At 69.8% G+C, this 50,156-nt stretch carries 44 protein-coding genes and 1 pseudogene; 31 read left to right on the top strand and 14 right to left on the bottom strand.

Translation table 11 applies throughout. The features are described from left to right. Positions 1–180 precede the first annotated feature (180 nt). The 3 genes from ACH4EW_RS29830 (at position 181) to ACH4EW_RS29820 (ending at position 2,077) form a co-directional block, all read left to right on the top strand. The gene (locus ACH4EW_RS29830; RefSeq protein WP_398262232.1) at positions 181–978 is read left to right on the top strand and encodes a tyrosine-protein phosphatase; all 798 of its coding nucleotides are present in this window, start codon (positions 181–183) and stop codon (positions 976–978) included. Positions 979–1,118: 140 nt separating this feature from the next. After that, positions 1,119–1,523 carry a DUF1992 domain-containing protein gene (locus ACH4EW_RS29825; RefSeq protein ID WP_398262230.1) on the top strand — a complete coding sequence of 135 codons (405 nt, stop codon included), beginning with the start codon at positions 1,119–1,121 and terminating at the stop codon, positions 1,521–1,523. Between the two features lie 62 nt (positions 1,524–1,585). Next, positions 1,586–2,077, top strand: coding sequence for a GNAT family N-acetyltransferase (locus ACH4EW_RS29820; protein WP_398262227.1), 492 nt, complete (start codon positions 1,586–1,588; stop codon positions 2,075–2,077). A gap of 73 nt (positions 2,078–2,150) precedes the next feature. Here the strand turns inward: ACH4EW_RS29820 and ACH4EW_RS29815 are convergent, their stop codons facing one another. From ACH4EW_RS29815 to ACH4EW_RS29805, 3 genes are all read right to left on the bottom strand, one after another. Next, positions 2,151–2,540, bottom strand: a complete 390-nt coding sequence (locus ACH4EW_RS29815) for a VOC family protein (RefSeq protein ID WP_398262225.1) — start codon at positions 2,538–2,540, stop codon at positions 2,151–2,153. Between the two features lie 327 nt (positions 2,541–2,867). Next, positions 2,868–3,695: a VOC family protein gene (locus ACH4EW_RS29810; RefSeq protein ID WP_398262223.1), complete on the bottom strand. Its 828-nt coding sequence runs from the start codon at positions 3,693–3,695 to the stop codon at positions 2,868–2,870. Positions 3,696–3,816: 121 nt separating this feature from the next. Next, positions 3,817–4,185, bottom strand: coding sequence for a DUF6479 family protein (locus ACH4EW_RS29805; protein ID WP_398262221.1), 369 nt, complete (start codon positions 4,183–4,185; stop codon positions 3,817–3,819). Positions 4,186–4,505: 320 nt separating this feature from the next. On the opposite strand from ACH4EW_RS29805, the pseudogene ACH4EW_RS29800 reads away from it, so the two are divergent. From ACH4EW_RS29800 to ACH4EW_RS29775, 6 genes and pseudogenes are all read left to right on the top strand, one after another. Then, positions 4,506–4,892 (top strand): annotated as a pseudogene (locus ACH4EW_RS29800) (hypothetical protein); the annotation flags it as partial. A gap of 169 nt (positions 4,893–5,061) precedes the next feature. Further along, positions 5,062–5,628, top strand: a complete 567-nt coding sequence (locus ACH4EW_RS29795; RefSeq protein ID WP_398262219.1) for a 2Fe-2S iron-sulfur cluster-binding protein — start codon at positions 5,062–5,064, stop codon at positions 5,626–5,628. After that, positions 5,625–6,611 carry an FAD binding domain-containing protein gene (locus tag ACH4EW_RS29790; protein ID WP_398262217.1) on the top strand — a complete coding sequence of 329 codons (987 nt, stop codon included), beginning with the start codon at positions 5,625–5,627 and terminating at the stop codon, positions 6,609–6,611. Before ACH4EW_RS29795 ends, ACH4EW_RS29790 begins: the two co-directional genes overlap by 4 nt. Before the next feature lie 43 nt (positions 6,612–6,654). Then, the gene (locus tag ACH4EW_RS29785; protein ID WP_398262215.1) at positions 6,655–8,754 is read left to right on the top strand and encodes a xanthine dehydrogenase family protein molybdopterin-binding subunit; all 2,100 of its coding nucleotides are present in this window, start codon (positions 6,655–6,657) and stop codon (positions 8,752–8,754) included. Positions 8,755–8,928: 174 nt separating this feature from the next. Beyond that, entirely contained in the window at positions 8,929–9,438 is a 510-nt protein-coding gene (locus tag ACH4EW_RS29780) for an ATP-binding protein (protein ID WP_398262213.1), read from the top strand. A 184-nt stretch (positions 9,439–9,622) separates the two neighbouring features. Beyond that, complete coding sequence (locus ACH4EW_RS29775) at positions 9,623–11,047, top strand: NADP-dependent succinic semialdehyde dehydrogenase (RefSeq protein WP_398262211.1); 1,425 nt, start codon at positions 9,623–9,625, stop codon at positions 11,045–11,047. Positions 11,048–11,092: 45 nt separating this feature from the next. Here ACH4EW_RS29775 and ACH4EW_RS29770 read toward each other — a convergent pair whose 3' ends face one another. Both ACH4EW_RS29770 and ACH4EW_RS29765 read right to left on the bottom strand, forming a co-directional pair. Continuing rightward, a complete protein-coding gene (locus ACH4EW_RS29770; protein WP_398262209.1) occupies positions 11,093–11,416 on the bottom strand; it encodes a plasmid stabilization protein in 324 nt (107 codons plus the stop codon). 115 nt (positions 11,417–11,531) lie between these two features. Further along, entirely contained in the window at positions 11,532–12,647 is a 1,116-nt protein-coding gene (locus ACH4EW_RS29765; protein WP_398262207.1) for a chemotaxis protein, read from the bottom strand. A gap of 262 nt (positions 12,648–12,909) precedes the next feature. Here ACH4EW_RS29765 and ACH4EW_RS29760 point away from each other — a divergent pair, with 262 nt between their 5' ends. After that, positions 12,910–13,398: a hypothetical protein gene (locus tag ACH4EW_RS29760; protein WP_398262236.1), complete on the top strand. Its 489-nt coding sequence runs from the start codon at positions 12,910–12,912 to the stop codon at positions 13,396–13,398. A gap of 89 nt (positions 13,399–13,487) precedes the next feature. Here the strand turns inward: ACH4EW_RS29760 and ACH4EW_RS29755 are convergent, their stop codons facing one another. Next, on the bottom strand, positions 13,488–14,312 hold the full coding sequence (locus ACH4EW_RS29755; protein WP_398262205.1) for an endonuclease I family protein: 825 nt from the start codon (positions 14,310–14,312) through the stop codon (positions 13,488–13,490). A gap of 264 nt (positions 14,313–14,576) precedes the next feature. Here ACH4EW_RS29755 and ACH4EW_RS29750 point away from each other — a divergent pair, with 264 nt between their 5' ends. From ACH4EW_RS29750 to ACH4EW_RS29730, 5 genes are all read left to right on the top strand, one after another. Continuing rightward, a complete protein-coding gene (locus tag ACH4EW_RS29750) occupies positions 14,577–14,777 on the top strand; it encodes a hypothetical protein (protein WP_398262203.1) in 201 nt (66 codons plus the stop codon). A 69-nt stretch (positions 14,778–14,846) separates the two neighbouring features. After that, positions 14,847–16,004, top strand: a complete 1,158-nt coding sequence (locus tag ACH4EW_RS29745; protein ID WP_398262201.1) for a methyltransferase — start codon at positions 14,847–14,849, stop codon at positions 16,002–16,004. 102 nt (positions 16,005–16,106) lie between these two features. After that, positions 16,107–17,285 (top strand): acyl-CoA dehydrogenase family protein, encoded by a 1,179-nt coding sequence (locus tag ACH4EW_RS29740; protein ID WP_398262199.1) that lies wholly within the window; start codon positions 16,107–16,109, stop codon positions 17,283–17,285. Positions 17,286–17,289: 4 nt separating this feature from the next. After that, positions 17,290–17,490, top strand: coding sequence for a hypothetical protein (locus ACH4EW_RS29735; RefSeq protein WP_398262197.1), 201 nt, complete (start codon positions 17,290–17,292; stop codon positions 17,488–17,490). A gap of 170 nt (positions 17,491–17,660) precedes the next feature. Then, positions 17,661–18,686, top strand: coding sequence for a TSUP family transporter (locus ACH4EW_RS29730; RefSeq protein WP_398262195.1), 1,026 nt, complete (start codon positions 17,661–17,663; stop codon positions 18,684–18,686). A 394-nt stretch (positions 18,687–19,080) separates the two neighbouring features. Here the strand turns inward: ACH4EW_RS29730 and ACH4EW_RS29725 are convergent, their stop codons facing one another. After that, positions 19,081–20,424 (bottom strand): ABC1 kinase family protein, encoded by a 1,344-nt coding sequence (locus ACH4EW_RS29725; RefSeq protein ID WP_398262193.1) that lies wholly within the window; start codon positions 20,422–20,424, stop codon positions 19,081–19,083. 146 nt (positions 20,425–20,570) lie between these two features. On the opposite strand from ACH4EW_RS29725, the gene ACH4EW_RS29720 reads away from it, so the two are divergent. Then, positions 20,571–21,767, top strand: a complete 1,197-nt coding sequence (locus ACH4EW_RS29720) for a HEAT repeat domain-containing protein (protein WP_398262191.1) — start codon at positions 20,571–20,573, stop codon at positions 21,765–21,767. 70 nt (positions 21,768–21,837) lie between these two features. On the opposite strand, the gene ACH4EW_RS29715 is transcribed toward ACH4EW_RS29720, so the two are convergent. Next, entirely contained in the window at positions 21,838–22,482 is a 645-nt protein-coding gene (locus ACH4EW_RS29715) for a winged helix-turn-helix transcriptional regulator (protein WP_398262189.1), read from the bottom strand. A gap of 548 nt (positions 22,483–23,030) precedes the next feature. Between ACH4EW_RS29715 and ACH4EW_RS29710 the strand changes: the two genes are divergently transcribed. From ACH4EW_RS29710 to ACH4EW_RS29680, 7 genes are all read left to right on the top strand, one after another. Continuing rightward, positions 23,031–23,465 (top strand): DUF1428 family protein, encoded by a 435-nt coding sequence (locus ACH4EW_RS29710; protein WP_398262187.1) that lies wholly within the window; start codon positions 23,031–23,033, stop codon positions 23,463–23,465. Next, positions 23,462–24,739, top strand: a complete 1,278-nt coding sequence (locus ACH4EW_RS29705) for an MFS transporter (RefSeq protein ID WP_398262185.1) — start codon at positions 23,462–23,464, stop codon at positions 24,737–24,739. Before ACH4EW_RS29710 ends, ACH4EW_RS29705 begins: the two co-directional genes overlap by 4 nt. Before the next feature lie 89 nt (positions 24,740–24,828). After that, the gene (locus tag ACH4EW_RS29700) at positions 24,829–25,338 is read left to right on the top strand and encodes an SRPBCC family protein (protein ID WP_398262183.1); all 510 of its coding nucleotides are present in this window, start codon (positions 24,829–24,831) and stop codon (positions 25,336–25,338) included. Positions 25,339–25,366: 28 nt separating this feature from the next. Next, the gene (locus ACH4EW_RS29695; RefSeq protein ID WP_398262181.1) at positions 25,367–25,834 is read left to right on the top strand and encodes an SRPBCC domain-containing protein; all 468 of its coding nucleotides are present in this window, start codon (positions 25,367–25,369) and stop codon (positions 25,832–25,834) included. Positions 25,835–25,871: 37 nt separating this feature from the next. Further along, a complete protein-coding gene (locus ACH4EW_RS29690) occupies positions 25,872–26,606 on the top strand; it encodes an SDR family NAD(P)-dependent oxidoreductase (protein WP_398262179.1) in 735 nt (244 codons plus the stop codon). Positions 26,607–26,677: 71 nt separating this feature from the next. Continuing rightward, on the top strand, positions 26,678–27,400 hold the full coding sequence (locus ACH4EW_RS29685; protein WP_398262177.1) for a class I SAM-dependent DNA methyltransferase: 723 nt from the start codon (positions 26,678–26,680) through the stop codon (positions 27,398–27,400). A 16-nt stretch (positions 27,401–27,416) separates the two neighbouring features. Further along, the gene (locus tag ACH4EW_RS29680) at positions 27,417–28,508 is read left to right on the top strand and encodes a ScyD/ScyE family protein (protein WP_398262175.1); all 1,092 of its coding nucleotides are present in this window, start codon (positions 27,417–27,419) and stop codon (positions 28,506–28,508) included. A gap of 58 nt (positions 28,509–28,566) precedes the next feature. Here ACH4EW_RS29680 and ACH4EW_RS29675 read toward each other — a convergent pair whose 3' ends face one another. Next, entirely contained in the window at positions 28,567–29,328 is a 762-nt protein-coding gene (locus ACH4EW_RS29675) for a DUF899 domain-containing protein (protein WP_398262173.1), read from the bottom strand. 249 nt (positions 29,329–29,577) lie between these two features. On the opposite strand from ACH4EW_RS29675, the gene ACH4EW_RS29670 reads away from it, so the two are divergent. The 6 genes from ACH4EW_RS29670 to ACH4EW_RS29645 all read left to right on the top strand — a co-directional run bounded on the left by ACH4EW_RS29670 (position 29,578) and on the right by ACH4EW_RS29645 (position 40,452). Further along, positions 29,578–30,549, top strand: a complete 972-nt coding sequence (locus ACH4EW_RS29670; RefSeq protein ID WP_398262171.1) for a DUF1702 family protein — start codon at positions 29,578–29,580, stop codon at positions 30,547–30,549. Positions 30,550–30,613: 64 nt separating this feature from the next. Continuing rightward, positions 30,614–32,461 (top strand): CRTAC1 family protein, encoded by a 1,848-nt coding sequence (locus ACH4EW_RS29665; protein ID WP_398262234.1) that lies wholly within the window; start codon positions 30,614–30,616, stop codon positions 32,459–32,461. Between the two features lie 5 nt (positions 32,462–32,466). Next, positions 32,467–33,438: an enediyne biosynthesis protein gene (locus ACH4EW_RS29660; protein ID WP_398262169.1), complete on the top strand. Its 972-nt coding sequence runs from the start codon at positions 32,467–32,469 to the stop codon at positions 33,436–33,438. After that, entirely contained in the window at positions 33,435–39,335 is a 5,901-nt protein-coding gene (locus tag ACH4EW_RS29655; RefSeq protein WP_398262167.1) for an SDR family NAD(P)-dependent oxidoreductase, read from the top strand. The genes ACH4EW_RS29660 and ACH4EW_RS29655 overlap by 4 nt, the downstream gene beginning before the upstream one ends. A 77-nt stretch (positions 39,336–39,412) precedes the next feature. Further along, positions 39,413–39,871, top strand: coding sequence for an acyl-CoA thioesterase (locus tag ACH4EW_RS29650; protein WP_398262165.1), 459 nt, complete (start codon positions 39,413–39,415; stop codon positions 39,869–39,871). Next, positions 39,868–40,452 (top strand): flavin reductase family protein, encoded by a 585-nt coding sequence (locus ACH4EW_RS29645; protein ID WP_398262163.1) that lies wholly within the window; start codon positions 39,868–39,870, stop codon positions 40,450–40,452. The genes ACH4EW_RS29650 and ACH4EW_RS29645 overlap by 4 nt, the downstream gene beginning before the upstream one ends. A 48-nt stretch (positions 40,453–40,500) precedes the next feature. On the opposite strand, the gene ACH4EW_RS29640 is transcribed toward ACH4EW_RS29645, so the two are convergent. Next, positions 40,501–41,229 (bottom strand): helix-turn-helix transcriptional regulator, encoded by a 729-nt coding sequence (locus ACH4EW_RS29640; RefSeq protein ID WP_398262161.1) that lies wholly within the window; start codon positions 41,227–41,229, stop codon positions 40,501–40,503. An 890-nt stretch (positions 41,230–42,119) separates the two neighbouring features. Between ACH4EW_RS29640 and ACH4EW_RS29635 the strand changes: the two genes are divergently transcribed. Then, positions 42,120–42,560, top strand: coding sequence for an Hsp20/alpha crystallin family protein (locus tag ACH4EW_RS29635; protein WP_398262159.1), 441 nt, complete (start codon positions 42,120–42,122; stop codon positions 42,558–42,560). On the opposite strand, the gene ACH4EW_RS29630 is transcribed toward ACH4EW_RS29635, so the two are convergent. Continuing rightward, positions 42,551–43,078 (bottom strand): protein-L-isoaspartate O-methyltransferase, encoded by a 528-nt coding sequence (locus ACH4EW_RS29630; protein WP_398262157.1) that lies wholly within the window; start codon positions 43,076–43,078, stop codon positions 42,551–42,553. The genes ACH4EW_RS29635 and ACH4EW_RS29630 overlap by 10 nt on opposite strands. A 90-nt stretch (positions 43,079–43,168) precedes the next feature. Between ACH4EW_RS29630 and polX the strand changes: the two genes are divergently transcribed. Further along, on the top strand, positions 43,169–44,896 hold the full coding sequence (polX, locus tag ACH4EW_RS29625; RefSeq protein ID WP_398262155.1) for a DNA polymerase/3'-5' exonuclease PolX: 1,728 nt from the start codon (positions 43,169–43,171) through the stop codon (positions 44,894–44,896). A gap of 340 nt (positions 44,897–45,236) precedes the next feature. Here polX and ftsH read toward each other — a convergent pair whose 3' ends face one another. The 3 genes from ftsH to ACH4EW_RS29610 all read right to left on the bottom strand — a co-directional run bounded on the left by ftsH (position 45,237) and on the right by ACH4EW_RS29610 (position 49,755). Then, the gene (ftsH, locus tag ACH4EW_RS29620; protein WP_398262153.1) at positions 45,237–47,192 is read right to left on the bottom strand and encodes an ATP-dependent zinc metalloprotease FtsH; all 1,956 of its coding nucleotides are present in this window, start codon (positions 47,190–47,192) and stop codon (positions 45,237–45,239) included. A gap of 147 nt (positions 47,193–47,339) precedes the next feature. Further along, on the bottom strand, positions 47,340–47,891 hold the full coding sequence (locus ACH4EW_RS29615; RefSeq protein WP_398262151.1) for an alpha/beta fold hydrolase: 552 nt from the start codon (positions 47,889–47,891) through the stop codon (positions 47,340–47,342). A 751-nt stretch (positions 47,892–48,642) separates the two neighbouring features. Beyond that, positions 48,643–49,755: a YbhN family protein gene (locus ACH4EW_RS29610; protein WP_398262149.1), complete on the bottom strand. Its 1,113-nt coding sequence runs from the start codon at positions 49,753–49,755 to the stop codon at positions 48,643–48,645. Between the last annotated feature and the right edge of the window lie 401 nt (positions 49,756–50,156).

Genomic DNA, 50,156 nt, shown 5'->3' with positions numbered 1-50,156 from the left:
AAGTCCCGGCACAGCGCGTTGAAGCAGGAAGCCCCCGGAAGGGTCACACGACCCAGGCCGGAATCCCTGGACTTTAGGCCAGGGAGCACGTCAATTTGTCGATCTCCTGGACGCGTGCGACGTTTGATCCGGCCAGGTCGAATCAATTCGGATACGTGTCGGGAGAAGGGGAAGTTCATCGTGCAAACCGCCAGGGCCGTCCCGGCATCCACCGTCATCAATCTGCGCGACCTGGGCGGCATCGCTCTGGGTCCCGACCATCGGGTCCGGCCGGGCGCGGTGCTGCGCTCCGGCCACCTCAGTGGGCTGGACGCGGTGCAGGACATGGCGGTGGCCGCGCTCGGCATCCGTACCGTCGTCGATCTGCGAACCGCCGACGAGCGTGCGTCGGCCCCCGACCGGCTGCCGCCCGGTGCGCGGCTCTTCGTCGCCGATGTGCTCGGCGACAATCCGGGCGTGGCACCCGCCCGGCTGCGCACGTTGCTTGCCGACCCGGTGGCGGCGGAGCAGTTGCTGGGGAGCGGAAAGGCCGAGGAGATGTTCGCCGAGACGTACCGGCAGATGGTGCTTTCGCCGGGTGCCGCCGCCGCATACCGGGCCTTCGTGGAGACTGCCGCCGACGACAGGGCCCGCCCGGTGCTCTTCCACTGCACGGCCGGCAAGGACCGTACCGGCTGGGCCGCCGCGCTGCTGCTGATGCTGATCGGTGCGTCACGGGATGTGGTGCGGGCCGAGTTCCTCGCGGTGAATCCGGTCGTACGGGTCGCCTACGCCCCGTACGTACAGGGCTTCCTCGATGCGGGCGGTGACCCGGAGATTGCGTCCGCGGTCACCGAGGTCCGCCCCCGCTACCTCGACATGGCGCTGGACGCCATGGACGAGAGGTGGGGCGGGCTCGACGGGTATGTGCGCGACGGCCTGAGGATTCCGGAGGCCGCGGTGGAGCGGCTGCGCAGCGGGCTCGTGGTGTCCGCCTGAGCCGAATGCCGAAACCCCGGCCCGAAGTGGCACTGCACCGATGCCCGTTGAGGGCGTGACGAAGCGGGCACAGCGGGTGCTTCTGCGGCCCTCGGTACTGTGGAAGGACCGGATTACGAATCTTCCGAGAGGGGCGTACGTTGACCGAACGCAAGCCTGCGGGCGTCAGCTTCGAATCATGGGTCGACAAGCAGATCCGCGAGTCCGAGCAGCGCGGCGACTTCTCGCAGCTGCCGGGATTCGGCAAGCCGCTCGACGGCCTTGAAGCTCCCTACGACGAGACGTGGTGGATCAAGCAGAAGATGCAGCGGGAGGGAGTGTCCGTGCTCCCGCCGACACTTGCGCTGCGCAAAGAGGCGGAGGATGTACGCGAGGCCGTGCCCGGGGCGCGGACGGAGGCTGAGGTGCGTCGCATGCTGACCGAGGTCAACGAGAAGATCCGGGCGGCCATCCGGCGACCGCCGCCGGGACCCCTGCTGAATGTCAAGCCGTTCGACATCGACGCCATCGTCGAGGAGTGGCGCGCGGCGCGTGGACCGTCCTGACGATCGGGAGTCCGCGGACCCGGAAGTGGGTGCCCCGCAGCCGGATGCGTAATACTCTCTGCATGACATCGAGCATTACGCGTCCGGGCGGCGGGGAGCGCAGCGAGACCGTACGGATCAGGCGGGCGACCGCACGGGACGCGAAGCGGCTCACCCGACTGGTCAGGACCTCCCGCGCCTACAAGGGGCCCTACGCCGCCATGGTCGCCGGATACCGGGTGGGGCCCGACTACATCGAGACCCACCAGGTCTTCGCGGGCGTCGAGCCCGGCACCGACCGGCTCCTCGGCTTCTACTCGCTGATCCTCGCCCCGCCGGAACTCGACCTCATGTTCGTCGCCGACGATGCTCAGGGGCTCGGCATCGGGCGGCTGCTCATCAGGCATCTGCGCGACGAGGCGAGGCGCGCCGGCCTGACCGGCGTCCGCATCGTCTCGCATCCGCCGGCCGAGGGCTTCTACCGCAGCGTGGGTGCCCGGCGGACCGGCACCCTTGCGGCCAACCCGCCCGCGGTGATGTGGGACAGGCCCGAACTGGTGCTGCCGATCGCCTGATCCGAAACGGAAGTGTCCGGCCGGAGAGCCCATGCACGGATTCCGGCCGAACCCCACTTTGCCGGACGTCGTGTTATGAGGTCCCGCCCTCGTACGGGCGCGTGATGATCTCCATGGCGTGACCGGCGGGATCGAGGAAGTAGATGCCTCGGCCGCCGTGGTTGTGGTTGATCTCGCCCGGATGCTTCTGATGCGGATCCGCGTAGTACGTGATCCCGAGATCCTTGATGCGGGCGTACGCCGTGTCGAACTCCGCCTCCGAGACGAGGAAGGCGTAGTGCTGCCTGGCGATCGATGCTTCGGGAGTGGTCGCGAAGTCCAGGGTGACCCCGTTCGCGGTGTCGACCGGTATGAACGGGCCCCATGCCCCGCCGACTTCCAGACCCAGTATGTTCGCCAGGAACTCGGCGGATTCTCGGTTGTCCCGGGCGTGAATGATGGTGTGATTCAGCTCGACTGACACTGTGGAATGCCTCCAACGGGCATCTCACGGGTACCTCCACGCCTCACCCGGCCGGTGACCGACGCGCGATGCCGTACTCAAGAGCCTAGGCGGGTTCGAACCGGTCGTCGAGGCCTGGTGCGCCCGGCGTCAGGTCACCGGTGGGGGAGGAGGAGAAGGCGACGTACTCGGCGTATGTGGACGGAGGCTCACGGTGAACTCGACATCCCACCTCCCCGGCGGCCCGGGCCGCCACGAGTCGCCGAGGAGCGGGCGGACCGGCTGCCCGGGTGCCGGCCCGTCCCTCGCCCGAACACGAGAAGTGACCGCTGTGCGGGGGTGGTCCGTTCAGCCGGTGTCGCCCGCAACGGGGCCCGGGACGCCCGTGACCGTGAAGAGCCCGCCGTCCGGGTCCAGCAGGGTCGCCTCGCTGCCCTGCCCCAGCGGACGCTGCTCGACCAGACTGCCGCCGTGCTGCCGTGCCGCCTCGACCGTGGCCGCCACATCGGCGACGGGGAAGTGAACCTGCCAGTGCGGGCGGACCAGCGGATCGGGTGCCGCTTCCACCGCACCGGAGCTGATCCGGGCGAGCTGACGTCCGTCGCAGTCGACGATGACCTCGTCCTTCTCGTACGACACCTCGCAGCACCCGGGCCGCCCGCTCGCCCAGTCGAGCACCCCGCCGTAGAAGATCGCCGCATCGAAGGCGTTTCTGGTGTGCAGCCGCAGCCAGGCGTGCGAGCGGTCGTCCGGCGCGGGGGGCGAGGTCTCGGGCTCGGTCCTCTCCCAGATGCCGAACACCGCACCGTCGAGGTCCGCCGCCAGCGCCCCGCGCCCCTTCCCGAGCGCCAGCGGCCCCACCGCGACCGTGCCGCTGCGCTCACGGATGCGTGAGGCCGCCGCGTCGGCGTCGGGGACGGCGAAGTACGGGGTCCAGGCCACGGCCACCCGGTAGGCGGTCGCCATCGCGCTAATGCCTGCGACCGGCACATCCCCGTGGCGTGCGACGGAGAACTCCTGCCCCAGCTTGCCCGGCCGGAAGGTCCAGCCCAGCACGGCGGCGTAGAACTCCTGCGCCGATTCCAGGTCGCGGGTCATGAGGTTGACCCAGCAGGGCGCTGCGGATCCGGTGAGCGGCGCAGGCATCGACGCCGCCCCAGGATGGCTTCCGGTCATGGTTCTTACTGCCTTCATCGGTTCTGCGGCCTGCGCGTGACGGCGGCCGCCGGAGCCCTTTCAGCCTCACCGCGGGAGGTCGCCCCCGCAACACGCGGCGCCGCGAGCCCCGACGCAGTGCTCAGTGAGGCGGCTGCTTCTCCTGGTCTCCGGGGGGCCGGTCACGCTGCTCTTCGCTGTCGCGGTGGATGGTCTCGCTTCCGTGGTCACCGAGCTCATAGGGGGAGAGGCCTCGTCCGTCGGCCGGGAAACTGTCGTCACCGTGGACATCGCGTTGCTCGATATGGCTCCGGTGGTCCGGCCGCAGTGGCTGCTCGTCGGGCCGGGGCGGAGGCAACTCCTGGGCCCGGCGCCGCTTGCCCAGCCAGACGGCACCGGTCAGCATGCCCACCAGCGCCAGTCCGACAATGCCCATCACCGCCCCGGTCGCGCCCCGCCCGGCGGCGAGGGTGAGGGCCAGCGAACTGAGGTCTCCGTTCGATACGTCCATGCCTCCCGAATACCCCGAGGCAGGAGCATCACTCGGTAATGACTATGAATTCATGTTTTAAGTGGATATGAATCCAAAAGTGTTTCGGTCCCATGAGGGCTGTCGGGGAGCTGCCCCGATGCCTGGGGCATCCACCCGAGGACGGCTTCGTGTCGCCGTCGCCCAGCAGCGGGGCGAGCCTGGAGAGGACCGCCGCGGTGCTCGCCACCGCGGGCGGGGGCCTCGCCGTGCCGGGCCGAGGAGGGCCGGCTCGGCATGGCGGGGGATACCTTGCGACAGCTCGGGGACGCACGACACAACGCCGAGCGGAAGGAGCCGCGGTGAACAGCGTCAACGGGAAGCAGACGGAGGAAAGCCACTACGACCAGGAGGTCTCGGTCGTCATCACTGGGTGCGAGAAAGACGACGCACGCATGGTCTTCGACGTTCTGCGGGCGGCATTCACCACCGACCGGGCCTCGGTCGACGTGCCGCAGAACCTTGCCGAGAAGCGCCCCACCGCATGGGTGGCGACCGTCGACGTCACCGAGGAGAGGGTGGTCTCGGGACCGGTCGTGATCGGCGCGCCCGTGAAGGTCGATGTGCAGGGCGGCTACTGGGCGGTCGAACGGCTGCGGCGGAGCCTGGCGCATGCCTTCGATGTACGGGTCGTGGGGACGGTCTCCGGAGACCAGGAGGAAGAAGTGCGCCTTCGTCTGGAGAGCCGAGAGAGCCGAGAGAGCCGAGAGAGCCAGGAGGGCCGGGGGAGCCGACAGGCCGACAGGCCGCGGCCCAGCGGCGGAGTAATGAAGCAGAAAGGCATTACATATCTGATAGAAAGCGGATAAAACGCCACCTCTGGGTGGTTGCGAACCGACCTCTGAAAGGTGCGAGCGAGTGGATCCTTCTCGCGGGCGGGACGACGGTGCGCAGCAGCCGGGAGCGACCGGCGACCGTTCCACCCTGACACTGCACATCAACGGAACCGAGCAGACCCTGACGCTCGATCACCGCACCACGGTCCTGGACGCGCTGCGCGAACACCTCGACCTCACCGGCGCGAAGAAGGGCTGTGACCACGGACAGTGCGGGGCGTGCACCGTCATCGTCGACGGGCGGCGCGCCAACAGCTGCCTGCTGCTCGCCGTAGCCCATGACGGCGCCCGCATCACCACGGTCGAGGGCCTTGCCGACGGCGACCGGCTCCACCCCGTCCAGGAAGCCTTCCTGGACCGCGACGCCCTGCAGTGCGGCTACTGCACACCTGGCCAGATCTGCTCGGCCGTCGGCATGCTCGGCGAGGCGGCGGACGGCTTCCCGTCCCACGTCACCGCACGCACCGCACCGGTGTCCACCCCGGCGCCGCTCGACACCCCCGAGATCCGAGAGCGGATGAGCGGCAACCTGTGCCGCTGCGGCGCCTACCCCCGAATCGTCGAGGCGATCGAGGACGTGGCGCTGTGAAACCCTTCGCCTACCTCCGCGCCCGGTCCACCGCCGAAGCGGTCCGTGAGAGTTCCGCCCACCCCGGCGCCGCATTCCTCGGCGGCGGCACCAACCTTGTCGACCTGATGAAGCTCGGTGTGGAAACCCCCGGTCTGCTCATCGACATCAGCCGACTGCCCCTGGACCGGGTGGCCGACACCGACGACGGCGGACTGCGCATCGGCGCGACCGTGCGCAACAGTGACCTGGCCGCCCATCCCTCGGTACGCACCCGCTACCCCGTCCTGTCGCAGGCGCTGCTGTCCGGCGCATCCGGGCAGCTCCGCAACACCGCCACAACCGGCGGGAACCTGCTGCAGCGCACCCGTTGCCTCTACTTCCAGGACACCTCCAAACCCTGCAACAAGCGGGAACCCGGCACCGGCTGCCCTGCCCTCGAAGGCGCCCACCGCGATCTCGCCGTACTGGGTCACTCCGAGCACTGCGTCGCCACACACCCGTCCGACATGGCCGTGGCTCTGTCGGCCCTCGATGCCACCGTCCAGCTGCACGGGCCGGACGGCGAACGGACCGTACCCGCAGGCGAATTCCACCGGCTGCCGGGCGACACCCCCCACCGGGACACCGAGATCCGGACGGGCGAGCTCATCACCGAAGTGGTCCTGCCGCCGTGCCCGGACGGCGCAGGGTCCGTCTACCGCAAGGCCCGCGACCGTGCCTCGTTCGCGTTCGCCCTCGCGTCCGTCGCCGCGGTACTGAGCGTTCGCGACGGCCGGATCGAGCATGCGGCGCTGGCCTTCGGCGGCCTTGCCCACCGGCCCTGGCGCGCACATACCGCAGAGGACGCGCTCCGGGGCCGACCGGCCACCGACGAGACCTTCGCACGGGCCGTGGACAGCGAACTCGCCGCGGCCCGGGCGCTGCGCGACAACGTGTTCAAGGTGGGCCTCGCCCGCAATCTGGCCGTCGACGCACTGGCCGAACTCGCCGCCGACAGCTGAGCAAACCGCAGATCCGCCGACCCGCAGACGTGAGGACCCCGTCATGAGCCAGGCCCCTCCACCGCTGGGCACCCCCGTCGCACGCCGCGAGGGCCGGGACAAGGTCACAGGCACCGCCCGATACGCAGCCGAGCACACCCCGCCGGGCTGTCTGTACGGCTGGCCCGTCCCCGCCACGATCGCCCGCGGCCGCGTCAGTGCCGTCCACACCGACGAGGCGCTGGCCCAGCCGGGCGTGCACGCCGTCCTCAGCCACGACAACGCCCCGCGGCTGAAGCAGCCCGACGACCCGATCCTCGCCGTCCTCCAGGACGACCGGGTCCCGCACCGGGGCTGGCACATCGCGCTCGTGGTGGCCGACACGCTCGACCACGCCCGTGCCGGGGCCGAGGCGCTGCGGATCGCGTACGAAACCACCGAGCACGATGTCCTCCTGTCCGAGGACCACCCCGGCCTCTACACCCCGGAGGTCGTCAACGGCAACTACCCCGCCGTCCGTGAACGCGGCGACGTCGACCGGGCCTTCGCCATGGCGCCCGTGGAGGTGGACGCCACTTACACCGTCGGCGCGCTGCACAACCACCCCATGGAGCCGCACGCCTCCACAGCGCAGTGGACGGAAGACGGGCAACTGGCCGTCCACGACTCCAGCCAGGGCTCCACCAAGGTCCGCGAAAGCCTCGCCGCCGCCTTCGGACTCCGGCCGTGGCAGGTCACCGTGGTCTCCGAGCACGTCGGCGGAGGCTTCGGCTGCAAAGGCACCCCACGCCCGCAGGCCATCCTGGCCGCCATGGCCGCGCGCCACACCGGGCACCCCGTCAAGGTCGCCCTGCCCCGACGCCAGTTGGCTGCCGTGACCGGCCACCGCGCCCCCACCGTCCAGCGCCTCCGGCTCGGTGCCGAACTCGACGGTACCCTCACCTCGGTCGCCCACGAGGTCATCACCCACACCTCCACCATCAAGGAGTTCGTGGAGCAGGCGGCCGTACCGACCCGCATCATGTACGGGTCCGCCCACAGCCGTACCACCCATCGCGTGACCGCCCTGGATGTGCCGAGCCCCTCCTGGATGCGTGCACCGGGCGAAGCCCCGGGCATGTACGCGCTGGAATCCGCCATGGACGAACTCGCCTCGGCCCTCGGCATGGACCCGGTCGAACTGCGCCTGCGCAACGATCCGGCCGACGAACCCGACTCGGGCCGCGCGTTCAGCAGCCGCGGCCTCGCTGCCTGCCTGGAGGAGGGTGCCGCACGCGTCGGCTGGTACGACCGCGATCCGCGCCCGGCGATCCGCGAAGAGGGACCGCTGCTGGTGGGCACGGGTGTCGCGTCCTCCACGTACCCTGTCTACCTCGCCGGCTCCAGGGCCTCGGCGCACGCCGCACCCGACGGCTCGTACCTCATCCAGGTCAACGCCACCGACATCGGCACCGGTGCCCGCACCGTACTCGCGCAGATCGCGGCCTCCGTACTGGACACCCCGGTGGAGAACGTCCGGATCGACATCGGCAGCAGCGAACTGCCCGACGCCCCGCTGGCCGGTGGCTCCTCGGGCACGGCCTCCTGGGGCTGGTCCGTACACAAGGCGTCCACCGCCCTCCTGCGGCAGCTCCGCGAGCGCACCGGCCCCTTTCCCGCCGAGGGACTGACGGTCTTCGCGGACACCGAGCAGGAGACCTCCGGGCCGTCCCCGTACGCACGCCATGCGTTCGGTGCGCAATTCGCCGAGGTCGCCGTCGACTCCCGTACCGGAGAAGTGCGCGTGCGCCGGATGCTCGGTGTCTTCGCCGCCGGGCACATCCTCAACCCCCGTACCGCACGTGCCCAGTTCATCGGCGGCATGACCATGGGAATCGGCATGGCGCTGACCGAGGGCAGCACCATGGACCCCGTCTTCGGCGACTTCACCGAGAGCGATCTCGCCTCCTACCATGTGCCGGTCTGCGCCGACGTACCGGAGATCGAGGTGCACTGGATCGACGAGGACGACCCGCATCTCAACCCGATGGGCAGCAAGGGCATCGGTGAGATCGGCATCGTCGGCGCCGCGGCGGCCGTCGGCAATGCCGTCCGGCACGCCACCGGCGTCCGGCTGCGCAGCCTGCCCATCACCCCCGACACATTGCTGCCGTACCTCCTGTGACCTGGGTAGGTCCCCACCGTGCGACAGGGGTGCCGGCCCTTGTGTTGCGCAACCGGCTCCGCCGGGTCACTCTGTTGAGTGACCCAGAAGTGACATCTGCTCACTCTTCGTATTCGGGGGGTCGTTGGTTCAACGGGGCGAAGTCAGTGGGCCTCGCTGTGAGGAGCCTCGACGATGACCGTTCAATTCGACCGGCACTATCTGGTCGAACTCCAGGTTTCGGCAGAGCGTGTATCGCAACTGCGGCGGATCATCGCCGCGCACCTCCGCCATTGGAGTCTCGAACTTCACATCCGGCCGGTGTGCCAGGGCGTGGAGGAGCTGCTGACCAATGTGCACCGGCATGTCGGTGACGACAACAACTGTGTCGTCGAACTCCGTTGGTCCGGGCGGCATCTCACGGTCTCCGTCGCCGACAACGGCTCCGAGATGCCGCGGCTGCTCAGCACCGGCGGTGGAGGCCTCAGCAGGGTCATGGCCCTGAGCGACAGTTGGGGCACCTGCCGTACCGCGGAAGGCAAGGTTGTCTGGTTCACCCGGTACGCGAAGGAGCCGCGCACCGGGTACCTGGTGCCGCTGCCGCCGCTGCCCGGTGGGGGCGAGTTCCGCCGCACGCCCGTCGTCGTCCCGGACCCCGCCCCCGAAACCGCGGCGGCATCCGAATCGGACCCCGCCCTCGTCTGAGACGGGCCACCAGGACCGGTACCGCCGGCTTCCGCGCCCGCAGAACACCTCACTCTCCGGCGCGGACGGCGCGCACATTGCACGCACGGCCCGCGCCGGGAGGGTGTCTGCCCGGCAGGGCCCGCGTTGCGGCACGGCGCATGGCGCTGCACGGTCGAAGAACCGAGGCAAGGAGGCCATGCTCATGTCCATCGCGACGGTCAATCCCGCGAACGGCGAGACCCTCAGAACGTTCGACGCACTGGGAGAGGCGGAGATCGAGCAGAAGCTCGACGCCGCCGACACCGCGTTCCGGCAGTACCGCACCACCGGATTCGACGAGCGGGCCCGCCTGCTGAACCTGGCCGCCGGTCTTCTGGACGAGGACGTGCAGGACATCGCGCGCACCATGACCACTGAAATGGGCAAGCCCGTCAAGGCGGCCCGAGCGGAAGCCGCCAAGTGCGTGAAGGCGATGCGCTGGTACGCGGCCCACGCCGAGGAACTCCTCGAGGACGAGCATCCGCCGCAGGCCGATGTGCAGGACTCCGGTGCCTCCAGGGCCTATGTCCACTACCGCCCGCTGGGCGCCGTCCTTGCCGTGATGCCGTGGAACTTCCCGCTCTGGCAGGTCGTGCGGTTTGCCGCCCCCGCGCTCATGGCCGGGAACGTCGGCCTGCTCAAGCACGCTTCGAACGTCCCGCAGACAGCGATGTATCTGGAGGGCCTGTTCCGCCGGGCCGGATACCCGGCGGGATGTTTCCAGACGCTGCTCGTGGGATCCGGAGCGGTCGAGTCGATCCTGCGCGACCGCCGGGTCGCCGCCGCCACCCTCACCGGCAGCGAGCCGGCCGGCCGCTCGGTCGCGTCGATCGCCGGCGACGAGGTGAAGCACACCGTGCTGGAACTGGGCGGCAGCGACCCGTATCTGGTCATGCCGTCGGCAGACGTCGCCAGGGCCGCCCGTACCGCCGTGACCGCCCGGGTGCAGAACAACGGCCAGTCCTGCATCGCCGCCAAACGGTTCATCGTGCACACGCAGGTGTACGACGAGTTCGCCGAGCGGTTCACCGTGGGCATGCGCGATCTGACGGTCGGCGACCCGCTGCAGGAATCCACCGATGTCGGACCGCTCTCCAGCGAACAGGGCCGCGCCGACCTGGAGGAGCTGGTGGACGACGCGGTACGGCAGGGCGCGAGCGTGCTGTGCGGAGGCGGCCGGCCCGAGGACCTGGGCCCCGAGCTGGAGCGGGGCTGGTTCTATGCCCCCACCGTCCTCACCGGGATCACGACCGGTATGCGCATCCACCGTGAGGAGACCTTCGGCCCCGTCGCCACGCTCTACCGCGTGGAGGGGCTGGACGAAGCCGTGGCGCTCGCCAACGACAGCCCCTTCGGCCTCAGCTCCAACGTATGGACCCGCGACGCGGACGAGGCCCGTCGTTGTGTGCGCGATCTGGAGGCGGGTGGTGTCTTCTTCAACGGTATGACGGCGTCCCATCCCGCGCTGCCCTTCGGCGGCGTGAAGCGCTCCGGCTACGGACGTGAACTCGCCGGGCACGGCATCCGCGAATTCTGCAACGCGACCACGGTCTGGTACGGCCCCGAGCCCGTCGGCGCCGCACCTTAGAACGACCGGGGCGGTGTACACCGCCCCGGTCCCTCTGACGTGGGCTCAGCGGCCGAGCGCCCGTGCCAGCTGGGCCTTCGTCATGTGCGACCGTCCGTGAACGTTCTTCTTCCTCGCCTCTTCGTAGAGCTGGTCGCGAGTCGGCCCCTCGGCTCCGCTATGGGAGCGCAGACCACCGCGCCGCGAGGACGACAGGTCCTCGATGGAGGTACGGCTCGCGGTCTTCGACTCGCCGGCGCGGGCGCGCTCCTTGTTGACCGTACGGGCCGCGATCTCCTCGGCACGCTCCTCGCTGACCCCGCGCTCCTGCGCGCTCTCCTTGATGTGTTCGTACTGCCGCTTCCGTTTGTCGTCGGATCCTTGTGGCATGGTGCGCTCACTCCTCTTCTCCCTTGGACCTGCCCCGGGTTCGATCGAGCCCCTTTTCAGTCTCCCAGCGGCCCCCGGGGCCCGCGCGCCTGCGGCCGCACGGGCCGAGGCGGTGTCAGTAGCGCAGGGCCGCCGCGATCCGTCCGTGTTCCGCGAGCGAGTCGTCCGCGAGGAAGACCACGTCGGTGCCGCTGTCCAGCGCCGCCTCGACGAGCTCGTCCACGATGTCCTCGCGGACCGCGCCGTCCATGAGGTCCGCGGCCTCACCGCTCACCGGCTGGAGGTGCTCGTCCGTCACCCGTACCGTCTGCTGGAAGTGCTCTTCCACCGCGACCAGTCCGGCACGGCCCTCCCGTACCGCGGCCCACACCTCGTCGAGACCGCCGGCGAAGGCGCGACGGCCGCGCGCTTCGTCCAGTTTGCCGTCGATCTCCGCCGCGAACCGCCGCTGCCGCTCGTCGAGCGCCGGCCGCAGCTCCTTGAGCAGGTCGGTGTGTGTCATGTCGGCCGGTACACCCTTGGTGACCCGGCCCACCGCCGACTTGGCGCCCTCGCCGACCTCGTCCAGCAGGGCGAGCGCGGGGGCGAGGCCGACCAGATACAACGGGCGAGGGTCTGTGGGCAGCGCCGCGCGCAGCTTCTCGTCCACGGTGCGCAGGAAGTTGCGCGTCTCCTCGTCGCTGAAGGTGCTCGGGGTGTCGCCGATCTGCTCCTCGCGCTGCGGGTTGGGCTCCTCCCTCGGAGCCGTCAGCGGGAACCCGCCGGTCTGCTCCTCGTGCAGGACGTCCGAGGTGCCGCTCCACAGGGCGGCGTGCTCGGCCGACACGGTCAGCACCCAGAACGGCTGGGCCTGGGCCTTCGCTGCGACCAGGTTGCGCGTCAGGTAGGTGTCGCTGAGCACCACCCGCGCGGGTGCAGTACGGGGAAGCTGCCAGATCTGGTGCTCGTCGGCGGTGACGAGGACGACCAGTGAATCCAGGGCCCGGCGAGGGTCCACCTCGGTGACCGCCCGGTCCAGCTGCTGCTTGAGAGTGGTCCGGGCCTCGCGACTGACCGCGGGATCCGCTTCCAGTCGGCTGACGGCCTCGGCCACCAGGTTGCGCAGCCGAACGGCGTCCTGGGCGTTGTCCGGAGCCCGGCGGTGCGTCGGCATGGTCAGGGACAGGGCCGGATAGGGCTTGGCCGCACGCAGTTCCTGCAACAGGTCGGCGGTCAGGGCGTCCGTATCCATCTTTCTCTCCCAGGTGCTTCGGCTGGCATCCGCTCCCGGTGAAGCGGGTGAATTCAACGAGTCAATTCATACCTTTTGATCCTAATATGGGCGAGTTCTTCGTTGTCGGTCTCAGGAGGTTCGCGCGATGTCCACGCTCAGCGTGTGGAAGTTCCAGTCGGCCGAGGGTGCGGAGAGTGTGCAGACCACGGCGACCACCCGCTTGCGACACGCCCTCGGCGGCCGCGCAGCCCGCAACCTGACCCCAGCTGTGCTGGCCGCGATGATCATCGCCGGTACCGCCGCCTGCGGCAGCTCCGGCACCTCCTCGCCGGGCACGGCCAGGACCACTCGTACGGTGTCCCCGGAACCGGCCATGACACGGTCTGCGAGCGCCAGTCCGCGTACCCAGCAGGAATTCGCGGCCTCGGCCTCCGCAGCTGCAGAGCGCAACCGGCAGCAGGCCGCCAAGCAGCTCGAAGGCGTCCAGGGACGGGGCAATGCGGTCAAGGACGTCTCGGTGACAGGGCTGCCGGTCGCGAAGTCCGAGCAGTTCCGCAGCGCCCTCGTCCGCGTCACCAACCACACGGACAAGGCCGCCTTCTATGCCGTCAAGGTGGAGTTCGTCGACTCGTCCGAGAAGGTGCTGGACTCCGTGGTGCTCGGCTTCGCGGACGTCCCGCCCGGCCGGACCGTCAGTCAGCACGCCAACAGCCGCAAGGCGGCCGGTGTCAAGACGTTCCCACGGATCGCCCAGGCCGAGCACAGCTGACGGCCGGGCCGGGGAGGGCCGACTCGCCGACTGCGTCCCATTGGCGCCGGCCGACTGAAACGGGACGGAGCCCGTGGGGGCCCGCCCGACTACCAGATGGATTCGACCCATTCCGGGTGATCGATAAACGGGTTCCGGTTGTGCTGGTACCGGTCGAATATGACGTCGTTGCGCCGCTTCTCGAAGCTGTCCGGCGGGTCCTCCTGGCTCCACGCCTTCAGTACCGAGAGGCGGCCGATGTACGGTGCGGAGCCGTTGGACACCCTGTCATTGGGTTCGAGGTCGGCGAAGCCGTCGTCGCCCTCGTAACGCACCGCCATGTAGAGGATCATGCGGGCCACATCGCCCTTGACCGCGTCGCGCGGTTCGAAGGAGTCGCTGTCGGTGTAGCTGCCCGGTGCGCCGCTGACCGCGCTGCCGCCGTTGTCGAAGTCCTTGTTGCCGCGAATGGAGTTGACGGTGACATCCTCCGGGCGCAGGTGGTGGATGTCGGTGCCGGGGCCGGTGGCGGTGCCGAAGTCGCCGTGGGACTTGGCCCAGACGTGCTCGCGGTTCCACTGACCGACCGAGCCGCCGCTTTTGCTCTTGGGCTCGGAGCGCCCGGAGTACAGGAGGATCACATTCGAGGAGTTGGCGGGGTCCTGGTCCGTGTTCTTGAGGGCGTCCCAGACCTGGCTGTAGGAGATCTTGGTCTGGCTGCTGATGATCGTGTGCAGTGCGCTCTTGAGCGCGGCTCCGGACTTGCCGAGGGCGTCCTGGTAGTACGTGTCGTCGAGAGCCCCGAGTGGTGTTGCGGCGACCGGCGAAGCCTGGGGTGTGGCGGCCGGTGCGGCGGCAGCGGTGCCGGCGAGTACCGCGAACGCGGCCAGGGTCGCCAGCAGGGGGCGCCGATAATGAAGGTGACGACGGGACATGTGGGGCGTCCTCTCCGAAATTGCGGGCACCACGAAGCCGCCACAAGGTGAAGGCGGCGCCATTTCGGTTGTGTGGTGGGCGGTCAGCGGGAGCCTTCCACACGCACCGTGACCATGGTGTGAACGCTGTGTACCCATCATGTGCAGGTCAAGTAAGGCCGACCGGCAAATGGGGCAGGGGCGGGGGAAGGGCGGGATCGGGGAGGCATCGGATGCGGCGTGCCGGGCGCGGGGCGAGAATGACCAAAAGGACGAGGAGGCGGCATGAGCGACGAGTCCGAATCCGTATCTGCAGCTCGGGGAGTGACCCCCGACAGCCTCTTGCACACCGGCGGGAGCGACAATCCGTCGGCAGAGGACCTGGTGCTCGCCTCCGGGCGGGACCTGACTCCGAAGAATCTTCAGTGGGCGGAGCGCAGGCTCGCCCGGGAAGGCCGGTCGGCGATCGACAAGACGCTGCCGTAGTCCGTAGCCCGGCGGCCGACACGGGGAGTGTGCGGGGGCTCCCCGCGGCTCGGCTAGCCTGGGTGCACAATGAACCGTTTGACGACGTCAGGGGCGGGGTACGACCTCGCCCGCTTCCCCGAGGACCGGCGCGACCCGTTCCGCGCCTGGGACGCTGCCGACGAGTATCTGCTGCGGCGGCTGGAGGGGGCCGGCGAACCGGAACCGGTCGACCTGTCGGGTGCCGTGGTCGTGGTGGGCGACCGCTGGGGCGCCCTGAGCACGGTGCTGGCCGGGCACCGCCCCGTACAGATCACCGACTCCTACCTGGCGCAGCGCGCGACCCTGGCGAATCTGGATCGCAACGGCGTGGACTCGGATGCTGTACGCCTTCTGTCGGCCAGGGATACGCCGCCGGACCGTATCGACGTCCTGCTGGTACGTGTCCCGAAGAGCCTCGCACTCCTGGAGGACCAGCTCCACCGGCTCGCGCCGGCCGTCCATCCGGGCACCGTCGTCATCGGCACCGGCATGGTCAAGGAGATCCACACCTCCACCCTCAAACTCTTCGAGCGGATCATCGGCCCGACCCGTACCTCCCTGGCGGTCAAGAAGGCCCGGCTCATCTTCTGCACCCCCGACCCCGCCCTGACCCGCACGCCGAGCCCCTGGCCCTACCGCTACGACCTGCCCGAGGGCGTCGGACCGGTCTCCGGCCGGACGGTCACCAACCATGCGGGGATCTTCTGCGCCGAGCGCCTGGACATCGGCACCCGCTTCTTCCTCGGCCATCTTCCCGCGCGCAGCGGACCCGACAGGGTCGTCGACCTCGGCTGCGGAAACGGCGTCGTCGGGCTGTCCGCCGCGCTCGCCAACCCCGAAGCGATGGTCACCTTCATCGACGAGTCGTACCAGGCGGTTGCCTCCGCCGAGGAGACCTTCCGGGCCAACACCGGCCCCGGCGCGAAGGCCGGCTTCGTCGTCGGTGACGGGCTGGCAGAGCTGCCGCCCGCCAGTGTGGACCTGGTGCTCAACAACCCGCCGTTCCACTCCCACCAGGCCACCACCGACGCAACGGCCCGCAACATGTTCCACGGGGCGCGCGCCGCACTGCGGCAGGGCGGCGAGCTGTGGGTCGTCGGCAACAGGCACCTCGGCTACCACACACAGCTGCGCCGGATCTTCGGCAACTGCACCACGGTCGCGGGCGACCCGAAGTTCGTCGTTCTGCGCGCCGTCAAGCGCTGACGCCCGCCGGAGACGTCCTGCCCCTTCCGGATTCTTGCAACACGTTCTACTGTGTGCGCCGCCGCACACGGGCGACGCGACCGCGAGACTCCTGGAGGGGCCGTGCACCTCGAATACACGCCTGAACAGCAGCAGTTGCGCGCCGAGCTGCGTACGTACTTCGCCGCACTGGTCCCCGACAACGCCTACGCGCGCTACGCCGACCCCGCATCCCAGAAGAACTTCTACCGCGAGACGATCCGGCGCCTGGGTACCGACGGCTGGCTCGGCGTCGGCTGGCCGACGGAGTACGGCGGACGCGGCCTGTCCCCGATGGAACAGTTCATCTTCTTCGACGAGGCCGCCCAGGCGGGTGTTCCACTGCCGCTGATGGCCCTCAACACCGTCGGCCCGACGATCATGCAGTTCGGCACCGACGAACAGAAGGGCTACTTCCTGCCGAAGATCCTCGCCGGTGAGATCGACTTCGCGATCGGATACAGCGAACCCGAGGCGGGCACAGACCTTGCCGCGCTCAAGACCCGGGCCGTGCGCGACGGCGACGAGTATGTCGTCAACGGGCAGAAGATCTGGACGACCAACGGCGACACCGCCGACTGGGTCTGGCTCGCCGTTCGCACCGACCCGGACGCCCCGCCCCACAAGGGCATCACCATGCTCCTCGTCCCGACGAGCGACCCCGGCTATTCCTGCACCGTCATCAACACTCTCGCCTCGCACGACACCACCGCCAGCTATTACGAGAACATCCGCGTGCCCGTCTCCCGCCGCGTCGGTGACGAGAACAAGGGCTGGCGGCTCATCACCAACCAGCTCAACCATGAACGTGTCACCCTCGCCGCCCACGGAACCATGGCCATTCGCGCTCTCCACAACGTCCACCACTGGGCGGCCGACACCCGGCTCACCGACGGCCGCCGCGTCATCGACCTCGGCTGGGTCCGCGCCCTCCTGGCCCGCACCCACACCAGGCTCGACGCCATGAAGCTCCTCAACTGGCAGATGGTGTCCGCTGTCCAGAACGGAACCCTCACCCCGCAGGACGCCTCTGCCGTCAAGGTCTATGGCTCCGAGGTACGCCGCGACGCCTACGCCTGGCTGATGGAGGTCGTCGGCTCGGCGGGACCGCTCAAGGAAGGATCGGCGGGCGCTGTACTGCACGGCGAACTCGAACGCGGATACCGGTCCGCCGTCATCTTCACCTTCGGCGGCGGCAACAATGAGATCCAGCGGGAAATCATCTCGTGGATCGGTCTGGGGATGCCGCGCGTACGACGCTGAGCGGGTGCGCGACGAGGCTTTTCAGTTGGCACAAGAGCGGGATGGTTGGCACCGGCTGAAGTCGCGGGCCGGCGGGCGGATGTGGGAGATCGCCGCCTGCCGTCACGACAGGCTCACCGCCGAACTGCGGACGGCCGACGGCACGATCGCCGACCTGGGGTTCGTCGGCCTCGACGACAGTGGCCCGGACGCATCGCATCGGTGAGCTCGAAGAGCCCGTCCGCGCGGGAGTAGAGGCAGTCGTAGAACTCAACCCGAAAGCGGGGGCGTTCTTCCAGGGTGCTGATTCGCGGGACTCCACAGTCGGCGGCGTTCTCGTCGTTCTACGATGCGGCGACGCCTGATGACCGAGGGTCGAACGAGGGGGAGATCGTTGTGACTGGCCGCTTGAGGGTGCGTCGGGTGCTGGTGGTCAACGCGGCTCTGGCCGGGGTGGTCTGGCTGGTCTGGGCGCTGGTGTGGGGTGCGGAGTACTTCGACGTCCTCGCAGAGAACTGGCGAGTGGCGGTGACGATGGTCTTCGGCTCCCTGGTGGGCGGCGGGACCAGTGAAGGCGGGGGCGCGATCGCCTTTCCGGTGATGACCAAAGTCCTGGTCGTTCCGCCGGATCAGGCCAGGATCTTCACCTTTGCCATCCAGTCGATCGGCATGTCGGCCGCTTCACTGTCGATACTGCTGTGCCGGATTCCGGTCGAGAAGAAGGTCATACTTTACGGCTCGGCCTCCGGGGTGGTGGGAGTCGTGCTGAGCGCTACGCTGATCGCCCCGAATGTGCCGCTCCCGGTCGTACGGGCGCTGTTCACGATGCTACTGGTGGCGCTGGCCCTCGCCCTGGCGGTACAGCTGAAGCAGCGCGGCTACCGGCGCAATGCGAAGATCCCGGCCTGGCACCCTCGTGAGAAGGGCTTGGTCCTGGCAGCGGGCTTCTCGGGCGGGCTGCTCAGCGGTGTGGCAGGGGTGGGCGAGAACTGCGTGATGTTCCTCCTGCTGGTGCTGCTCTTCCGGGTCTCCGAGAAGGTCGCCACCCCGACGACCGTGATCATGATGACGGTGGTGTCCATCGCCGCCTTTCTCACCCATCTCCTCGTGCTCCGCGACTTCACCGGACCGGTCGTGGGGTACTGGACGGCGGCGGCTCCGGTGGTGGCGGTGGGTGCTCCGCTCGGGGCGTGGATCTGCACGTGGCTCTCGCCGCTCACCATCAGGGCCGTTCTCTTCGTTCTGATCGCTGCCGAACTGGTCAGCACCGTGCTGCTCGTCCCGTTCACCCCGTTCATGATCGCGGCCAGCATCACCCTGCTGGTGGTGTTCACCGCTGTGTGCGTGATGCTCGTCCGGACCGAGCGCTACGCCGCCCCGTCGCCGGAGCCCGAGCAGGAGTGGACTCCCGCGGGGGTGTGAGCCTCGAGGGGACGCCGCGGGCACTGCCGCGGGTGCTGCCGCGCGTGGACTGGCTGCGCCGCCGCATCCTCCCGCTGGACGCGTTCTCGCACGAGCTCGATCTCTGTGCCGCCCTCGGTGTACCCCCGCCCGACCGTCACCCCGCCCTCCCCGAAGCGCTGGATCTTGCCGCCATGGGCTTCGCCCTGTCGCTGGACGGGCACGACCTGCCGGCGTTGCGCGTCGAGACGCCCGACCGGGTGGCTTCACGCCGCCGACGCACCCCGTCGAGGGGGCGGCGCCCACCGGTCCGGCACTGGGCCGCCACTCCCGTAACTGATGATCGTCGCCACCCGGGATGCCGGACGGCGACGATCATCAGAGACCGGGGCCGCGCATTCTCGTCGGCTCCCGCTCAGCCCGCGGTCTCCAGCCGGCGGCGGCGCTCGCCGGCGGGGCGGCCCGACGCCGCGCGGAAGACGATGGGGCGGGCGATGGCCTGGAAGTCCACGTCGGGGTCGAGGCGGCGGACCGTCTGTTCCACCATGAGGAGCGCGAGGAGCGGGAACACGAACTCCGACGAGGCGTAGATGCCGTTGCGTCGCTGACTGGCGAACAGTTCGGTGGAGAACTCGAGCAGGTCGAAGTCCCGGGCGGTGGTGCCGCCGAAGCGGTCGACGAGACGGGTCATGTCCGCGGTGAAGGCGGCGGTGTCGCTGTGCCGGTCGACCTGTTCCGCGCTGGCCAGGACCGCTTCGGCGCATCGGGGGCCGTTGCGGAAGCCGAGGTTGAGGAAGAACAGGGCCAGGTTCTCCCGCACGACATCGGGGACGCGGTAGACGAATCCGGCGTCGAGTACGACCACGCAGCCGGTGGGGGTGAGGCGCAGGTTTCCGGGGTGCAGGTCGCAGTGGACCAGGCCGGTGCAGAAGAGCATCTCGAAGACGGCTCGGAGCGTCTGGTCGGCGAGTGCCCGTCGGCGCTCCGGGCTCAGTTCGGCGACCCCGACGTGACCGCGTACCCCGGGAACGAAGTCCATGACGACACAGGACTCTCCGCACAGTGCCGGTACGGGGGCGGGTACGGAGATGAATTCGAGGGTGGAGAGGTCATCGCGCAGGAGCGCGAGATTCCGCGCTTCGGTGTCGAGGTCGAGCTGGAGGAGCACGCTCGCGCCGACGGCGTGCGCCATCTCGGCCAGGGGGGCTCCGCGAAGGCCCGGCAGGCGACCCGCGAGCGCGAAGACCGTGCGCAGGATGGCGACGTCGCGGCGGATCGTGTCGGTGAGGTGGGGGCGGCGGAGCTTGACGGCCACCTGCTGACCGTCACGCAGACGGGCCGGGTATACGCAGGCGATGCTCCCCGAGCCGAGGGGTTCGGTGCGCAGGTCCGGCAGCAACTCCGCCCAGTCGGGCCCGAAATGCTCCACCAGGGCCTGGTGGACGTCCTGGGGCCGCATGGGTTCGACGCTGTCGTGGAGGCGTTTGAGCGCGGCGCAGGCGCGTGGCGGCAGGACGTCCTCGCGCGTGCTCGCGATCTGCGCGAACTTGATGAACGCCGGGCCCAGCCGCTCGATGATCCGGGAGAGCTCCTCGGGCCACTCCTCGGCGGTGGTCCGTCGGCCCCTCAGGCGCTGCCAGCTCTGTCGGGCCAGGTGGCGGACGGTGCCCGCGGAGACGGTCGACAGGATCCGGCCGAGGCGCAGGAGAGCGGCCGTGGTGGTCACGGCGGGCAGATCGGGGGGGTTGGCTCGTTCCATATGACCACATGTTCCTTAAGTAGACGATCTAGATTCACTGTCTCCGGTAAGGGTTTCATGGAGGCGCCCCGCTTGACAGGGTCGATATCGCTTAGTTTTTATATAACTACCTCGCATGGGGTGCACAACCTAACTGCGGAGGAAACATGACGCAATCGATCGAATCCAGGCTGCAGGAAGGCCTGGTGGCCCTTACGCCGCCGCCCGCGAGCCGTTACAACGACCCGGCGGAGTACCTGGACTTCGCCCGGCCGATCACCGAGAAGTTCCTTCCGTACGACACCCGTAGCGACAGCGAGCTGCGTGAGGTCTCCGAAGGGCACGAGAGCCCCTTGGAGCGCGAGCGCGCGCTGTGGGAGCTCGCGGACCGCAGCCCGGATGAGAGCCTGGCGTTCATCGACCAGGTGATCGGCACCGAGGCGGACCGCTCGGTCCGCTCGGGCGCGCTGTGGCTGGCCCTGCGTTCAGCCGGCCCGAAGGCCCTGAACGTGTTCGAGAAGTACGCGACGGACGACGACCCCGAGGTCGCCGACTGGGCCCGCGTGCTCACGGGTGACATCACGGGTGCGAAGCCGCAGCGTCTCTACGACGAGGCCGAGGTCGAGGAGACCGGGTTCTTCGACCAGACGGTGCCGCTCATCATCGGCGGCCGGGTCGTCATCATGACGCCGGGCGTCGGTGCGGTGCGCGCGGTGCTCTCGCCGCTGTGGTTCGACTCGATCCTCGGCCGCGTGCTGGCGAGCACCAACGTCGAGACGATCCGGACCGACCTCACCGTCGAGAAGGAGCTGAAGGGCCTCAACGCGGACGGCTCGAACCACTACGAGATCTTCCCGTTCCGCGGGCTGAGCGTTGAGTACGACGGGCGCAACCTGGAGCACAACTACCTCTCCGAGACGCTGCGGCCGTTCTACCCGAGCGGCTTCGTCGGCAAGGGCGAGATGGTCGAGGTGCCCGTGTCGCTCGGCCGTATCGCGCTCACCTCGCTTGCGCACAAGGGCGAGGTGGCCATCCACGGCGACGGTCCGCGCGCGCAGCGCCTGCGGGACGCCGACATGCCGTTCGTCCAGAGCGTGCGCGGCCGGTACTACGGCTGGGCCGCCGTCAACCTGGACCGCACCTTCGACCGTGGCACCGTCGGCGCCGGCGACGTGCAGCTGTCGAACCCGACGGACCCGATCGCGGGCCCGATGACCAACGCGAAGCTGTACGGAACGTTCCGCGGCAAGTCCGGTGACTACAGCGGTGCGGGCCGTTACACGCTCAACTCGATCAAGTGCCACGGTCGTCCCGACGGCAAGATCGACGTGGTCGAGAACGGTGCCGAACTGGCCGCCGAGTGAAGTGAGCTGACCCGGTGATACGACGGTGCACCCCCATGACGCGTGGGGGTGCACCGTTCCAGTCGCGCGCTCAGTCCAGGCCGAGCATCAGGGAGCAGCGGAGCACGGCCTCCGGATCGCCCTCGACCCGGACGTCACCGGTGGCGATGGCCTGGAACGGGGACAGCATCCGCGCGCCCACCCGGACGAACGTGCCCGCGTCGCAGGAGATGGTCAGCGCGGGTTCGGCCACCGAGCCGCGCTCGAAGGACACTTGGCCGTCGCGCACCAGGATCTGGAAGGTCTGGTCACTGACCTTGAACTCGTAGGTCTCGTCCACCTGGGGGATGGCTTCGTCGATGATCAGCGCCTGCACGGCGAGGAAGCCCCACTCGGCGCGGGTGGCTCCGGTGGTGTTCGACTTGTTGAGGAACTTCAGGCCCCAGCGTGCGAGCGCGAGGACGGACTCCCGGAGCTCCTGTCCGGCCTCGGTGAGGCGGTAGAGCCGGGCGCGTCCGTCGTCGGCCACGGACGTCTGCTCCACCAAGCCGTGCTCGCCGAGCATCCGCAGCCGGTCGGTGAGCAGGTTGGGGCCGATCCCCGGAAGATTCTCCAGCAGGCTCTTGAAGCGGGCGGGGCCGATCAGCAGCTCCCGCACGATGAGAAGCGTCCACCGCTCGCCGATGACGTCCAGGCCGACCGCGAGGCCACAGAACTGTCCGTACTCACGCTTCACCGCGGCCTCCTTTGCTCTCTTTCTTGATAGTAACATTCGCACTTCCGCGCGGAGGATCGAAGGGGTGGCGCGGGCGGCGGGGCGATGGGACCGACTGGGCTCGATGGCCGGCCGACGGGTGCCGGGAGAGCGGCGCGGGCGTGGTGGTGGGGTCGGGCGAGTGGGGCGAGGCGTCGCCGGGGCCGCGTCGGCAGCTGTCGTCGCCGTCGCTTCCGGCAGGGTCCGTTTCACGCCATCTCAGCTGCTGGTAATGGCGGTTCGGAGGAATTCCGGCGGCCCGGGGGTTCCGGACACTCGGTGCTCCGTGGCGCTCTCGGCGCCGAGTCGCAGATCCGGGGTGGCGGCCCCGGCGATACCGCCGTCCCGGGCCGCACGGCGGCACCGCTTCGATCCGACGCGCCGGGCCGTTGCGGTTGTGTCGTCGTACGCGCAGCGGGGCACCCTGCGTGGATCTTGCCAAGTTACTACGCAATCCTATAGCCTCCAGGCGATCAGCTCGATTCGCAGGCCCTTTTTCGGGCTCAATCTCGCTGGGATGGTGGATTCTCGTGTACCTCATCTGGTTCCTGCATCGGGTACTCAAGTCACGCGAAGAGGAATTCCGCACCGTCGTCTACGACGCCGTCGAGGTGTTCCGGCGGCACGGAGCCATCGGCGGCACCGTGATGGAGATGAGCGACCCGGCGGCCAAGTACGGCTGCTCGGATATCGCCTCCGGGGTCGACGTGGCACCGGACGAGGTGCTCTACGCCGAACTCACCTACTTCCACGACCGTGCGCACTACGACGAGGTCATGCCGAAGGTCGACGCCGACCCCGAGTTGGCGGAGCTCTACGAGAAGCTCGTGCGAACGGTCGACATCTCGCGAATTCTGCGCGCCGAATTCGGCACGGTGTACGAGCTGTTGAACACCGAGGAGTACGCCCGGTACCGGCGGACTCCGCACAGGCAATGGCATCCGGCACACCAGGAGACAGCGTGACGACTGAACTACAGGGCGGGAACGAGCCGGCGGCAGCTGAACCCTCATGGAACTTACGGGCCGTCACCTGGCTGTCCGGTACCCAGTTCTTCATGTTCGGCATTGCCATCGGGGTCATGACGGTCGCCTGGGCGGAGGTCATCCGCTCCTTGGACCTGAGTGACGGGTTCTTCGGCACCGCGCATCTGCTGTTGCCGGTTGTCGGCCTGCTGACCCTGCTTTCGGCCAAGCGGCTCTACCGCCACCTCGACCACCGCTACATCGGCATCTACGGCCAGATCTCCCTCATCGGGCTCCTCGTGATCCTGGCCGTGACCCAGAACTTCGTGGCCCTGCTGGTGGCGTTCGCCCTTGCCGGCCTCGGGTCCGCGCTGGTCGACACCGCCACCAACAGCGTGTTCATGGAGATCCAGGCCCGCAGTGGCCGCGAAGTGATGAACATGATGTACGCGATCAACAGCGGCGGCACGGTCATCAGCGCCCTCGGCGCGGGCGCGCTGATCAGTCTGGGCATGGACTACCGCTGGGTCGCCGTGCTGTTCGCCGCCGTCATGATGCCCGCGCTCATCGCCTCGTTCGTGATCATGTACCCGCCGGTGAGTCAGGACGAGCCCGAGGAGGCGCCGGGCGGAGCGGCGGCCGAGGACGACATCGGCATCCGGAAGCTGATGCGCAACCCGCTGTTCCGTGTGGTCTTCGTGATGACCGTGCTCGCTATCGCGGTCGAGAGCATTGTGCAGGTCTGGTCGGTGATCTACGTCGACCAACTCCTCGACGCCCCCATCGTCTACGGTGGCGCGGCGTTCGCCCTGTTCAGCCTCACGATGATGATCGGGCGGATGATCAACGCCGGGCTGGTGGCCGCGCTCGGTATCCGCAGGTCCTTCTTGATCTCCGCGGTCGGGACCGCGCTCTCCGGGGCGCTGCTGATGGCCGGCACCCACCTGTGGCTGTCCGTCTTCGCCTTCCTGCTGATGGGCATCGCCATCGCCGGCGTACAGCCCACCTGCCTCAGTGCCTCGGCCCGGGTGGCGCCCAGCCGTGTCAACATCGTCGCGGCGGCCATGATGGTGCCCGCGTACGCCGCGTTCATCGCGACGCCGACCGCCTACGGCTGGCTCTCCGACGCGACCTCGCTGAACACCGCCATGGTGCTCGTCGTGATCGCGGGCGTCGGGATCGGCGTGCTCGCCCTCGGCCGGCCGGTCGCCGAGGCCGATCGGGCAGCGGAGCCGACCGAGCCCGAGGGAACCACGCTCACCGCCCAGCCCTGATCACCCCCCTCCTCGCGTACCGCCCATCCCCACCACGCCCGGCCCCGCGCACTCCCCGCCCCCGCCCTCGCACAGAAGCGGAGTTCATGATGAGCGGATCGCTCAGCGCCCTCGGAACGGCCTCGCGTACGGCACGCACGGCCAGGTTGGACCGGGTCATTCCGGCATCGCCCGCCGATGTGTGGCGGGCCTGGACCGAACCGGACCGGCTGCCCCACTGGTTCGGCCCGATCCTCAAGGGTGTGCCGGGACCCGGAGAGGAGTACGTCCTCGAAGGACGCGGCCAGCACGGGGACACCATCGTCTGCCGCGTCCTCGCCTGGGAGCCGCCCGCGCGGCTCCGGGTGACCTGGCGCTACACCGGCGAGACCGACTCCGAGCTGCGCCTGACCCTGTCGCCCACGGACGACGACGGCACCCGGCTGATCCTGGAACACACGGGGTTCGGACCGGAGGCCGACCCGGTCGACTACGCGGCCGGCTGGCACATGTACACCGACAACCTGGAAGCACATCTCACCGGAAAGCCCGGTGTGGCGGACTCCGACGCGCGCTGGATGGAACTGATGCCCGTCTACGCTGCGGCCGCCGCCGACTGAGCGTACAGACCGAGGAGAGAGCACGGCCGTGAGCACCACCGGCGCGAACGGCGGCCGGGACGCCGTTCCGGTCCCTGACATCCTGCATTCCACACTGGTCCGCGCGGCCCCCCAGGACGTGTTCGGCCTCCTGTCCAGCGGCACGGGCTGGGACAAGTGGTTCACCGACGGCTCGACCTTCGAACCGTCCGTGGGCAGCCCGGTGCATCTGATCTGGCGTCGGCGGAGCGAGGACGGCGGTGATGTCACCGATGACGGGGTGGTCACGGAGTGCGTACCGGGCGAGCGCTTCGCCTTCACCTGGGGCACGCCGCCCTCGCTGGTCACCTTCACCACCGCCGGGCACCCCGACGGCACGTGGCTCACGGTGGTGGAGACCGGGCTGCCGCAGACCGCGGACGGGCTCGCCCGGTTCGGGGACTGCGCGCCCGGATGGGGCGAGGCCCTCACACTCGTCCGCTGTTACGTCGAACACGGAATCCGTCTGTCCACCTGAGCGGGCACCCTCCCGCCGACACAGGAGCTGATGTTCCATGACGAACCCCCTCAGACCATCGCGTGTCGCTCTGATCACCGGCGCGAGTACGGGGCTCGGCGAGACCATCGCCGAGTTCCTCGGCGGTGTCGGCTGGCGCCTCGTCCTCACCGCACGCACCGAGTCGGACCTGACGGCGGTCGCCGAGCGGCTCAGTGGCCGGGGCGTCATCGTCCGCGCGGTGGCGGGGGACGTGGGCGAGGCCGCACACCGAGCGCGGCTGATCGCGGAAGCGAGCTCACTCGGACGCCTCGACTGGCTGGTGAACAACGCCTCCCAGATGGGGGTCAGCCCCATCCGGCCGCTGCTGGACCACCCCGTGGACGTGTTCGAGAAGGTGCTCCGTACCAACGTGATCGCCCCCGTGGCGCTGGCGCAGCTCGCGCTGCCCCTGCTGCGGGAGACCGACGGGCTGGTGGTCAACGTGTCCAGCGAGGCGGCCGTGGACGTCTTCCCGTGCGCGGGCATCTACGGGGCCAGCAAGGCGGCGCTCGACCAGGCGTCGCGCATCATCGCGGCAGAGCTGGCCGACACCGGCGTGGGAGTCACCTCCGTCGACCCGGGCGGGATGCGCACACGCGGCTACGCCGAGGCCGAGCCCGACTTCGACCTGTCGAGCGTGCCCACCCCGGACGTGACCCTGCCGTTCTGGAAGTGGCTTGCGGAGGTATCGTCCGGCGAGGTATCCGGCCGGCGGTATCTGGCGCAGTCCGGGCCGTGGGACACCAAGTGAGCCCCCGGCCCGCAGCAGAAGCCGGATACAGGGCTCCGTACAGCGCGCTCGCCCGGGTCTACGACCGGTGGATGGCAGCGGACAAAATCCCGTACGACCAATGGCTTGCCTTCACGGAGAAACGATTCGACGAGGCCGGATTCGCGGTGCGGACTGTACTCGACGTGTGCTGTGGCACCGGTATGGGGATACGGACCCTGCAGGACCATGGCTACCAGGTCACCGGGGTCGACGCGTCCGAGCAGATGCTGGACATCGCCCGCGCGCGCACCAGCCCCGGAACCGAGCTGCTGTGCCTGGCCCTGCCCGACGAACGGATCTCTGCCCTGGGCCCCTTCGACGCGGCCCTGATCTGCTTCGACGGGGCGAACTACCTGGCGGGGGACGGTGCCCTCGCCACCACACTGCACCAGCTCGCCCGGACGCTTCGGCCCGGCGGGTTGCTCGTGTTCGACCTGAGCACCCGGCCGAGCTTCGAAGCCATCGCCGCACTCGGTGAGTTCGGCGAGGACTTCGGTGACTTCGCCTACATATGGAATACCCGGCACGAACCGGACACATCCTCGTACGAGTACCTGGTGTCGCTGTTCGTGCCCGAGGGGGAGCTGTACCGGAGGTCGGTCGAGCGACACCCGCAGCGCTGCTTCACCCGTGACGAAGTCGAGAACGCGCTGCGCGGCGCCGGGTTCACCGACATCGCCGTCTCGGACAACTACGCCGAACGCGGCGTGACCGACGCCACCCGGCGGGAGACCTGGAGTGCCCGCCTCACGACCGGGTCCATTCCACGATGACGCACAGGGGGCTTTGATGCTGCGCCGACTGTATGCCGCCACGCTCGCCACCGCCATGCTCTGCGGACTGATGACCGCCGCCGCCTCGCAGGCCGCGGCGGACACGCGGCTCGACGTGGTCGCGGAGAACCTGGTGACCCCGCGCGGGCTCACCTGGGACGCCCACGCCGGGCGCGTCCTGGTCACCGAGGCCGGCAAGGGAGGACCCGCGCCGTGCGCGGCCGGTGTGGGAGGGTACCCCGCCTGCTTCGGCACCAGCGGGGCCATCACCTCGTACACCCCGAGGAACGGCAAGACCGAACGCATCGCCACCGGGCTGCCGTCGGTGATCAACGAGTTCAGTGTGCTCGGACTGCACGACATCGACGCGAGCCACGGGCGCATCTCGGTGGTCTTCGGCCTCGGTGGGCAGATGTCCACGCGGAAGGGTCTGGGCCCGGCGGCGCGGGGTCTCGCGCAGACCGGCACCATCGACCGCAACGGCAGGCTCCGCCCGGTCGGGGACCTCCTCGCGTTCGAGGAGCGGTACAACCCGCACCGCGCGGACGTCAACGCCAACGCGTACGGGATCACACGCGTGCCGGGCGGGACGCTGGTGGCGGAGGCCGGCGGCAACGACATCCTGTGGGTGTCCGACAGCGGTTCGGTCCGCATGCTCGCCCTGCTGCCCGACCAGATCATCGACGGCAGCCCGTCCGAGTCCGTGCCGTCGGCCATCGTGCGGGGGCCCGACGGCACCTTCTACATCAGTGAGTACAGCGGCGAGCCGACTCAGATGGGGAAGGCCCGGATCTGGCGCCTCGTGCCCGGGTGGAAACCGACCGTCGTGACGAGCGGGTTCACCGGCATCATCGATCTCGCCTTCGACCGTCAGGGGCGGATGCTGGTGCTCGAACTGGCCGAGCAGGGCTTCGACTCGCCCGACCGGACCGGGCGGCTGGTGCGCATCGAACACAACGGGAAGCGTACGGTCCTGGCCCGCGAGGGCCTGGAGCACCCCGGCGGGGTCACCGTCGCGCCGAACGGTGACATCTACCTGACCAACCGGACGACGTCGCTCGGCGAGGCGAACGGACAGCTCCTCCGGCTGCGTCAGGGCCGATCGTGAACCAGGGGCCGTCGGGGACGCGTGGGGCGTCCGCGACGGCCCCCGGACGCGGCCGGTGTCAGGTGCCGCAGTGGCCGCAGCCGTCGTCCCCGCTTCGGCCGTCGCGGTCCTCGTAGTCGTCGTGGTGACGGACCCAGTTCATGATCCCGGCCTCCTCCTGGCGCCCGAGGGGGGTCAGGTCCAGGTAATTGAAGGTGCCGTTGAGGAGATCGGTGCCACGCGAGTACGTCGAGTAGGTGTGAAAAACGCGCGTGCCCTCGCGGAGGAAGACACTCAGGCCGTGTTGCTCGCCGCTCAGGGCCCAGGAGCCGATTCCGGCCTCCCGTAGTTCGTCCTTCGTACGGAAGTTGAAGAGGACGGGTGCCACGAATTCATCCATGGTGACGTGGAAGTCGTAGTTGAACGACGTGCCGTGGGAGGAGAACCATGGAAAGGTCCACCCCATGCGTTCACGGAATTTCGTGATGTTCGCGAGCGGCGCGCGTGAGACCACGGCGAAAGATGTCCGGGCCGCGTGCAGATGCACCAAGTGACCGACGTTGTCGGCGAGGAGCGAGCACCCGGTGCAGCCGGCATCCCAGTCGGGGGCCAGCATGAAGTGATAGACGATGAGTTGACGGCGGCCGTCGAACAGGTCAACGAGGGTTGCCGTGCCGTTCGGGCCGTCGAAGACGTACGGCTCGGTAATCTCGACCATCGGCAGGGCCCGGCGTTGTGCGCTGAGCGCGTCCCGTTCCCGGTCGAACTGTTTCTCCCGTGCCAGCAGTTCCTTCCGGGCCGCTAACCACTCTTCCCTCGACACAATCGCAGGACTGTTCATTTTCGGGTCTCGCCTTCGTCGTACCTTCCCAGCAGTCGGAACCCTACCGGAAGGGGGGAGGCCGCAGCGGACGGCGCACGACGCATTCGTGCCCGGACCCGGCGCCGAAACCACGTTCCCGCGACCCGGTGCACGGAACGGGAATTGGGGAGCGCACATTTCGAGTAGACAGCGGCCCGGAAGCGCCCGGTACATTCGGCATGACTTTGCAGTACGAACTCGAATCACTCGACGAGGGGATACCGCACGGTGACGGCTGGATTACGTGCGCTCCGGCGCCGAATACTGACCCCCGCGCTCTCCAGTACCAGTCTGGAAGTGCGCGGATTCCGCAAGAAGAACGCAACGGCCCAGGAACTGCTCGAAACCATCGGGCGTACCTTCCTCGAAGGATACGGGCAGATCGTCGAGGCACCGGATCCGCAGGCCGCCGAGTCCCGGCTGGAGCGGATTCCCAGTGAGTTCCGGGGATTTGCCTATGAGGGTGCTGCCATGGCCTGCTCCGTTCTGGACGCGTTGCCCGGCAGTAAGGAGCAACGCCTGAGGGGGCTCCTCGCCGGACGCGGCGGCGCCCACCCGTACATGGCCTACGTGGGGATCGGCTGGGCCATGGCGCGGCTGCCCCGGGTGCTGCGTCCGGACACGGCGAGCGCGGACCCGCTCCTGAGGTGGCTCGTCCTCGACGGATACGGCTTCCACCAGGCGTACTTCCACACCGACCGTTATGTCCGCCGGCAGTACCGCGACCGGAGGCCGGCGTGGCCGCAGGACCTGGCCTCCTACGCGCACCGCGCGGTGGACCAGGGGATCGGCCGGGCGCTGTGGTTCGTCGGCGGTACCGACGTCGACGCGGTGCTGGCCCTGGTCGGCGCCTTCCCGTCGGCGCGACGGGGTGACCTGTTCGGCGGGGTGGGCCTGGCCGCGACCTATGCCGGCGGGGCCGACGCGGACGAGCTCCTGCGTCTGCGGGAGGGCGCCGGGGAGTACCGGCCGCAGCTCCTGCAGGGTTCGGCGTTCGCCGCGGAGGCGCGTGAGCGCGCCGGCCTGACGGTGCATCACACAGCACTCGCCACCGAGGTGCTGTGCGGCATGGATCCACAGGGTGCGGCACGCGTCTGCCGGGAACTGCGGCCGGACGCGCCCGACTGCGTGGACATGCCGGCGTACGAGACGTGGCGTCAACGCATAGCCGGAGCACTCGTTTCCGAAGGAAGGTGTTAGCCCCGTGACCACCGCGCGATCCTGGCTTTATCCGAAGCTTCCCGGAATCATCGCCGTCCTGCTCATGGCGGTCACCTACGTGGTGGTGCGCCCGGCGTCACCGTCCGCCGCGCAGACGGCCGAGCTGGCGGACTCCTTCGCGTTCACCCCGAAGTCGATCCCCATGCCCGCCGGTTTCGACCAGCAGGAGATCCGCCGGGTCAACAAGGACTACCAGCACATCGAGGCGTGGATCTCCTCGGTGGGCGCCGGAATCGCCATGAACGACGTCGACGGCGACGGCCTCGCCAACGACCTGTGCGTCACGGACCCCCGGATCGACCAGGTCGTCATGACGCCCGTACCCGACGAACGAGGCGGCCGCTACGCGCCGTTCGCGCTCGACCCCGCTCCGCTCCCCATGGACGACACGATGGCCCCGATGGGCTGTGTCGCCGGTGACTTCAACGAGGACGGGCGCATCGACCTGCTCGTCTACTACTGGGGGCGCACACCGATCATCTTCCGGGCCCGGTCCGGTCAGGACACCATGACCGCCGCCTCCTTCGAGCCCGTCGAGCTGGCCGCCGACGTCGGGGAGGCGCGGTACACGGGGCCTCGGTGGAACAGCAACGCGGTGACCATCGCGGACTTCGACGGCGACGGGCACGAGGACATCTTCATCGGCAACTACTTCCCGGACGGCCCTGTCCTCGACCCCTCCGTGCGAGGCGGCGTGGTCATGAACGACTCGCTGTCCAACGCCCTCAACGGCGGCGAGGACCACATCCTGCGGTGGACCGAGGACGGATTCGTGCAGGCCGAGAACGTCATGCCCCGTGACATGCGCATCGGGTGGACGCTCGGCGCGGCCGCCACGGACCTGGACGGCGACCAGTTGCCCGAGCTGTACGTCGCCCACGACTTCGGGACCTCACGGATGCTGCACAACAGGTCGAAGCCCGGCGACATCAAGTTCGCCGAGGTGAAGGGCGCCCACAACCCGATGGTGCCCAAGTCCAAGCGCATCGGAGCCAGTTCCTTCAAGGGCATGGGGATCGACTTCGGGGACCTCGACCAGGACGGCCTGTTCGACATGTTCGTCTCCAACATCACCACCTCGTTCGGTCTGCAGGAGAGCAACTTCGCGTTCCTGAGCACCGCCGACGGCCTGGGCGACGTGCGCGCCCGGATGAGCCGGGGCGAAGCGCCGTACGTGGACCGCAGCGCTCCCCTCGGTCTCGCCTGGTCGGGCTGGGGCTGGGACGTGAAGATGGGCGACTTCGACAACGACAGCCAACTTGAGATCACCCAGGCCACCGGTTTCGTCAAGGGCCGGCACAACCGGTGGGCCCAGCTGCAGGAACTGGCCACCTCCAACGACGGGCTGGTCGCCGACCCCGGCTGGTGGCCTCACGTCAGGAAGGGCGACGACCTGGCCGGTGACCAGACGATGCGGTTCTTCGCGAAGACCCCGGACGGGAGTTACGCGAATCTGTCGGACCGGCTCGGCATGGCCGTGCCCATCCCCACCCGCGGCCTGGCCGTCGGGGACGCCAACGGTGACGGCAAGCTCGACCTGGCAGTGGCACGGCAGTGGGGTGAGCCGGCCTTCTACCTGAACGAGGGCCCCGCCACCGGCGACTTCCTGGGCCTGAAGCTGACCCACCCCTCCGGATCACCGGTCGTCGACGCCCAGGTGACCGTGACCCTGGCCGACGGCACCCGGCGGATCAGCCGGGTCGACGGGGGTGGCGGACACTCCGGCAAGCGCAGCCACGACGTGCACATCGGGCTGGGCGAGCAGGGCGACACGCCGGTACAGGTACGGCTGAGGTGGCGGGACCGCTCCGGCGAGACCCACGAGAAGGACCTGAAGCTGGCCCCTGGCTGGCACGCGCTGCAGCTTGCGTCCGACGTCAAGGAGAGGTGACGGAGATGACCGAGGCCCCCATCGCACCCCGACGGCACGACCCGAAGATCGTCACGGCGCTGCGTCGGTTCGCCATCTCGATCACGGTGCTCAACATCGCCGGCTACACCCTGCTCGGATTCGAACAGCCCTGGCTGTGGCCCTTCGTCGCGGTCGCCGTCGGCTACGCCGTCGAAACGGTCCTGGAGTACGTCGGGGCCCGGGTCGAGGGACGCGGGCCACGCTTCGCCGGGGGCGGGGTGAAAGGGGTCCTGGAGTTCCTTTACCCCAGCCACATCACCGCGCTCGCCGTCAACATGCTGCTCTACGTGAACGACCGGCTGTGGGTGATGGTCTTCGCGGTCGTCGTCGCGGTCTCCACCAAGTGGGTCCTGCGCGCACCGGTACGGGGCAGGCAACGCCACTTCATGAACCCGTCGAACTTCGGCATCGCGGTGGTGCTGCTGCTGTTCCCCTGGGCCAGCATCGCTCCTCCGTACCAGTTCACGGAGTACGTCGACGGCCCGGTCGACTGGATCATTCCCGCGGTGATCGTCGTCGCGGGCACCCTGATCAACGCGAAGCTCACCGAACGGATGTGGCTGATCGGGGGGTTGCTGGTCGTCTTCGTGCTCCAGGCCGTGGTGCGGGGGGTGCTCTTCGACACCGCGATCCCGCCGGCCCTGGGCATGATGACCGGCGTCGCCTTCGTCCTGTTCACGAACTACATGGTCACGGACCCCGGCACCACGCCGTCACGGCCCGCCGCCCAGGTCGCCTTCGGCGGCGGGGTCGCCCTCACGTACGGAATCCTCACCGCGGCGGGCATCGCGTACGGCCTGTTCTTCGCCACTGCCGTGGTCTGCCTGGTCCGCGGCTGCTACCTCTGGCTGGTGCACCTGCGCGCCGATGGGGCCGCGGCGAGTCCGGCGCGGATACCGGCCGCCGGGGCCCGAGGCGCTTCCTCCGCGACCGGGAAGGAACCGGTGGCGGCATGACCCGAGTGGCGATCGTCGGCATGGCCTGCCGCTTCCCGGACGCCGCGAACCCCCGCGAACTGTGGGAGAACGCGGTCGCCGGCCGGCGTGCCTTTCGCCGGATCCCTGACGTACGGATGCGCCTGGACGACTACTGGGACCCTGACCCGGCCGCTCCCGACCGGTTCTACGCCCGTACGGCCGCCGTGCTGGAGGGCTATGCCTTCGACCGCATCGCGCACCGGGTCTCCGGCAGCACCTACCGTTCCACCGACCTCACGCACTGGCTCGCCCTGGAGACCGCCGCTCGGGCACTGGCCGACGCGGGGTTCCCCGAGGGCGGCGGACTGCCGCGAGCCCGTACCGGTGTCGTCGTCGGCAACACCCTCACCGGGGAGTTCACCCGGGCGGGCGGCATGCGACTGCGCTGGCCGTACGTACGCCGGGTGCTCGCGGCGGCGCTGCGCGGCCAGGGCTGGGACGACGACCGGCTCGCCGCGTTCCTCGACGGCGTCGAGAAGTCCTACAAGCAGCCGTTCCCCGAGATCGACGAGGACTCGCTCGCCGGGGCCCTGTCGAACACCATCGCCGGCCGTATCTGCAACCACTTCGGGCTGGGCGGGGGCGGCTACAGCGTCGACGGCGCGTGCTCCTCCTCGCTGCTCTCGGTCACCACCGCCGCAGGCTCACTGCTCAGCGGAGACCTCGATGTCGCGGTCGCCGGCGGTGTCGACCTGTCCATCGACCCGTTCGAGATCATCGGCTTCGCCAAGACCGGAGCCCTGGCCCGGTCGGAGATGCGCGTGTACGACCGCGGCTCCAACGGATTCTGGCCCGGTGAGGGCTGCGGCATGGTCGTGCTGATGCGCGAGGAGGACGCCCGCGCGGCCGACCTGCGCGTCTACGCGACGATCGCGGGGTGGGGCATCTCCTCGGACGGACAGGGGAGCATCACCCGCCCCGAGTCGGGCGGCTACCGGCTGGCCCTGACACGGGCCTACGAGCGGGCCGGGTTCGGGATCGACACGGTGCCGTTCTTCGAGGGGCACGGCACCGGCACCCCGGTGGGCGACGCCAACGAACTCGGCGCGCTCACCGAGGCCCGCGCGGAGGCCGACCCCGACGCGCCGACGGCCGCCATCGGCTCGGTCAAGGCGATGATCGGGCACACCAAGGCCGCCGCCGGGGTCGCCGGCCTGATCAAGGCCGCGATGGCGGTGGACACACGGCTGCTGCCCCCCACCATCGGCTGCGTCGAGCCGCACGAAGCGCTCAGCGGCCCCGGAGCGAGGCTGCGCACGCTGCGCACCGCGGAGCCGTGGCCGCGGGGCATGCCGCTGCGCACCGGGGTCACCGCGATGGGCTTCGGCGGCATCAACACCCATGTCGTACTCGACAAGGAGGCGCCCCCGCGCCACCGGGCGCCCAGCCGGCGCCACCTCGCCCTGGCCGGCTCCCTCCAGGACTGCGAACTGCTGCTCCTGGACGGTGACTCGCCAGCCGCGCTGCGGGATCGCCTGACGCGGGTGGCCGGCCTCGCGCCCCGGCTTTCCTACGCCCAACTCGCCGACCTGGCCCACACGCTCCAGCGCGACCTGCGGGAACTGCCATGGCGTGCCGCCGTGGTGGTGTCCTCCCCGGACGATGCGGAACGCCGGCTGCGGCAGCTGATCGACGTGCTGGAGCGAGACGTGGGCCCGCTGGTCGCGATCGACGAGCGGGCGTTCGTCGGACGCGCGGGAGACGAGGGCGGGCGCATCGGCTTCCTCTTCCCCGGCCAGGGGTCCGGCCGGGGTACCGACGGCGGCGCGCTCCGCCGGCGCTTCGCCCAGGCCGCCGACGTCTACGAGCGGGCCGGGCTGCCCACCGACGGCGACCCGGTGGCGACCGATGTGGCTCAGCCACGGATCGTCACCGCCGCCGCCGCCGGACTGAGTGTCCTCGACTGGCTCGGCGTGGAGGCCGAGGTGTCGGTCGGACACAGCCTGGGTGAACTCGCCGCTCTGCACTGGGCGGGAGCCCTGGACGAGGCGCGGCTGTCGGAGGCGGCCCGGGTGCGCGGCGCGGCCATGGCCGTGCATGGCGAGTCGGGCGCCATGGCGTCCCTGTCGGCGGACCCCGAGCGGGTAAGGGTGTTGACGGACGGCCTCGACGTGGTCATCGCCGGGTACAACGGTCCCGAGCGGACAGTCGTCGCCGGGCCGGACGACGCCGTGGTCGCTCTCCTGGAACGGGCGGCTCGGGCGGGGGTCGGCTGTGCGCGGCTCGCCGTGTCCCACGCCTTCCACTCCCCGCTGGTCGCACCTGCCGCGGACGTGTTCGGGGGCTGGCTGGCCGACACCCGGTTCGGGCCCGTGCGGGGCCGGGTGCTGTCCACCGTGACCGGGCGGGAGCTGGCCGAGGACACCGACCTGTGCAAGCTGCTGCACCGGCAGATCACCGATCCGGTGCTCTTCACCCCGGCGGTGGAGGCGGCGGCCCGGGACGTCGACCTGTTCGTCGAAGTCGGGCCGGGCCAGGTGCTCAGCACGCTCGCCACCGGGGCGACCGGCGTGCCGTCCGTGGCGCTGGACACGGACGAGGGATCCTTGCGCGGTCTGCTCCGGGTCGTCGGGGCCGCGTACGTGATCGGCGCCCCGCTGATGCACGAGCGGCTGTTCACGGACCGGCTCACCCGGCCCCTGGATCTCGACGCCGAGTTCGACTTCCTGGCGAGCCCCTGCGAGAACGTCGCCCCTGACGGGCTGTCGGCGCTTTCGTCGCCGGGACCGTCGGCCGCCCGGCAGGGCCGACCGGTGCGGTCGCCCGGGAGCGACGAGCCGGCAGCCGGCGGGGGCCCGCGCGCGACCGGCGACGGCGGGACGGCCGAGAGCGGCGGTGAACCGGAGAGCGGCGAGCGGCGGGAGGCCGCGCGGCCGGCCGTGGAGGTGCTGCGCGAGCTGGTGGCGGAGCGGGCCGAACTCCCCGTGGACTTGGTGCGGGACGACTGCAGTCTCCTGGACGACCTGCACATGAGCTCCATCACCGTGGGACAGATCGTCAACCAGGCGGCCACCCGCCTCGGTCTCGCCACGGCACATGCCCCGGCCAACTTCGCCACCGCCACCCTGGCCGAACTCGGCGAAGCCCTGGAGTCGTTGGCGGCCACCCTCCCGGACGGCGGTGCGGTCACGACGCCCGCCGTGCTGGGCGCGGCCCCGTGGGTGCGGGCCTTCGCCGTGGACCTGGACGAGGAGCCGCCGGCATCGGTCCGGGCCGAACCCGAGGACGGCGTATGGGAGTTGTTCGCGGAGGACGCGCACCCGTTCGCCGAGGCGCTGCGGCGCGCGCTGCGGAGCGCCCGGGTGGGGCCCGGCGTCCTCGTGTGCCTTCCGCCGCGATGCCCTCGGGACCGGCTGGCACTGGTGCTCGACGGTGCGCGCAGGGCCCTCGCCGGCGCCGCCGGCCGGCGGTTCGTCCTGGTCCAGGAAGGACTCGGCGCGGCCGGTCTCGCCAAGTCCCTGCATCTGGAGGCCCCTCATCTGCGGACGACCGTCGTGGACACCCCGGCCGGCGACGATGTCGTCGACCGGGTCGTCGCCGAGGTGGCGGCGACCACACGGTTCACGGAGGCGCGCTTCGACGCGGCCGGGACCCGCCGGACGCCCGTGCTGCGTGCGCTGCCGGTACGCGGCGAGCGCGCCCACGAGGTGCTGGACTCCTCCGACGTCCTCCTGGTGACCGGGGGCGGCAAGGGGATCACCGCCGAGTGCGCGCTCGCGGTGGCCGCCCGGAGCGGGGCCGCGGTGGCGATCGTGGGCCGGTCCGATCCCGCCCGGGACACGGACCTTGCCGCGAACCTGCGGCGGATGGCCGACCGGGGCGTCCGAGTGCGGTACGCCCGCGCGGACGTCACGGACCCGGAGCGGGTCCGCGCGGCGGTCGCCGAGCTCACCGTCGAACTCGGTTCTGTCACAGCGGTGCTGCACGGCGCCGGCCGCAACGAACCGGCCGCACTGGCCGACCTGACCATGGCTGACTTCGACCGCACCCTCGCGCCCAAGGTCGACGGGCTGTGCGCCGTCCTCGCGGCGGTCGACACGAGCACCCTGAAACTGCTGGTCTGCTTCGGCAGCGTGATCGGCCGTACCGGACTGCGCGGTGAGGCGCACTACGCCACCGCCAACGAGTGGCTCGCCGATCTCGCCGAGCGCTTCGCCGACGCGTCGCCGCACTGCCGCGTGCGCTGTGTGGAGTGGTCGGTGTGGTCCGGTGTCGGCATGGGCGAGAAGCTGTCCGTCGTCGAGTCCCTGGCCCGCGAGGGCATCACCCCGATCTCCCCGGAACAGGGCGTGGAGGTACTGCTGCGCCTGATCGCCGATCCGGACGCCCCGCCGGTCGCCGTGGTCACCGGCCGCACGGGGGAGGCCGACACGCTGCGCCGGGAGCGGCCACCGCTGCCCCTGCACCGGTTCACCACCGCCCCGCTGGTCCGCTACCACGGTGTCGAGCTGGTCACGGAGACCGAGCTGAACGTGGGCACCGACCCCTACCTCGGTGACCACCTCCTCGACGGCGACCTGCTGCTGCCCGCTGTGATCGGTATGGAAGCGATGTGCCAGGTGGCGGCTGCGGCCACCGGGTGGGGCGGTGTCCCGGTCCTGGAGGACGTGCGGTTCCTGCGACCGGTGGTGGTGCCCCCCGACGGCACGGTCCGGGTGCGGATCGCCGCCACCGTCACGGGCCCGGACACGGTGGAGGTCGCCCTGCGCGCCGAGGAGTCCGGGTTCGTCGCCGAGCATTTCCGGGCACGGCTGGTCTTCTCCGGCGTACCGGTGCCCGAAGGGCCGCCCACGCCCTGCGAGCCGGGCCTCGGGGACGTGCCGCTGGACCCGGCGGCGGACCTCTACGGTGATGTGCTCTTCCAGGGCGACCGCTTCCGGCGGCTGCGCCGCTTCCACCGCGTCTCGGCGCGGCACGTGGACGCGGATCTGTCGGTGGCCGAGGCATCGGACTGGTTCGCGTCCTACCTCCCGGGCGGGCTGCTTCTGGCCGATCCGGGGATGCGGGACGCGCTGATGCACGGCAACCAGGTGTGCGTGCCGGATGCCACCCTGCTGCCGTCGGGCATCGAGCGGCTGTACCCGCTCGCCGCAGGCGCCGAAGTGCCGAAGGAGGTCCGCTACTCCGCGGTCGAGCGGGAGCGCGAGGGCGATACGTACGTGTACGACATCGCCGCGTACGCCCCCGACGGCCGAGTCGTGGAACGGTGGGAGGGGCTGCGCCTGACGGCGGTGCGCAAGGGTGTCCGGAGCGGTCCGTGGGCCGCGCCCCTGCTTGCGTCCTACCTGGAACGAACCGTGGAGGAACTGACCGGGCGGCGGGCGGCCGTCGCGGTGGAACCGGACGCGGGACAGGGGCCGGGCGAGGCGTCAGCGGATGGTGGGCGGCGGCGTTCGATGACGGCGCGGGCCGCGAGCCGTGCTCTGGGCGCACCCGCCGTCGTCACCTACCGGCCGGACGGCCGGCCCGAGCTTCCCGGGGGCCTGGTCGTGTCCGCCTCGCACACGGCCGGATGGACGCTGTGCGCGGTGGCTGACGCCGCCGCCGTGGGCTGCGACATCGAACGTGTCGTGGCCCGGCCGACAGCCGAGTGGGAGGGACTTCTGGGCGATCACGCGCCGCTGGCCGAGATGGCGGCCAAGGAGACGGGGGACAGTTACGACACCGCGGCCACCGCCGTGTGGACCGCCCTGGAATGCATGCAGAAGGCCGGCCTGACCACGCACGCCCCGCTTTCCCTGACACCGCGCACCGTCGAGGACTGGACGGTGTTCGCCTCGGGCGGACTGCGCGTCGCGGCCCTGGCGACCCGGCTCAAGGGCGTGCCGGACCCGGTGGTGATCGCGGTCCTCGTCGCGGCGGAGCCACGCCCATGACCGCCGCCCCCCGCCCACGCGTGCTGCCGCACCCGCGCGGTCGGCTGCGCACCGCTCAGCAAGGGAGGTCCGTATCCATGGCAGACCATTTCGAGTACCGGCATGTCGTCGGCTTCGAGGAGACCAACCTCGTCGGAAACGTCTACTACGTCAACTACCTTCGCTGGCAGGGGAGATGCCGTGAGATGTTCCTGAGGGCCCATGCCCCGGAGGTGCTGGCCGACGTCCTCGGGGATCTCAAGCTGTTCACGCTGAAGGTCGACTGCGAGTTCTTCGCCGAGATCAGCGCGTTCGACGAACTGTCCATCAGGATGCGGCTGACCGAACTCCGCCAGACGCAGTTGGAGTTCACCTTCGATTATGTCCGACTCGACCCCGAGGGACCCGAGCGGCTGGTCGCCCGCGGCAGGCAGCGGGTCGCGTGCATGCGGGGCCCGAACACGGCCACGGTCCCGACTCCCGTGCCGGAATCCCTGGTCCGGGCGCTGGAGGCGTACGCTTCACCGGCCCTGTCGCGGACCGGGTGGAGCGCATGACCGGCCCGCGCGAGGCCGCCCTCCCGTCGCCGGTGCGCCGCGACACGGACGTGAAGGAGTTGCGCCGCGCGCTCGCGGAGTTCGCCACCGGGGTCACTGTGGTGACGGTGGGCGGGACCTTTCCGCGCGGCATGACGGCGAACTCCTTCACCTCTGTGTCCATGGACCCGCCGCTGCTGCTCGTCTGCGTCCACAACGACGCCGTCATGCGGCAGGCGCTCCGCCCCGCGCGTCACTTCGGGGTGTCGGTGCTCAGTGCCGCCCAGGAGGCCGTGGCCCGGCGCTTCGCCGACGATTCCCGCCCCGCGGGCCTGCCGCAGTTCGACGCGGTCGGCTGGACCCCCGGCGTCACCACCTCGGTCCCCCTGATCGACGGTGCGTTGGCGCGCTTCGAATGCGAGAAGTGGCGTGTGTACGACGGCGGCGATCACACGATCCTCGTCGGTGCGGTGCTCGGCTGGAATCGGCGGCCGGTGGTGGGTGCCGGGTCCACGGCGCCGGGGACGGCCGAGGACGCTCTGCTGTTCTTCCGCGGCCGGTTCCGGGAGCACGGTCCGCGCCCGAGAGTGCCGCCCCGGTGAAGCGGAGGCCGGGGCGGGGCGTGCCGTGAACCGGCCCGGGCGCCGCCCTCAGCCGGTCATCGAGCAGAGACGGAGGGCGGCCCGGTTCGCCCGGTGCAAGCGGATCACGACCGGTTCCAGAGCGCGGCCTGCCGACGCGGTGATCGGCCCGAAGCCGCCGACTACCGGTGTGGGACCGGCCTGACGCCCTTCGCCGGTCCCCTGCGTCACGGAGCGTGCCAGCACATGCCAGCTCCCCGTCGGCACATCGTCGAGGACGAAGGCCCCGGGGCGGGGCAGCACCGTGCAACGCACCGGGTGCCCCTGTGGAAAGGGGGCGGGGAAGAGTCCCACGAAGACGAAACCGGACCGATCCGTGGCGGGCGCTTGCACGTGTCCGTGAAGCGGCGTCGGTGACGGCGGGGCGCCGCGGCCCCGGCGCGGGCCCGCTGCCGTGAGGGGGTCCGCCGAGCGGAGCCGCCGGTACGCGGACGGGGTGATGCCCGTACAGGACTTGAAGCATGAGCTGAACGTCCCGACGCTGCTGTACCCGACGGTGTGGCTGATCTCCGCCACGTTGAGCCGGGAATCCGAGAGGAGCCGCTTCGCCTCCTCGAAGCGGATGGCTCTGAGGAAACGTCTGGGAGAGACCCCTGTCAGGTTCGTGAACTCCCGGGTGAAGTGGAACCTGCTGAATCCGGCTGCCTGGGCCATGTCGTCTATGGTCAGGTTCTCCCTGAAGTTGTGGTGCATGTCGGCGATCACGTGAACCACGGCTCGCGTAATTGCAGTCTCCATAACCTCTCCCTCATCAGGAATCGCAGTCGTCGAAGATCTCGGTGCGCAGGCAAAAGGGGGTACACGAGCGGGTGTCCGACCGGAGTCCATCGGTCGCACCGGGGTCGGCGCCGGGTCGCGGCCGGTTGGCCGGCGCACCATCCACGGGCGAGACAGTTGAAGAGTGAATACCCGCTCCTCGGCTCGGAAGAGACGGAGAGTTTCCGGCCGATTCCGGTCTCCGTATCGAGGCTCCGTCGTCCTGCGTCGACGTGATCACTCGAAGCCCTGACATCGTGACCGGATCGGATCGGCGGCGACAGTCCGCCCCTTGGCCGTCGGCTGGTTCCGACAGGTTCCGTGCCCGTCTCGCCCTGATGCATGTCGTAAATCGGCTGGAAATCGCCGTGATGGGAAGATCCCGAGGGTTCCGTGCCCGTGTGCAAGGAGTGGTGGATGTGGTAGATGGGAGGAGGGGGCGAGACGGAGCGGGCTCCCGACGCTTTCAGGCCTACGGACAGACGGCCGCGATCCAGGCGGCCCGCTCGGCCGACGCGTTCGAGTCAACGACGATTTCATTGAATCCCAAACATCGGCGCCCGTTGCTCGAGCCGAGGCGGTCTCACCTCGGTTCTCAGCCTTTCCGCAGCAGCCGAGCCCTGAGGCCGACGGGCTCGCGGCCGGTGAGGTGTGGGGCGTGGCGGAAGACGGCGGATCGGCGAACGAGTGCGGCAGCCCATGTTCCGGCCTCAGGACCGGATCGATCCGGTGGCCTTCGTGCGATACATCGGTTCTTGCCCGATTCGCGAGGCGATAGGCAGGCGCGCAGCATTGAGGTGTAGGGAATCGTCGTTTTGCGGAGGTGAACCGCGATGAGTCTTCCCGTCGTACACCGCAGGTCCGGTCGGTTCATGGAACGGCCGTTCCCCTCTCTGGGCTGGGGCGAGCCGACCGCCGCCGGGTTCGATGACCTCCTCGAGCAGATGAACCGCTTCCTGGGAGCCGTCGGCACCGAGCCCTCCGCCGGGGCGTGGTCGCCGCTGGCCGACCTGCACGAGACGGACGACGCCTACGTGGTCGAGGCGGAGCTGCCCGGGATCGAGCGTCAGGACATCGACGTAGAGGTCAGCGACCGGGAACTGTGCATCACAGGGGAGTACAAAGAATGTGAGCGCGAGGGCGCCCTCCGCCACAGCACGCGGCGCACCGGGCATTTCGAGTACCGGGCGGTGCTGCGGACGGACCTCAAAGCCGAAGAGGTCACGGCGACGCTGTGCGACGGGGTACTGACCGTCACCGTGCCCAAGGCGCAAGCGGCCAAGCCGCACCATGTCGAGATCGCTCAAGCCTGAGGCAGGTATGACGGTGGGGGCGGTTCCCAGCCCCCACCACCTGGAAAGGGACCCTCCGTCTCCACGAGAACCCGGTGGCACCGGGCTGTGGTGTGACCGACCGGCCCCTGTCCGGTCCAGGTGTCACCGACCGTCGGCACATTCCGAATGCCCTGCCGGGCGAGGTTGAGTTGTGCCTGATGTGCGATGTCCGGCCACCTCTCGATGCTCACGACATCCGTGGCCAATCGGGCCAGTAGCGCGGTCTGGAAGCCGAGCCCGGCACCGATCTCGAGGACGTGCTCGTCCACGCTCAAATCAAGGCCCTCGATCATCACGGCCGAGAGCGAGGGCTGCGTGGTCACCTGCCCGTGCCCGATCGAAATGGGCACGTCATGGTAGGCGTGCGCTTGGTGGCCGGCAGGGACGAATGCCGCTCGGGGCGTCGTTCGTACGGCCTGGAGCAGGCGCTCGTCGCTGATGCCGGCCGCTCGAACGGCCCGCACGAGATCCTCGGGTCGATAGGCCGCTTCGGTCATGTCCGCTGTTTTCCGTGCGATGGCCACACAGGTCGGTTCCCAGTGCCGCGACCGGCAAGGTTTGCCTGTCGCGGCACTAGACTGTGAGACATGGTCCGGCCCAACGAGGAGGTCGAGGCACTCCTTCAGGAGTACGCGGACCTCATCGCCGTCACCGGAGGCGACGCCTTCAAAGCGCGCGCCTACGAAAAGGCCGCCCGCGCGATCGGGGGCTACCCCGCCGATGTCTCCCACCTCGACATCAAGGGTCTGAAGGAGATCCCGGGTGTGGGCAGGTCGATCGCTGAGAAGGTCATCGAGTACTTCCGCACCGGCAAAGTCACAGTGGTCCAGGAGAGGCGGGCCCAGATTCCTGCAGGGGTACGGCAGCTCATCACCATCCCCACCCTCGGCCCCAAGAAGGCGATGGCGCTCTACGAGGGTCTGCACATCTCCTCGGTGGGCGAGCTGGCCGACGCCATCAAGGCGGAGAGGCTGCGCGACTTGAAGGGCTTCGGGGAGAAGACCGAGGAGAACATCCTGCACGGTATTGCCCTCATGCAGCAGGCCGGAGAGCGGATCCTGCTGAGCACCGCCGTGGAGCCCGCCGAGGACATCGTCACGGAACTCTCCCGGATCACCGGCTGTGAAAACTGCGCGTACGCCGGATCGCTGCGCCGTATGAAAGAAACCATCGGCGACGTCGACATTCTTGTCGCCGCCGACCGGTCTGCCCCCTTCATGGACGCGCTCACCGAACTGCCTTCCACCGCAGAGGTCATCGCACACGGCCAGAAGAAGACCTCGATCCGCACCACGAAGGGCTTCCAGGTCGACCTGCGCGTGGTGCGACCGGAATCGTGGGGCGCCGGCCTGCAGTACTTCACCGGCTCGAAGGCGCACAACATCCGCACCCGGAGGATCGCCGTCCACCTGGGGCTCAAGCTCTCCGAGTACGGACTGTTCGAAACCGAGGGCGGAAAGCGGGTCGCCTCCCGCTCCGAGGACGAGGTGTACGCCAGGCTCGGCCTGCCCTGGATCCCGCCCACGCTGCGCGAGGACCGAGGGGAGATCGAAGCCGGCCTGCGCGGCGAGCTGCCCGAGGTGGTGACGGAGGGCGACATCAAAGGCGACCTGCACACCCACACCGACCTCACCGACGGCCTCGCCCCGCTGGAGGAGATGGTGGTAGCGGCCGCCGAGCGGGGATACACGTACTACGCGATCACCGACCACGCACCGGACTTGTACATGCAGCGCATGACCGACGAGAAGATCCTTGCCCAGCGCGAACACGTGCGGTCACTGGACGGCCGGTACCGTCGGATGCGGCTGCTGCACGGCACCGAACTCAACATCGGCCCGGACGGGGAAGTGGACTGGCCCGGCGAGTTCCTCCAAGGTTTCGACATCTGCGTGGCCTCGGTGCACTCCCACTTCAATCTCAGCCGGGAGGCGATGACGCGGCGAATTGTACGTGCCTGCGAGAACCCGCACATCAACGTCATCGGCCACCCGACCACCCGTCTGCTCGGCAAGCGCCAGGGCATCGACGCCGACCTCGACGAGATGTTCGCTGCCTGCGCCCGCACAGACACAGCCCTGGAGATCAATGCCCAGCCCGAACGCCTCGACCTGGGCGACGAGGACATCCTCCGCGCCAGGAGTCACGGAGCGAAGTTCGCCATCGACACCGACGCCCACTCGATTCCGCAGCTCGCGTACCTCCGCTACGGAATCGGCACGGCACAACGCGGATGGCTCACACCGGAAGACGTGATCAACACGTGGCCACTGCGGCGGCTGCGCCGATTCCTGCGCAAAGACCGGGCGGGCTGATACACACCGGGGGATGTCAGCGGACAGACGTTCCGCCCGGTCGAGCTCGACGGCACCGCGAAGTGCGGGGGCTGATGCCGAAGGGCGGTTTCGTGCGCCGCAGCAGCGCGGGTGGCGTCGAGCCCAGCGCCAGGGCGTGTTGCGCAGGGCGCACGTGCCGCCAGGTAACTCCAGCAACTCCCAGGCCACGAGCACGGTTTCGTCCGCATCGACCGTGACCACAGCGGTACGCATCACGACGGCGACCGTCCGCGCCAAGACCTCCTGCTCACCGTGGACCGTCCCCGGCTGCCGCCCCTCCATGGTCGCCTCCTTCTTGTTTGCGAGCGCCGCCGCGGCGTCACGGGGAGGGCGTCGGCTTCCCTTCCGCCGCGGTGTGGTGACCGTCCGACCGCTGTTGCTGTTGGAGTACGTCGAGGACCACGGATCCGTCGACGGTCTCGCGGGTGGTGAGCAGTCCGGCAAGCGTCTCCAGCGCCTCCCGGTGGTCGCGCAGCAGAGCCACCGCGCGTTCCTCGGCCTCCCGCAGCAGGCGAGCGGTCTCCTCGTCGACGATGCGTTGGGTCTGCTCGGAGTAGGGCCGGTGCAGTGTCTCTTCGGTGCTCTCGCCGCCGAGGTAGCGGGGGGCGCCGGAGCCGTATCCGATGGGGCCGAGCGCCGGGGACAGGCCGAACTCGCGGACCATGCGGGCGGCGAGTCGGGTGGCGCCGGCCAGGTCGTCGGCGGCACCGGTCGAGCCCTCGCCGAAGACCACCAGCTCGGCCGCACGACCGCCGAGCCGGACGGTCAGCAGGTCGGTCAGATAGCCCTCGCTGTACAGGTGCCGTTCGGCCTCCGGGAGCTGCTCAGTGGCACCCAGCGAAGGTCCGGAGGGCAGGATGGTGACCTTGGCGACCGGGTCGGCGTGCTCGCACAGGGCCGCCATGAGCGCGTGTCCGGATTCGTGGACGGCCACGGAGTGCCGTTCCTCCGGCAGCAGTGCGTTGGTGGACTCCCGCCGCCCCAGCAGCAGCCGGTCGCGGGCGTCGCCGAGACCCTGGGCGTCGATGACGGCACCCCCTGCCCGGACGGCATTGATGGCGGCCTCGTTGACCAGATTGGCGAGGTCGGCGCCGGAGAAGCCGGGCGTGGCCCGGGCGACGGCGTCCCAGTCGACGTCCGGCGCCAGGGTCTTGCCGCGGGCGTGGACGGCCAGGATGGCCGCCCGTTCGGCCTGGTTGGGGAGCGGCACGGTCACGTGCCGGTCGAAGCGGCCGGGGCGCAGCAGCGCCGGGTCGAGGGCCTCGGGCCGGTTGGTCGCGGCCAGGACGACGATGCCGCTGGCCTGGTCGAAGCCGTCCATCTCGGCGAGGAGTTGGTTGAGGGTCTGCTCGCGTTCGTCGTTGCCACCAAGCCGGGCAGCCCCGCCGCGACGGCTGCCAACGGCGTCGATCTCGTCGATGAAGATGATCGAGGGGGCCCGTTTGCGCGCGTCGGCGAACAGGTCGCGCACCCGGGAGGCCCCGACACCGACGAACATCTCCACGAACGCCGAGCCGGTCACCGACAGGAACGGAACCTCTGCCTCACCGGCCACCGCGCGGGCGATGAGGGTCTTACCGGTGCCGGGCGGGCCCACCATGATCACACCACGTGGTCCCTTCGCTCCTGCGGCCGCGTAGCGCTCGGGGCTGCGCAGGAAGTCGACGATCTCGCTGATCTCCTGCTTGACGCCCCCGTATCCCGCGACGTCCTCGAAGCGAGTGGTCGGCCGCTCGGTCTCGATGATCTTGGCGCGGGCCCGCCCGATGGCGCTGAGCCCCCCGCCGAGTGTCCTTGCCGCCTGGCGGCCGGTCCACATGAACAGAGCGACGATGAACAGAAGTGGCAGGAACAGCACCAGCAGTGTCCCGAGGGGGCTGCCGCTGCTGCTCCGGGACGCGGTGATCTCCACGTTCTTGGACTGCAACTGCTGCTCCAGGCGGCTGTTGTCCAGAGCAGTGGGAATCCGCGTGGTGAATTTCTTACCGTCCTTGAGGGTTCCCTCGATGGCGCCCTTGTCGTCGATGTCGACCGTCTTGACCTGACCGACGCTCACCTTGCCGACGAACTCGCTGTACGACAGCGACGCGCCCTGCTGGGGGGAGGGAGTTCGCATCAGTACCACGAGCAGCAAGACCAACGCGGCGACGGGCAGCAGCCAGCGAGACCAGGAAGGCCCTGGCGAAGGCGCCGACGGCTTGGGCGCCTCGCGCGGGGGCCCCGGTTTGGCCGAGCGTGACAGATGCCGGCTTGACAGACGAACTGATGTGATCACCGGACGGCTCCCTCAATTGAAGGGCGAACCTCGGGCGAGACCGTTCCCGCAATTCGAAGAGGCGTGGATCGCAGGTGGGCGTCCCACTTCCAGGATCGACGCACTCTCCGCCGTCGGCAGGAGAGAACGCACCGAGTCGCGGCCTGGTCACGCGCGGTCCCGACCGGAGAAACCGACCACCCAGGACCAGGAGTCCTCGGTGGGGGCGGCCCGCCCGCCCCCACCGCCGCACCCCTGTCGGCTCAGCCCTGCGGTCCGGTGAGGTAGGTGTCGATGACCCGCATCGCCTTCTCCGTTGCCAAGAGCGTAGGTGAGGAAGTCGGACAGCTTGTCGGCGTCGACCTTGGTCCGCGTCGGTCCGTTCGGGCCGGGCTCGCGGAGTGTGCCCGCGTCGGCGCGGGCGAACAGTGTGTCGGTGACGGCCGTCAGGTCCTTGCCGTTGAGTGCGCAGGACGTGTCCTTCTCGCACCAGGCCGCGAGCCGTTTCAGGGTGTTGTCGGTGGTGACGCTGCCGTCGGTGAGGTACCGCTCGGCATTCGGCCGGTCCGGGTCCATCGCGCTGTCGAGGGCCAGTGCGCGGAGCCTGCCGGGGAAGAGGCGGGCATAGCGCTCGCCGAGGAAGGTGCCGTAGGAGTGGCCGAGAAAGCTGATTCGGCGTTCGCCGAGGGCGGCGCGGATCGCGTCCATGTCGCGGGCCACGCTCTCCCCGTCCATATGGGCCGCGAGCGGGTCCGTACGCTCCGGACAACTGTCCGCCAGCCTGCCCGTTCAGAGTGCGCAGCCGCTCGAGCTCGGCCGCGTCGCGGGGGCGGGCCGGGACCTGGTCGCTGATCGTCTCGTCGCATTCGGCGTTCCGGCTGCGGCCGATGCCGCGCGGGTCGAAGCCGATCACGTCGAAGCGCCGGAGCATGGCCGGGGAGTAGCCGCTGACAGGGTCGTCCGCGTACAGCGCGTCGTCGGCCCCGGGCGCGCCGGGGCCGCCCGGGTTCGACATCAGGACGCCGATCCGCCGCGCGGGGTCGGTGGCCCGGTACCGCGCGACGAAGATGCCGGTCTTCGGCCCGTTCGGTTGCGCCCAGTCCAGCGGCACCTCGACCGTCGTGCACTGCGCCCTCGGGCTGGGTCGGGATAGGGCGGCTCGGCCTCGGGGCAGGCGCCCCAACGGATCGGTGACACCGGGACGGCGGCACCGGACGACCGCTGAGCGGCAGCCGTGCTGGGGGTGGCCAGGACGGCGGCGGAGGCGGACAGGGCCAGGAATACGGAGACGACCCGCCGTCCTGCCCTCGGGTTCACGCGCATACTCGTGTTCATGCGCGTCACTGTTCCGACCCCGTATGACGGCGCCTCCATGGGCACATGGTGAGAACGTAACAAGAAGTTCCAGCCGATGCGTCATTCCATTACGAGGCAGCCCGGATGCCCCTCCTCACGGCACGGTGACAGCCGGTCAGGTCCCTGGCTCACGCGGAGGTGGCTGGACCGGCTCGCCGTCCGTGCGGCGCCCGGGATGCCGGGAGAGCCGATCGGCCTGGAAGGTCACGCCGATCCAGTTCGCCCAGCCGACCGGCTGCAGTGCCCAATAGCTGATGGCCCTGTACAGCAGCACCCCAGCGATCGCCGGTCCGGGAGGCAGGCCATACAGCACCAGCAACGCGGACAGGCTCGCCTCGACCACCCCGATGCTGCCGGGCGTCAGACGCAGGCTGCCGGGGATCTGTGTGAGCGCGTAAGCGAGCAGGATCCCGCGCCAGGGCACGCCGATACCCAGCGCCCACAGACAGGCTGCCAGGCAGGCAGCGTCGAATACCCAGTTCATCACGGCGTACGCTGCCGGTCTCAGCCACGGCCGGAAGCCGGGCTGCAGGCTTCTGGCCTGCTCCACCACGCGCACCAGCAGCATCTGGGCCTGCCGTACCCGCCCGGACCGCCCGCCCGTGCCGAACCAGGCCCGCCGCACCGCTGCGCGGAAGCCTGCGAAGCGGGACAGGCTGAAGAGCGCCAGACCGATCACCAGCGCCAGCACCAGGATGCCGGCAACCGGACGCACCACGGCAGCGGCACCGGCTGTACCGACCGTGAACATCCCCAGCACTGTCAGGATCGCCAGGCCGAGCGCCGAGAGCGCCCCGGCGACCACCAGCACGGCGGCACCGAGGACTGGTTTCACGCCCCGACGGCTCAGCTGTCGGTACACCCATGCGGTAGCGAAGGCCGCCCCGCCCGGCAGCGCGCCGGCCACGGCGTTGGCGGCCACAACGATCGCGGTCATCCGCCGCAGACTCCACCGCACCCCGCCCGCCAGCAGCAGCCGACGGGGCACAGCGGCGAAGCACACCACTGACAGCGCCTCGCACCCCACGGCAACCGCCAGCTGCGGCACATGCACCCGGGAGATGAGGGAGAACGCCTGGGCAAGCTCGTGCCGTCGCCAGACGGCCACCACGGCCGCGGCCCCCACCAACAGGCCGGCGCCGAGCCACCACACGGGACCCGGCCGCACGAGACGGCCTGCCTCCCAGCCCTCGCGGTCGGCTGCCGCGGATCCCGGCCGCTCAGACACTGGTCGTCACCGCCGAGGGGCACCACCGCGTCAGGGCCGGACGGTATCGAAGGGCCCGCAGCCCGCAGGAGGTGCAGACTGCCCGGCCCGCTTGCCAGGCCGGACCAGAGGCGGCCCCTTCCGGAGCCCGGGGAGGGACGCTGTCCACGGCACTCCTTCGGAATCACTGTCCGCGTCAGCACATCATCAGGGCGTACCGGCACTGCGACAGGCGCGCCCCTCCCGCTGGAGGGCTTGCGCTATGTGGCGGCCCCTTCCTCGGCGCGGCGTGGGTGGCCCTCCCAGGAAGACGGAAACGGCCGATGTCTTCAGCATGGAGCGGACCGTTGTCCAGTACATAGGGGTCGTTCGTTTCCTTGATGCGGACCGGATGGCTCCTCGGTGAGGGCACGTTTGTTGCC

This window comes from Streptomyces sp. NPDC018000 (assembly GCF_044328025.1).
GTDB lineage: Bacteria > Actinomycetota > Actinomycetes > Streptomycetales > Streptomycetaceae > Streptomyces.
The sequence above is the reverse complement of the archived record's forward strand: the minus strand, read 5'-3'. Positions and strand labels throughout refer to the sequence as shown.

Bases quoted from the DNA above. Each gene is read 5' to 3' on its own strand.
- ACH4EW_RS29820 (WP_398262227.1), top strand. From the start codon at position 1,586: ATGACATCGAGCATTACGCGTCCGGGCGGCGGGGAGCGCAGCGAGACC.
- ACH4EW_RS29810 (WP_398262223.1), bottom strand. From the start codon at position 3,695: ATGACCGGAAGCCATCCTGGGGCGGCGTCGATGCCTGCGCCGCTCACC.
- ACH4EW_RS29805 (WP_398262221.1), bottom strand. From the start codon at position 4,185: ATGGACGTATCGAACGGAGACCTCAGTTCGCTGGCCCTCACCCTCGCC.
- ACH4EW_RS29785 (WP_398262215.1), top strand. From the start codon at position 6,655: ATGAGCCAGGCCCCTCCACCGCTGGGCACCCCCGTCGCACGCCGCGAG.
- ACH4EW_RS29780 (WP_398262213.1), top strand. From the start codon at position 8,929: ATGACCGTTCAATTCGACCGGCACTATCTGGTCGAACTCCAGGTTTCG.
- ACH4EW_RS29775 (WP_398262211.1), top strand. From the start codon at position 9,623: ATGTCCATCGCGACGGTCAATCCCGCGAACGGCGAGACCCTCAGAACG.
- ACH4EW_RS29770 (WP_398262209.1), bottom strand. From the start codon at position 11,416: ATGCCACAAGGATCCGACGACAAACGGAAGCGGCAGTACGAACACATC.
- ACH4EW_RS29765 (WP_398262207.1), bottom strand. From the start codon at position 12,647: ATGGATACGGACGCCCTGACCGCCGACCTGTTGCAGGAACTGCGTGCG.
- ACH4EW_RS29760 (WP_398262236.1), top strand. From the start codon at position 12,910: ATGATCATCGCCGGTACCGCCGCCTGCGGCAGCTCCGGCACCTCCTCG.
- ACH4EW_RS29755 (WP_398262205.1), bottom strand. From the start codon at position 14,312: ATGTCCCGTCGTCACCTTCATTATCGGCGCCCCCTGCTGGCGACCCTG.
- ACH4EW_RS29750 (WP_398262203.1), top strand. From the start codon at position 14,577: ATGAGCGACGAGTCCGAATCCGTATCTGCAGCTCGGGGAGTGACCCCC.
- ACH4EW_RS29745 (WP_398262201.1), top strand. From the start codon at position 14,847: ATGAACCGTTTGACGACGTCAGGGGCGGGGTACGACCTCGCCCGCTTC.
- ACH4EW_RS29725 (WP_398262193.1), bottom strand. From the start codon at position 20,424: ATGGAACGAGCCAACCCCCCCGATCTGCCCGCCGTGACCACCACGGCC.
- ACH4EW_RS29720 (WP_398262191.1), top strand. From the start codon at position 20,571: ATGACGCAATCGATCGAATCCAGGCTGCAGGAAGGCCTGGTGGCCCTT.
- ACH4EW_RS29700 (WP_398262183.1), top strand. From the start codon at position 24,829: ATGAGCGGATCGCTCAGCGCCCTCGGAACGGCCTCGCGTACGGCACGC.
- ACH4EW_RS29690 (WP_398262179.1), top strand. From the start codon at position 25,872: ATGACGAACCCCCTCAGACCATCGCGTGTCGCTCTGATCACCGGCGCG.
- ACH4EW_RS29685 (WP_398262177.1), top strand. From the start codon at position 26,678: ATGGCAGCGGACAAAATCCCGTACGACCAATGGCTTGCCTTCACGGAG.
- ACH4EW_RS29680 (WP_398262175.1), top strand. From the start codon at position 27,417: ATGCTGCGCCGACTGTATGCCGCCACGCTCGCCACCGCCATGCTCTGC.
- ACH4EW_RS29675 (WP_398262173.1), bottom strand. From the start codon at position 29,328: ATGAACAGTCCTGCGATTGTGTCGAGGGAAGAGTGGTTAGCGGCCCGG.
- ACH4EW_RS29665 (WP_398262234.1), top strand. From the start codon at position 30,614: ATGGCGGTCACCTACGTGGTGGTGCGCCCGGCGTCACCGTCCGCCGCG.
- ACH4EW_RS29660 (WP_398262169.1), top strand. From the start codon at position 32,467: ATGACCGAGGCCCCCATCGCACCCCGACGGCACGACCCGAAGATCGTC.
- ACH4EW_RS29655 (WP_398262167.1), top strand. From the start codon at position 33,435: ATGACCCGAGTGGCGATCGTCGGCATGGCCTGCCGCTTCCCGGACGCC.
- ACH4EW_RS29650 (WP_398262165.1), top strand. From the start codon at position 39,413: ATGGCAGACCATTTCGAGTACCGGCATGTCGTCGGCTTCGAGGAGACC.
- ACH4EW_RS29645 (WP_398262163.1), top strand. From the start codon at position 39,868: ATGACCGGCCCGCGCGAGGCCGCCCTCCCGTCGCCGGTGCGCCGCGAC.
- ACH4EW_RS29640 (WP_398262161.1), bottom strand. From the start codon at position 41,229: ATGGAGACTGCAATTACGCGAGCCGTGGTTCACGTGATCGCCGACATG.
- ACH4EW_RS29635 (WP_398262159.1), top strand. From the start codon at position 42,120: ATGGAACGGCCGTTCCCCTCTCTGGGCTGGGGCGAGCCGACCGCCGCC.
- ACH4EW_RS29630 (WP_398262157.1), bottom strand. From the start codon at position 43,078: ATGACCGAAGCGGCCTATCGACCCGAGGATCTCGTGCGGGCCGTTCGA.
- polX (WP_398262155.1), top strand. From the start codon at position 43,169: ATGGTCCGGCCCAACGAGGAGGTCGAGGCACTCCTTCAGGAGTACGCG.